At 69.8% G+C, this 52,426-nt stretch carries 37 protein-coding genes and 2 pseudogenes; 15 read left to right on the forward strand and 24 right to left on the reverse strand.

What is annotated here, in order from left to right:
* From AB0O01_RS35270 to AB0O01_RS35290, 5 genes and pseudogenes are all read right to left on the reverse strand, one after another.
* A pseudogene (locus tag AB0O01_RS35270) lies at positions 1-94 on the reverse strand (succinyl-CoA--3-ketoacid-CoA transferase); the annotation flags it as partial.
* Positions 94-378 (reverse strand): muconolactone Delta-isomerase, encoded by a 285-nt coding sequence (gene catC / locus AB0O01_RS35275; protein WP_365320126.1) that lies wholly within the window; start codon positions 376-378, stop codon positions 94-96. The gene catC and the pseudogene AB0O01_RS35270, both read right to left, overlap by 1 nt.
* 5 nt (positions 379-383) lie before the next feature.
* Positions 384-1,238 (reverse strand): catechol 1,2-dioxygenase, encoded by an 855-nt coding sequence (gene catA / locus AB0O01_RS35280; protein ID WP_365320034.1) that lies wholly within the window; start codon positions 1,236-1,238, stop codon positions 384-386.
* Positions 1,239-1,327: 89 nt separating this feature from the next.
* Complete coding sequence (locus AB0O01_RS35285; RefSeq protein WP_365320035.1) at positions 1,328-2,431, reverse strand: enolase C-terminal domain-like protein; 1,104 nt, start codon at positions 2,429-2,431, stop codon at positions 1,328-1,330.
* Complete coding sequence (locus AB0O01_RS35290; protein WP_365320037.1) at positions 2,428-3,402, reverse strand: LysR substrate-binding domain-containing protein; 975 nt, start codon at positions 3,400-3,402, stop codon at positions 2,428-2,430. Before AB0O01_RS35290 ends, AB0O01_RS35285 begins: the two co-directional genes overlap by 4 nt.
* A 175-nt stretch (positions 3,403-3,577) precedes the next feature.
* On the opposite strand from AB0O01_RS35290, the gene benA reads away from it, so the two are divergent.
* From benA to AB0O01_RS35330, 8 genes are all read left to right on the forward strand, one after another.
* Entirely contained in the window at positions 3,578-4,924 is a 1,347-nt protein-coding gene (benA, locus tag AB0O01_RS35295) for a benzoate 1,2-dioxygenase large subunit (RefSeq protein WP_365320039.1), read from the forward strand.
* 8 nt (positions 4,925-4,932) lie between these two features.
* A complete protein-coding gene (gene benB / locus AB0O01_RS35300; protein ID WP_365320128.1) occupies positions 4,933-5,427 on the forward strand; it encodes a benzoate 1,2-dioxygenase small subunit in 495 nt (164 codons plus the stop codon).
* Between the two features lie 22 nt (positions 5,428-5,449).
* Positions 5,450-6,490, forward strand: a complete 1,041-nt coding sequence (gene benC / locus AB0O01_RS35305; RefSeq protein WP_365320041.1) for a benzoate 1,2-dioxygenase electron transfer component BenC — start codon at positions 5,450-5,452, stop codon at positions 6,488-6,490.
* Positions 6,487-7,260, forward strand: coding sequence for a 1,6-dihydroxycyclohexa-2,4-diene-1-carboxylate dehydrogenase (locus AB0O01_RS35310; protein WP_365320043.1), 774 nt, complete (start codon positions 6,487-6,489; stop codon positions 7,258-7,260). The genes benC and AB0O01_RS35310 overlap by 4 nt, the downstream gene beginning before the upstream one ends.
* Before the next feature lie 33 nt (positions 7,261-7,293).
* On the forward strand, positions 7,294-10,083 hold the full coding sequence (locus AB0O01_RS35315) for an AAA family ATPase (RefSeq protein ID WP_365320045.1): 2,790 nt from the start codon (positions 7,294-7,296) through the stop codon (positions 10,081-10,083).
* Positions 10,084-10,659: 576 nt separating this feature from the next.
* A complete protein-coding gene (locus AB0O01_RS35320; RefSeq protein WP_365320047.1) occupies positions 10,660-11,409 on the forward strand; it encodes an SDR family oxidoreductase in 750 nt (249 codons plus the stop codon).
* Between the two features lie 1,303 nt (positions 11,410-12,712).
* Positions 12,713-14,104 carry an APC family permease gene (locus AB0O01_RS35325; protein WP_365320049.1) on the forward strand — a complete coding sequence of 464 codons (1,392 nt, stop codon included), beginning with the start codon at positions 12,713-12,715 and terminating at the stop codon, positions 14,102-14,104.
* Positions 14,105-14,175: 71 nt separating this feature from the next.
* On the forward strand, positions 14,176-14,961 hold the full coding sequence (locus AB0O01_RS35330) for an SDR family NAD(P)-dependent oxidoreductase (protein ID WP_365320051.1): 786 nt from the start codon (positions 14,176-14,178) through the stop codon (positions 14,959-14,961).
* A gap of 60 nt (positions 14,962-15,021) precedes the next feature.
* On the opposite strand, the gene AB0O01_RS35335 is transcribed toward AB0O01_RS35330, so the two are convergent.
* The 5 genes from AB0O01_RS35335 to AB0O01_RS35355 all read right to left on the reverse strand — a co-directional run bounded on the left by AB0O01_RS35335 (position 15,022) and on the right by AB0O01_RS35355 (position 20,655).
* Complete coding sequence (locus tag AB0O01_RS35335; protein ID WP_365320053.1) at positions 15,022-15,753, reverse strand: FCD domain-containing protein; 732 nt, start codon at positions 15,751-15,753, stop codon at positions 15,022-15,024.
* Between the two features lie 160 nt (positions 15,754-15,913).
* Complete coding sequence (locus AB0O01_RS35340) at positions 15,914-17,545, reverse strand: NAD(P)/FAD-dependent oxidoreductase (RefSeq protein WP_365320055.1); 1,632 nt, start codon at positions 17,543-17,545, stop codon at positions 15,914-15,916.
* A 6-nt stretch (positions 17,546-17,551) separates the two neighbouring features.
* Positions 17,552-18,376 (reverse strand): SDR family oxidoreductase, encoded by an 825-nt coding sequence (locus AB0O01_RS35345; RefSeq protein WP_365320057.1) that lies wholly within the window; start codon positions 18,374-18,376, stop codon positions 17,552-17,554.
* Positions 18,377-19,120: 744 nt separating this feature from the next.
* Entirely contained in the window at positions 19,121-19,876 is a 756-nt protein-coding gene (locus AB0O01_RS35350) for an FCD domain-containing protein (protein ID WP_365320059.1), read from the reverse strand.
* Positions 19,873-20,655, reverse strand: a complete 783-nt coding sequence (locus AB0O01_RS35355) for an alpha/beta hydrolase (RefSeq protein WP_365320060.1) — start codon at positions 20,653-20,655, stop codon at positions 19,873-19,875. The genes AB0O01_RS35350 and AB0O01_RS35355 overlap by 4 nt, the downstream gene beginning before the upstream one ends.
* A 164-nt stretch (positions 20,656-20,819) precedes the next feature.
* Between AB0O01_RS35355 and AB0O01_RS35360 the strand changes: the two genes are divergently transcribed.
* From AB0O01_RS35360 to AB0O01_RS35375, 4 genes are all read left to right on the forward strand, one after another.
* Entirely contained in the window at positions 20,820-21,578 is a 759-nt protein-coding gene (locus AB0O01_RS35360) for a gamma-glutamyl-gamma-aminobutyrate hydrolase family protein (RefSeq protein ID WP_365320061.1), read from the forward strand.
* A 713-nt stretch (positions 21,579-22,291) separates the two neighbouring features.
* Complete coding sequence (locus AB0O01_RS35365) at positions 22,292-23,671, forward strand: aldehyde dehydrogenase family protein (RefSeq protein WP_365320063.1); 1,380 nt, start codon at positions 22,292-22,294, stop codon at positions 23,669-23,671.
* A gap of 665 nt (positions 23,672-24,336) precedes the next feature.
* Positions 24,337-25,713 carry a glutamine synthetase family protein gene (locus AB0O01_RS35370; protein WP_365320065.1) on the forward strand — a complete coding sequence of 459 codons (1,377 nt, stop codon included), beginning with the start codon at positions 24,337-24,339 and terminating at the stop codon, positions 25,711-25,713.
* An 850-nt stretch (positions 25,714-26,563) separates the two neighbouring features.
* Positions 26,564-27,256: a gamma-glutamyl-gamma-aminobutyrate hydrolase family protein gene (locus AB0O01_RS35375; protein WP_365320066.1), complete on the forward strand. Its 693-nt coding sequence runs from the start codon at positions 26,564-26,566 to the stop codon at positions 27,254-27,256.
* Between the two features lie 38 nt (positions 27,257-27,294).
* On the opposite strand, the gene AB0O01_RS35380 is transcribed toward AB0O01_RS35375, so the two are convergent.
* From AB0O01_RS35380 to AB0O01_RS35445, 14 genes and pseudogenes are all read right to left on the reverse strand, one after another.
* Complete coding sequence (locus AB0O01_RS35380; RefSeq protein ID WP_365320068.1) at positions 27,295-27,510, reverse strand: hypothetical protein; 216 nt, start codon at positions 27,508-27,510, stop codon at positions 27,295-27,297.
* Positions 27,511-27,752: 242 nt separating this feature from the next.
* Positions 27,753-28,109 (reverse strand): annotated as a pseudogene (locus tag AB0O01_RS35385) (IS701 family transposase); the annotation flags it as partial.
* Positions 28,110-28,242: 133 nt separating this feature from the next.
* Positions 28,243-29,232: a quinone oxidoreductase gene (locus AB0O01_RS35390; protein WP_365320070.1), complete on the reverse strand. Its 990-nt coding sequence runs from the start codon at positions 29,230-29,232 to the stop codon at positions 28,243-28,245.
* A 139-nt stretch (positions 29,233-29,371) separates the two neighbouring features.
* A complete protein-coding gene (lpdA, locus tag AB0O01_RS35395) occupies positions 29,372-30,766 on the reverse strand; it encodes a dihydrolipoyl dehydrogenase (protein WP_365320072.1) in 1,395 nt (464 codons plus the stop codon).
* Positions 30,757-32,148 carry a dihydrolipoamide acetyltransferase family protein gene (locus AB0O01_RS35400; RefSeq protein WP_365320073.1) on the reverse strand — a complete coding sequence of 464 codons (1,392 nt, stop codon included), beginning with the start codon at positions 32,146-32,148 and terminating at the stop codon, positions 30,757-30,759. The genes lpdA and AB0O01_RS35400 overlap by 10 nt, the downstream gene beginning before the upstream one ends.
* Positions 32,148-33,209 (reverse strand): alpha-ketoacid dehydrogenase subunit beta, encoded by a 1,062-nt coding sequence (locus AB0O01_RS35405; protein ID WP_365320075.1) that lies wholly within the window; start codon positions 33,207-33,209, stop codon positions 32,148-32,150. The genes AB0O01_RS35400 and AB0O01_RS35405 overlap by 1 nt, the downstream gene beginning before the upstream one ends.
* Positions 33,206-34,321, reverse strand: a complete 1,116-nt coding sequence (pdhA, locus tag AB0O01_RS35410) for a pyruvate dehydrogenase (acetyl-transferring) E1 component subunit alpha (protein WP_365320077.1) — start codon at positions 34,319-34,321, stop codon at positions 33,206-33,208. The genes AB0O01_RS35405 and pdhA overlap by 4 nt, the downstream gene beginning before the upstream one ends.
* A gap of 3 nt (positions 34,322-34,324) precedes the next feature.
* Complete coding sequence (locus AB0O01_RS35415; protein WP_365320079.1) at positions 34,325-34,921, reverse strand: XRE family transcriptional regulator; 597 nt, start codon at positions 34,919-34,921, stop codon at positions 34,325-34,327.
* Positions 34,918-36,096, reverse strand: coding sequence for an acyl-CoA dehydrogenase family protein (locus AB0O01_RS35420; protein ID WP_365320080.1), 1,179 nt, complete (start codon positions 36,094-36,096; stop codon positions 34,918-34,920). Before AB0O01_RS35420 ends, AB0O01_RS35415 begins: the two co-directional genes overlap by 4 nt.
* Positions 36,093-37,130 carry a phosphotransferase family protein gene (locus AB0O01_RS35425; protein WP_365320082.1) on the reverse strand — a complete coding sequence of 346 codons (1,038 nt, stop codon included), beginning with the start codon at positions 37,128-37,130 and terminating at the stop codon, positions 36,093-36,095. The genes AB0O01_RS35420 and AB0O01_RS35425 overlap by 4 nt, the downstream gene beginning before the upstream one ends.
* Positions 37,127-37,420: a DUF1330 domain-containing protein gene (locus AB0O01_RS35430; protein WP_365320083.1), complete on the reverse strand. Its 294-nt coding sequence runs from the start codon at positions 37,418-37,420 to the stop codon at positions 37,127-37,129. Before AB0O01_RS35430 ends, AB0O01_RS35425 begins: the two co-directional genes overlap by 4 nt.
* A gap of 320 nt (positions 37,421-37,740) precedes the next feature.
* Positions 37,741-47,553 (reverse strand): hypothetical protein, encoded by a 9,813-nt coding sequence (locus tag AB0O01_RS35435; protein WP_365320084.1) that lies wholly within the window; start codon positions 47,551-47,553, stop codon positions 37,741-37,743.
* Positions 47,554-47,558: 5 nt separating this feature from the next.
* Complete coding sequence (locus AB0O01_RS35440) at positions 47,559-47,903, reverse strand: hypothetical protein (RefSeq protein ID WP_365320085.1); 345 nt, start codon at positions 47,901-47,903, stop codon at positions 47,559-47,561.
* Between the two features lie 1,056 nt (positions 47,904-48,959).
* Complete coding sequence (locus AB0O01_RS35445) at positions 48,960-49,370, reverse strand: peptidase inhibitor family I36 protein (RefSeq protein WP_365320087.1); 411 nt, start codon at positions 49,368-49,370, stop codon at positions 48,960-48,962.
* A gap of 828 nt (positions 49,371-50,198) precedes the next feature.
* Here AB0O01_RS35445 and AB0O01_RS35450 point away from each other — a divergent pair.
* The 3 genes from AB0O01_RS35450 to AB0O01_RS35460 all read left to right on the forward strand — a co-directional run bounded on the left by AB0O01_RS35450 (position 50,199) and on the right by AB0O01_RS35460 (position 52,053).
* A complete protein-coding gene (locus AB0O01_RS35450; protein WP_365320088.1) occupies positions 50,199-50,918 on the forward strand; it encodes a hypothetical protein in 720 nt (239 codons plus the stop codon).
* A gap of 548 nt (positions 50,919-51,466) precedes the next feature.
* On the forward strand, positions 51,467-51,802 hold the full coding sequence (locus tag AB0O01_RS35455; RefSeq protein ID WP_365320090.1) for a coenzyme F420-0:L-glutamate ligase: 336 nt from the start codon (positions 51,467-51,469) through the stop codon (positions 51,800-51,802).
* On the forward strand, positions 51,754-52,053 hold the full coding sequence (locus AB0O01_RS35460; RefSeq protein ID WP_365320130.1) for a hypothetical protein: 300 nt from the start codon (positions 51,754-51,756) through the stop codon (positions 52,051-52,053). The genes AB0O01_RS35455 and AB0O01_RS35460 overlap by 49 nt, the downstream gene beginning before the upstream one ends.
* The last annotated feature ends 373 nt before the right edge of the window (positions 52,054-52,426 follow it).

Genomic DNA, 52,426 nt, shown 5'->3' on the forward strand with positions numbered 1-52,426 from the left:
GCACCCCGCTGAGCCCGAAACCACCCACCGCGAGCGACGCGCCCTCCGGCACATCACCCACCGCCGCCGCAGCCGAGGCGACCACCTTGTCCATCAGCCCGCCGCCAGATCCGACGGGTGCTGTGCCAGGGGTGTGACCTCGATGTTCATATAGGGATGGAGCGGGAGGTCCCACAGGATCCGGTGCAGCGCCTCGTTGTCCTGGACGTCGAAGACACTGATGTTGGCGTACTGCCCGACGCACCGCCAGATGTGCGCCCACTCGCCGGACTTCTGGAGCGTCTGGCAGTAGGCCCGCTCCCGGGCCAGCAGGTCCGCGCGCACCTCGGAGTCGAGATCGGGCGGGAGATCGACGTCCATGCGCACCGCGAACAGCACCGTGTTCACGCCCTGTCGAGGACGAACGCGTAGGTGACTTCGCGGTCCTTGCCGTTCGCGGCCAGGCCGGGTTCGAGGATCAGCTCGGGTTTGACGGCGGAGGCGATGTCGTCGGCGACATGGCTGCCGCCCTTGAAGTACAACTGGGTGGTCACGGGCTGGTGTCCGGGCGCCGCGACCTTGAGGTGCAGATGGGCCGGGCGCCAGGCGTGCCAGCCCGCGGCGGCGATCAGCCTGCCGCAGGATCCGTCCGTCGGTATCTGGTAGGGCGCCGGCTCGACGGTGTGGATCCCGAAGCGGCCCTCGTCGTCCACGCTGACCGTGCCGCGCAGGTTCCACTCCGGCAGGTCCGGGGCGAACTGCGAGTAGTAGCCGTCGGCGTCGGCCTGCCAGATCTCCAGGGTGGCCCCGGCCAACGGGGCACCGCTGACGCTCGTCACCTGCCCCTGGAAGAGCAGGCCGGTCCCCCTCTCGTCCTCGCGCATGGGCAGCGTCGCCCGTGCGTCGAGGGCCGGGGCGCCGGGAACGTAGTAGGGCCCCTCGATGGTGCCCTTGCTGCCTTCCCGGTTCTCGGCCGCGACGTCCTCGACGACGTGCTCGATCCACACGTCGAGGAAGAGCGGCCACTCGCCGTCCTCGCCCACCCGGATGAGCCATGCCTTGAGGGCGTCGTACTCGGCGTAGGTGACCTTGTGGCGGCGGATGATGTCGTGTGCGGCGCTGAGAAGCTCGGTGACGAGGGTGTCGACACGCTTGGTGTCGACGTCGGCCGTCCCCGCGCCCTGTCTGGTGCGGAACTGCTCGGTGGCGGCGGCGCCGGACGCGGCTGCGGTGGCCCGTTCGGTGGTGATGTCGGTCATGGTCTGTCTTCCGTCCCTTGGAGGATGCGTCTGAGGAGGGGATGCCGGATGGGTGAGGCGTGAGGTGTACTGGAGGCGCCGATGAGGCGTCAGGTGTCCAGGCGGTAGCGCGCCAGTTTGTCCGGGTCGATGTCGATGCCGAGTCCGGCGCCTTCGCGGATGTGCAGGGTGCCGGACTCGATGGTGAGGGGCTCGGTGAGCAGGTCGTCGGTCATGTCGAGGAAGTTGGACAGTTCACCGGCGTGCAGTGAGGCGGAGCGGTGGGCCGCGCCGAAGGCGACCGCGCACAGGGTGCCGATCTGGCCGTCGATCTGGTTGCCCAGCACCGTCTCCACTCCGAGGCCCTCGCACAGGTGCAGCACGCGCTGGGAGCCGGTGAAACCGGTGCGGGCGGTCTTGATGCTGATGGCGGTTGCCGAGCCGCCGAGGAGTTCCCGGGTCACCTCGGCCGCGCCGGTGGCGCTTTCGTCGGCGATGAAGGGGACCGTGCTCTGCCGCACGAGCCACCGGCGGGACAGCACATCGTCGGCCGGGCACAGTTCCTCGGCGAAGGTCAGACCGAGGTCGGCCATCTCCCGCAGTGCCCGCGCGGAATCGGAGGCGCTCCAGCCCCGGTTGCCGTCGATGTACAGGTCGATGTCCGGGCCGAGCGCTTCGCGCAGGCCGCGGCAGGCGGCGACGTCGTCGGTGTAGGGCTTGCGGCCGACCTTCACCTTGAACGTGGTGATGCCGTAGGTGTCCCTGATCCGTATGGCGTCCGCGACCATGTCCCCGACCGGGGCGAAGCCGACCATGTGACTCACCCGCATGCGGTCCGTGTAGCCGCCGAGCAGCCCGGAGACCGGCATGCCCGCGGCCTGGCCGAGAATGTCCCACAGTGCCATGTCGACGGCGGATTTGGCGGCGGGGTTGCCGACGGTCCGGTCGAGACGCTCGTGGACGGCTTCCCGTTCCAGTGGGGTCAGCCCGAGGATCTGCGGCGCGAAGATCTTCTCGATCACCGCGACGATCGATTCCTGGGTCTCGCCGTAGGTGTAGGGGCGGGGTGGTGCTTCGGCGGTCCCCGTCAGCCCTTCGTCGGTGTGCACCCGTACCAGGACGTGCTCGGCGATGTGCACTTCGCCGCTCGCGAACCTCAGTGGTTTCGCGTAGGGAATGGCGAAGGGTATTGCCTCGATCCCGACGATCTTCATGCCACTCCTTCGATTCCTTGAAGAAAGACGCCGTTGCGCTCCAGCACACTCAGGAGGTGGTGGAGCAGGGGGGAGGTGTCGTCCGTGCGCCAGGCCAGGGCCAGCGGAACGGACGGGGCGTCCGCGTCCCCTATGGCCTTGCACAGCACGCCCTCGCGGGGTGCGGAGCGGATGGAGTCCGGCAGGACGGCGATGCCCAGGCCGGCGGCGACCAGGGCCAGGGCGGCCGATGTCTCGGTGACCTCGTATGCGCAGTGCGGATAGAAGCCGCTGCTGAGACAGGTGCGGACGACCGCGTCATTGACCACGGAGCCGAGGGTGGCGCCGTACATGATGAAGTCCTCGTGGCGCAGGTCCCCGATACGGACCAGGTCGGCCCCGGCGAGCCGGTGCTCGCTCGGTACGACAGCGACCAGCGGCTCGTCGGCCAGCGCTCGGTGCGCAATGCCTTCCTGGCGGATCGGCGGGCGCAGCACACCGACGTCCAGCCGCCGTTCGATGAGCGCCGACTCCTGGGCGGGTGTGAGCATCTCGGTGTGCACCTCCATCATCGCGTGCGGCATCTCCCGCTTGAGCAGCCGTGCCAGTACGGGCAGTTGACGGTACGAGGCGGAGCCCGTCAGGCCGACCCTGAGCACCCCCTCCACACCGGTGGCGAGGCGCCCCACCCTCGCCACCGCCTCGTCGACTGCCTTGAGGATGTGTTCCACATCGGTGCGGAACACCTCGCCGGCACCGGTCAGGACGACCTGACGGGTGGTGCGGACGAACAGGTCCACCCCGAGTTCCCGCTCCAGGCGGCGGATCGCCTGGGACAGCGGCGGCTGTGCCATGTGCAGCCGTTCCGCCGCCTTTCCGAAATGACATGTCTCGGCGACCGCCAGGAAATAGCGAAGATTTCGGAGCTCCATCGGGCCGACCCCTTTCCCTGGGGGCCTCGAATGTGCTCCAGCGTAGGAATCGAACCCCATACGGCACAAATACTTGATGGCATCGTATTGAGACGTATGGGATATCAATACCCCCCTGGGTCAACCCTGGGGGATTGTCTGGGGCCGACCCTTCATCTCGCTGTCATGGTGCTGAAAAGCACTGGCAACGAGGCCGGCCCGTCCGGCGGCCCGGTCGAGTGAGAGGGACGGGATCATGGCCGACGACTTCAGCCGCGCACGGACCATCCTTGAGGATGCCCTCGTGGAGGACCCGGACAGCGGTGTGTACCGGGTCCGCAGGAGCGTCTTCACCGATGAGGAACTCTTCGAGCTGGAGATGAGACACATCTTCGAGGGGAACTGGATCTATCTCGCGCACGAGAGCCAGATCCCGGAGATCGGAAGTTACTTCACGACCTACATCGGCAGGCAACCTGTCGTCATCTCCCGTGACAAGCAGGGTGAGTTGCACTGTCTGGTCAACGCGTGCAGTCACCGCGGCGCGATGCTGTGCCGCCGGAAGACCGACAACCGGACGACGTTCACCTGCCCCTTCCACGGCTGGACCTTCAGCAACAGCGGCAAGCTGCTCAAGGTGAAGGACCCGCGCGACGCCGGGTACCCGGAGCAGTTCAACACCGACGGCTCGCACGACCTGAAGAAGGTCGCCCGGTTCGAGAATTACCGGGGGTTCCTGTTCGGCAGCCTGAGCCCGGACGTGAAACCCCTGACCGAGCACCTCGGTGACGCGGCCGTCGTCATCGACATGATCGTCGACCAGTCCCCGGAGGGTCTGGAGGTCCTGCGCGGCTCCTCGACGTACCACTACGACGGCAACTGGAAGCTCCAGGCGGAGAACGGCGCCGATGGCTATCACGTCTCCGCGACCCACTGGAACTACGCCGCCACCCAGGCCCGCCGGACCTCCGGCGAGTCGAAGAACGAGACGAAGACAATGGACGCGGGTGGCTGGTCGAAGCAGAAGGGCGGCTTCTACTCCTTCGACCACGGCCATCTGCTGCTGTGGACCAAGTGGCTCGATCCGACGAACCGTCCGCTGTACGGGAAGCGGGACGATCTGGCCGCCGAGTTCGGCCCGGAGAAGGCCGACTGGATGATCGGTGTCTCCCGCAATCTCTGCCTCTACCCGAACGTCTATCTGATGGACCAGTTCAGCTCCCAGATCCGGCACTTCAGGCCCATCTCGGTCGACCGGACCGAGGTCACCATCTACTGCATCGCCCCCAAGGGCGAGCCGGCCGAGGACCGGGCCCGCCGCATCCGGCAGTACGAGGACTTCTTCAACGCCACCGGTATGGCCACCCCCGACGATCTGGAGGAGTTCCGCTCCTGCCAGAAGACCTACCTGGCCGAGTCCATGCCCTGGAACGACCTCAGCCGCGGCGCCGTGCACCAGCTCGACGGACCCGACGAGGACGCCAGGAAGATCGGCATCACCCCGCTCGTCAGCGGGGTGCGCACCGAGGACGAGGGCCTCTACCCCATCCAGCACGGCTACTGGCGCCAGACCCTGCGCGACGCCCTGGGAGCGGCGAAGTGACCACGACCGTGAGCGAGATGACACTGGAGGCGGTCCGCCGGTTCCTCTACCGAGAGGCCCGCCACCTGGACGACCGCGAGTTCGAGAAGTGGCTGGAGTGCTACCACCCCGACGCCGAGTTCTGGATGCCGGCCTGGGCCGACGACGACGAACTCACCCGCGACCCGCAACGCGAGATCTCCCTGGTCTACTACCCGAGCCGGGCAGGTCTTGAGGACCGGGTGTTCCGCATCCGCACCGACCGCTCCAGCGCGACCAGCCTGCCCGAGCCGCGCACCGGCCACAACATCACCAATGTCGAGATCACCGGCCGCGACGGCGACCTGGTCGACGTGCGCTTCAACTGGTTCACGCTCTACTACCGCTACCAGACGACCGACACCTACTTCGGCACGTCCTTCTACCGGCTCGACATCAGCGGCCCCGAGCCGTTGATCCGCAGCAAGAGGGTCGTCCTCAAGAACGACTATGTGCATCACGTCGTCGACATCTACCACGTCTGACCACCTCGAAATGAGCAACCCCATGCCTTTCCAGGTCGCCCTGAACTTCGAGGACGGCGTCACCCGGTTCATCGAGTGCCGTCCGCACGAGACCGTCGCCGAAGCCGCCTACAAGGCCCGCATCAACATCCCACTCGACTGCCGCGACGGCGCCTGCGGGACCTGCAAGTCCCTGTGCGAGTCGGGCAGCTACGACGCCGGCGACTACATCGACGAGGCGCTGACCGAGGAGGAGGCGGGGCGCGGCTACTGCCTGCCCTGCCAGATGACCCCGCACAGCGACCTCGTCCTGGGTATCCCGTCCTCGTCCGCCGCCGCGAAGACCGCCGCCGTCCGGCACACCGCCGCCCTCACCTCCCTCCGGCGTCTCTCCGCCACCACCGCCGAGTTCACCCTCGACGTCGACGACCGGGCGGGGCTGGACTTCCTGCCCGGCCAGTACGTCAACATCGCCGTCCCCGGCACGGACCGCACCCGTTCGTACTCCTTCAGCTCGGGGCCCGACAGGCGGCAGGTGTCCTTTCTCGTCCGGATCGTCGAGGGCGGCGCGATGTCCACCTATCTCGGCGAGCGCGCCAGGGTGGGCGACCGCATCGAGTTCACCGGCCCGATCGGCGGCTTCTACCTCCGTGAACCCGCCCGGCCCGTCCTGCTGCTGGCGGGCGGCACCGGCCTCGCACCCCTGCTGTCCATGCTGGAGCGCATGGCCCAGCGTCCGTCCGCCCACCCGGTCCATCTGATCTACGGCGTCACCACCGACCAGGACCTCGTCCACCTGGACACCCTGGAGGACTACCTGCGGACCCTTCCCGGCTTCACCTTCGACCACTGCGTGGCGGACCCGTCGAGCACCGCCCGCAACAAGGGTTTCGTCACCGGGCTCATGGACGCCGGCACCCTCCACGGCGGCGGCGCGGATGTGTACCTGTGCGGACCGCCGCCCATGGTGGAGGCGGTGCGCCACCGGATCGCGGCCCTCGGGGTCGCTCCGGCGGGCTTCCACTACGAGAAGTTCACCCCGGCCGCCACCGACGCGTCGCTCGCAACGGCGGAGGCGGCATGAGCGTGCACACAGGCCGGTTCGCTGGAAGGACCGCCGTCGTCACCGGCGCCGGCCAGGGCATCGGCCTCGCGGTGGCCCGCCGGCTCGCCGCCGAGTCCGCACAGGTCGTGCTGGTGGACCGCGCCGACACGGTCCGGGACGCGGCGAAGGATCTCGGCGCCCGCGCGGTCCTCGCCGACCTGGAGACCTACCAGGGCGCACAGGCCGCCATCGCAGCGTCCCTGGAACTGCTCGGCCGGATCGACGTCCTGGTCAACAACGTGGGCGGCGCCATCCGCTTCAAGCCGTACGAGCACTACACCCCCGAAGAGATCCAGGCCGAGGTCCAGCGGTCCCTGTTCCCCACCCTGTGGACCTGCCGTGCCGTGCTCCCGCACCTCATCGCACGCCAGGGCGGCACCATCGTCAATGTCTCCTCGGTGGCCACCCGCGGCATCCACCGCGTCCCGTACGCGGCGGCGAAGGGCGGCATCAACGCCCTCACGGCCTCCCTGGCCCTGGAGACGGCTCCGTACGGCATCAGGGTGGTGGCCACCGCGCCGGGCGGCACGGACGCCCCGGACCGCCGCGTCGCCCGCGGTCCCGAGCCCGGCACCGACCAGGAACGGACCTGGGCCCGGCAGGTTGTCGACCAGACGGTCGCCTCGTCCCTCATGAAGCGGTACGGCACGCTGGACGAGCAGGCGGGTGCGATCTGCTTCCTGGCATCGGACGAGGCGTCGTACATCACCGGCACCGTACTGCCCGTCGCCGGCGGAGACCTCGGATGACCCGCCCGGCCGGCGATGCTAGCGTGCGATCCCATGGGCAATCACCCTGATCAGCGGCCCCGTCTCGTCGGACGGGGCGACGAGACGGCCGTGCTGGCCCGCGCGATCGACGACGCCCTCCGCGGTCGTCCCGGGCTCCTCCTCCTGGAGGGCCCGGCCGGGATCGGCAAGACGGCACTCGTCGAAGAAGCGCTGGCCGGGCACGAGGGAGCCCTGGGCGTGTACCGCGTCGCCGGCGTCTCCTGGGAGTGCGAGGTGCCGCTGGGCATCGCCGGCCAGCTCGTCCACCGCGGCGGGAGCGCCCTCGCGCTGCCCGCCCCGACAGCACCGGAGGCCGCACTCACCACCGGCCGGCTGCTCCACCGCCAGTGGGCCTCCCACCAGCAGCGCGAACCGCTGATCGTGATCGTCGACGACGCCCACTGGGCGGACGCGGAGAGCCTGAGGGCGGTGCGCTCCGCGGTGCGTCTCATGTCCCAGCAGCGGGTTGTCGTCATCCTGATCGCACGGGACGATCCCCGGGAGACCTCCGACGCACCGGGTCCGGGCGCCGCGCTGACCGCGTCCGCCCTGCGCACCCTGGACTTCCTCGAAGGCTGCCGGGGCGACGCACTGCGCCCCAGGCCGCTGACCCCGCAGGAGGTACGCGACGTGGCCCACGGCCTGGCCGGACTCGCCCTCGACCTGCCCGCGGCCCGGCATCTGTGCCACCACACCGGTGGCAACCCCCGGTACGCGACCGAGCTGCTGCGTGAGCTTCCCCCGGAGACATGGGAGGACTGGCGCCCCGAACTGCCTGCGCCGACCCGTTACGCGGCGACGGTCCGTCACCGCCTGGCCGGCTGCGGTCCGGCTGCCCGGTCCCTGGTCGAGGCGTGCGCGGTCCTGGGGGAAAAGACGTCGCTGAGCGCCGCCTCCCTCCTGGCGGGTCTGGACAGCCCGCTGCCCGCCGCGGACGAGTCATGTACGGCCGGCCTGCTGACCACGACCGCCGAGCCGGGCCACGCCCTGCTGGCGTTCCCCCACCCGCTGGTCCGTGCCGCCGTCCTCACCGGCATCGACCTGACACGGCGTGCCGCGCTGCACCTGCGTGCCGCGGAGATCACCGAGGACCCCGGCAGCCGGCTGAATCACCGCGTGGCCGCCACCACGAGGACGGACGAGGCCCTCGCCGGGGAACTCGACCTGTACGCCGCTGAACGCGCGCAGGCGGGGGAGTGGTCGGCGGTCGCAGACACCCTGGTCCGGGCCGGACGCCTGAGCGGGGTACGGGCCACCCGGGAGGACCGGCTGCTCCGCGCGGTCGACGCGATGATCGGGGCCGGCGACGTGCCCCAGGCCACCGCGTTCGCGGCCGAACTGCAGAGTTTCCCGGCCGGCGCCCTGCGCGACACGGTTCTCGGCTACCTCGCCATCATGCGCGGCCGGCCCGCCGAGGCGGACGCCTTCCTGACCCAGGGCTGGGAACGCTGCGACCCCGAGCACCACCGCGAGCTGATGGCCAGGATCTGCCAGCGGCGCGTCCTGGACGCCCTGGGCCGCTGGGACGGAAGCGACCTGGTCGACTGGGCCCGCCGGGCCATCGAGTTCGCCCCAGACCCGGACGACCCCTCCGCCATCGAGTCGGAGGCCGTGCTCGGACTGGGCCTGGCGGCGATGGGCCGCCCCCAGGAGGCGCTGGCCGCGTACGAGACGGCCGTGGCCGAGATGCCCGGCAGCGCCCAGCACCAGCGGTTCCAGCTGGGCCGTGGCTGGGTGGACCTTGCCCTGGACGCGCCCGAAGCCGCCCGCTCCCGCCTCGAAGCGGCGGTACCGACCGGCTTCCGCATGGGCTCCACCCGTATCTCCCTGTGGGCCGAGGGGTGGCTGGCCCGCACCCAGTTCGCGCTGGGTTCCTGGCCCGAAGCCCTGGAGACCGTGCAGCGTGCCGCCGCACGGCTCGCGGAAGTGCGGATCGAGCTGGTGCGCCCACTCGTGCACTGGACCGGCGCGCAGATCCACGCTCTGCGCGGCGACTGGGACGAGGCCGACCGGCAGGTGGACGAGGCCGCAGCCGGCCTCCACCACTACAAGGTCATGCTCATACCGTCGTGCCTGGCTCGCGCCCAGGTCGCCGAGGCACGGGGCGACTACGAACGGGTGGTCGAGGCCCTCTCACCGGTGGTCCAGCTCACCGAACGGGAGACCGTCGACGAACCCGGCTTCTGGCCCTGGCCCGATGTGTACGCCAATGCCCTCGTGGTGATCGGCCGCCTGGACGAGGCCGACACCTTCCTCACACCGTACGAGGAACTGGCCGCCCGCCGGGGCCACCGTTCCGCCCAGGCCCGCAACGGCCTCGCCCGCAGCCGGCTCATCGCCGCGCGCGGTGATATCGAAGCCGCCCGCCAGGAGTTCGAACGTGCCCTGGCCCTGCTGGAACACCTGCCCTTGCCGTACGACCGTGCCAGGATCAACTTCGCCTACGGTCAGACCCTGCGTCGGGCGGGCAAACGCCGCGAGGCCGACAGCGTCCTGCGCAACGCCCGTGACGCCTACGCGACCCTCGGCGCCCACACCTATGTGGCGCGCTGTGACCGCGAGCTCCAGGCGGGTGGACTGAGCCCCCGCCGTCTCACCTCGGGCCTGGCCCAGCTCACCCCGCAGGAGCGGGCCGTGGCCCAGCTCGTCGCCGTCGGCGCCAGCAACCAGCACACGGCACTGGAACTCTTCATCTCGGTCAAGACCGTGCAGTACCACCTGACACATGTGTACGCGAAGCTGGGCGTCCGCTCCCGCAGTGAACTCGCCGCGCAGTTCAGGGATTCGCTGTCGGCCGACTGACGGCCTCGCGGTCCGACTGACCTGCGCGCAGCGGGGCATGGACGATGCCGTGCCCCTTGCCGTCGGGGATCACGTGAGACCGTGGAGCCTCCCGTTCGAGGCGGGCCCGCTGCCGCGTTCGACCAGCCCAGGTGCGCTCGGTGACGGGCTGCGCCATCCCGAACGCCTTGCCGGCCTGCGCTTCCTCAACCCGGTGCCGACGAGTACCCTCACCGGGGCGGTGATCGCCGCTCGCACCCGTCCCGGATGCGCCGACGTGTCTGTGGGCCAGGTACAGCGAGCTTCGGAGAGCGCCGGCCGTGGTCCTGCCCCCTCGGTTCGCCGGCAGACCGGCTCGGCCCCGCCCACGGGAGGCCGGCGGTCCGCAGGGTCGAGGACGGGGACGCCGCGGCGAAGGGCTCGGCTCGCGCTCCGAGCCGCGACAACTCATGATCGACATGATCACCCGCGGTGACCTCGGCCGGAGATCTGGGTGGGGCTTCTACGACTGGAAGGAGGACCAGTGCCCGATACCCTGATCGGCTTGGGCCGTCATAGCAGGCCCGACTCGGCGCGGTCTGTGCCCGGAAGGTCGACATGACGCCGATGGAAGGCCGAACCGCACTTGTCACCGGGGCGGGTGGAGGTATCGGCCTGGCCATTGCGAAGCGCTTGTCGGAGCGAGGCGCCCGTGTCGTAGCCGTTGACCTCAAGGAGCGGCCGGCCGAGCTGCCGGAGCCCGTGCACTTTCTCGGAGCCGATGTCAGTCGCTCCGAAACGGCCGGCGATGCGGTCGGTCTTGCGATGGACATCACCGGCCGCCTCGACTACCTGGTCAACGCGGCCGGAGTCGCTTGGTTCGACCGTGACGGGTCGGTTGCGGACATGCCGATGGATGTCTGGCACCGCATGATCGGCATCAACCTGAACGGCCCGATGCTGTTCGCACGTGCGGCACTGTCTGTGATGCGGAGTCAGCGGTCGGGTTCGATGGTCCACATTGCGAGCCTTGCCGGGCTTCGCACATCGGATGGACCGGGCGACGCCTATCAGGTCTCCAAGGCGGCATTGATCAGCTTGTCGCGCGGAATCGCGATGAACCACGCCGCTGAAGGCATCCGGTCGAACACGATCTGTCCGGGCGCGGTGCTGAGCCCGATGATCTCGGACATCTATGAAGCAGACCCCAACCGGCGCACTGCGATGGAACAGCGTGCGCCCCTGGGCCGTCTCGGGCTCCCGAAGGACATCGCCCAGGCGGCCTGCTATCTCCTTTCGGACGATGCGTCATTCGTTACGGGCATCGATCTGGTTGTGGATGGCGGTTTGATGATCAAGGTCGCGTAGCGGGCTAGGGTCAGGCGCCCGTGTGCCAGCTCTTCGGGGCGGTTTCGTTCAAAGGGTTTCCCGCCCGAAGCGTGGACACCTTGCCGTGCGGCAGCGGCCGGTGTGTCCGATCGCTGTTCGGGGGCGATCGGGCTGATCCTGCCGCGAGTGACTCCTGTCGAAGACGGCGTAAGCCGCCCGGGGGCCTTGGTCGGGTACCCCCCAGCCCCTGGGGCCCGCGGAGCTGCCTGGCTGGAGGGGATGGCGGGGTTCTCCGGCCGCTTGTCGGGCCGGTGGCCGGGGCCGTTCATGATGACCTGGTGGCCGGCGTCGATGAGCCGGACGAGGAGGGATCCGGCGACGACGGGCTCGGGGGAGAGGGGCAGCAGTCGCCAGGTGCACGGTTGCTGTGATGACCGAGGACCGGCCCCGCGGAGCAGGGCATGGGCCGCTCCTCCCGGGACCTGTCTCACGGATGCCAGGTCCGATGCCAGGTCCGCCAACGCCCCGTGCTGACCGTCGAGTTCGGCCTACCGCCTGGTCGTCTGCGGGGTCGTGGAACCTGTCGGACGCCGGTCGCTCCTGCCCTTGCCGAGCAGTTGATGGAGACCGTCACGGTCACCCGCGATCCATCAGCGCCTGCGTGATGAGCAGAAGCTCAAGGCCTCGCTCACACCGTTCCGGTGGTGGGTGCGCGTGAACCTGCCGGGCGGGGCGGACCGCTCGAAGTTCACGGTGCCGGCGAGACGTTGAGCCAGGCCCGGAAGCCCATATGGGCCAGTGCTTCCTTCAGGGCACCGGGTCAGACCGAGGACCCGTGAACGGCACCGGATCAGGGCATTCGTGATAGCGCTGCCCTGCTCGCAGCACATGCTCTTCCGTCCCGTGACACACATGGACCAGTGGTCGCGCGGACGCGTTCCGCTGGTTGGGAGGCGCCCCGCGCCGCCTGAGGCCCAAACCATCTCAAGGTCGAGAGGGCAAGGCTGATCTCGGACATTCACTAGGATATCTGTCACATTTTTCTGGCCGAAACCGTTGACACAGGGGATTAAAGACCTGAAGATTCGACCATTGGAGATTTCCTCCGCTCTTGGTCGCCGGCAACTGAATTGTGGCCACGTGGGCCGGAAGCCGATCAACCTGACTAGTTCGTGTCGCTGCGGCAACCCTGCGAAGACGGCGGGGACGGGCTCGAAGGCACGATCCGGCGGCCCGAGAGCACGAGCCCATTGTCTCGGCCACGTGCAACAGGGAGAAGTAGCAGATGACAACTACCGGTGCGTCCCGTACCTCTCCGGCAACCCGGGGTGACGACCCTCAGTTGGACCGCAGGCTTGGCGTTGCGTCGATCGTCTACATGGTCGTCGCGGGCGCAGCGCCGCTCGCAACCAGCGTTGCCGTGGTGCCGACAGTCTTCGCGGCCAGCGGGAACCAGGTGTCGCCGCTGTACTTCGTGGCCGCCGGGCTCCTCCTCGGGCTCTTCTCTGTCGGCTTCACGCTGATGAGCCGGCATGTTCAGAATGCGGGTGCGTTCTACTCCTACGTTCAGGCTGGGCTCGGAAAGATCCCCGGCGCCGGGGCGGCGGCGCTCGCTCTCGTCTCCTACTCCGTACTTCTGATCGGAACCCTGGCGTACTTCGGTGTTGTTGCGTCAGCGGCTTCCAAGGAGTACCTCAACATCGACGCGAAGTGGTGGGTGTGTGTGCTCCTCCTCGTTGTCTTTGCGGGCTTCATGGCCTACCGGGACATCGAGGTCAGCGCCAAGCTTCTCGCCGTCCTGCTCATCCTGGAGACCTTGGTTGTGCTGATCGTTGACTTTGCGATCTTCGCGCAGGGCGGTCGCAGCGGTATCGGCGCATCTCCGCTCGATGTCACCAGGATGCTCGACGGCGCACCGGGACTCGGCCTGACCTTCGCATTCCTCGGGTTCATCGGTTTCGAGGCCACTGCCGTGTTCCGCAGCGAGGCCAAGAACCCGGAGCGCACGATCCCGCGCGCTACGTACATCGCAGTCGCACTCATCGGCTTTGTCTACGCATTCACCGCCTGGTGTCTCGCCATCGGCATCGGGCCCGGCCAGGCACTCTCGGTCATCAGCGCCGACCCTGGGAACGCGGTGAACAACGTTGCGGTCGAGTACATCGGAACTGCGATGAAGGACGTCATCACGATTCTTATCGTCACCAGTTTCGTTGCCGGCGTCCTGACGTTCGTCAATGTCGTCGCACGTTACATTTTCAACCTTTCGAACGGTGGTGTGCTGCCCAGGGTTCTGGGTGAGGTGCACCCGAAGCACCTCGCACCGTCGAAGGCGTCCGTGGTCGTCACCGCGATCTCGTTCACGGCGATCGCCGGCCTGGCGATCGGGGGCGTCGACCCGCTGACGCAGATCTATCCGTGGTTCACCGGCGTGGCCACTCTCGGCATCATCTCTCTGATGTTCCTGACGAGTGCTGCAGTCGTCCTGTTCCACCAGCGGAACCGCGCGTCGCATCCCATGTGGAACGCGGTCATCGCTCCGGTGCTGTCGCTTCTGGGGCTCGGGTTCACCCTCTACAAGGTCATCGAGAACTTCGATCTCCTGGTCGGCGGACAGAAGCCGGCGAACATCATCTTCGTTCTCGCGGCGATCGTGTTTGCCCTGGGCGCTGGTTCTCTCGCGCTCGCGAGGGCCCGGCGGCCAGAGGCGTACGAGAAGATGCTCGAAAACTGACGTATCGGGCACGACAGTAACGCTCAGTGACGGCCGCAGATGGCCGTCGGGACAATTGGGGAAGGCAACTGATGATGACCAGTCGAGGGCTGCTCGAAGGACGGCGTGCGTTCGTCACCGGAGCCGCGCAGGGAATCGGTGCGGCAACTGCGCGGCGTTTCGCGGAGGAGGGTGCCTCGGTTGCTGTCGCTGACCTCGATGGCGGGGGTGCTGCCGCTCAGGCGAGCGCACTGACAGATGCCGGTTTCGACGCGTTCGGCATCACGCTCGACGTCGCTGACGATGCCGCGGTCAAGGCCGCGATCGACAGGACCGCGGAGCGCTTCGGTGGCCTGGATGTGGTAGTGGCGAACGCTGGTGTCGGGCCCCTGGCTGCTGCGGAGACGACGCCGACCGCATCGTTCGAACGCACCCTTCGTATCAACGTCTCAGGCGTCTACAGCTCGTTCGTGCACGCGATTCCGCACCTGCGAGCCGCCGGCGGAGGACAGCTCCTCGCGACGTCGTCGCTGGCCAGCAAGGCCGGTGTTGCCTTCATGTCGGCCTACTGCGCGTCGAAGTTCGCGGTCGTCGGGATGGTTCAGGCCCTGTCCAAGGAACTCGGCCGTGACCAGATTCGGGTGAACGCCGTAGCTCCGGGGTTCGTGGAGACCTCGCTGCTCGATACGTTCATGCCGTTTCAGGCGCAACGCAGTGGCACGTCGGAGGGGGAAGCCCGTAGCGGAATCATCGACGGCATTCCGCTGGGCCGGCTCGTCCAGTCCCACGAGGTCGCGGACGCCTTCGTGTACTTGGCGTCTCCTCTGGCCTCTGCTGTGAGCGGCGAGGTCATCACTGTGAGCGGTGGCGGCGTCTGAGGCCGCCCACGGAGCACGATCGACGTCTGCGCTTTCAGGGTCCTCGTACGGGAACGTGCGTCAGAGCTTGAGGAGTGCTTGGAGGGCGTCGCGCGTTTCGTTGATGTGGGCGGTCATGAGGGCGGCCGCCTGGTCCGGGTCCTTGTCAGTGATGGCGGCGAGGATCTCGGAGTGGTGGTCGTTCGCGTTGAGGTCGATGTGGCTGAAGACGGCGCTGACCGGCAGGTACATACGGCTGCGTGCCTGGGCGACAGCCTCGACGAGCTGGTCGTTGCCGGATACCTGGGCGATGCCGAGGTGGAAGGCGGAGTCGAGAAGCTTGAACTCGGTGATGTGGGTGGGTGAGTCCTCGTGCCTTGCCCGCTCGACGATGTCGCCCATCTGCCTCACCAGCTTCGCGAGGCGCGGCATGTCGGCGGTGCGACGGCGTTCGGCGGCCAGGCGCGCTGCCCCGGATTCGACGATGACACGGAAGTCGAAAGCATCACGGACTTCGGCCTCGTTGCGCTGCAGGTCGAACCGTAGCTGCGCCCGGTCGAGCGCGGGCTCGAGGACCAGGAACCCGCCACCGCGTCCACGCCGGACGGACACACGGCCCTCGTGTTCGAGGACAGCGACTGCGGCGCGGACGGTGTTTCGGGAGACGTCGAGCATCTCAGCCAGGTCGCGTTCCGCGGGGAGCCGTTCGCCGGGCCGGAACTTGCCGAGGTCCAGGGAACGCCGGATCTGTTCAACGGCCAGCTCGTGAGCAGCGATCTGCCGCACGGGTTGAAGACCGGTCTCCTCGGGCACGTCCTACCTCCTAGCAATCCGCAGGATACTGCAACACCTGTCCTGATGCTGATTCCCTCGCCAGGCGGGTTCGCCCACAGAACCGACGAGCGGCCGGGCACGATGCCCGGCCGCTCGTCGGTTGCTGAGCGTTCGTCGACCTCCGGGGCCCGGAACCGGGTCAGGCCGGCGTGTCGCTGGGCCCGGCGAACTCGAAGCCGCGGTACCCGTCCGAGAAGATGTCATGGCAGATGCGCCGGTACCTCGCCGCCCCGCCGACGTACGGCAGGAACGCCTTCGGCTTCCCAGGGATGTTCGCCCCGTGGTACCAGGAGTTGGTCGTCTTGAGGTACAGCGTGCCTTCGGCGACCTCGAGTGCATGCGCGACCCAGTCGTCCTGCGCTTCGACGGCGGCCTCGATGCGGTCGAGGCTGTTCTTCTTCATGTGCGCCAGGGCCTCGGAGATGAGCTCCACATGGTGCTCGATGGCGAGAGCCGCGTTCGACTGGGACGCCGGGCTCTGCGGCCCGGTGACCATGAAGAGGTTCGGGAACCCGGAGATCTGCAGACCGAGGTAGGTGCGGGGACCGGCGGACCAGGATTCCTGGATGGTCAGGCCGTCTACGCCCCGGATATCGACCGCGGTCAGGGCGCCGGTGATGGCGTCGAAGCCGGTCGCGAAGATGATGTCATCGACCGCGAGCAGCCGGTCGCGGGTCTGGATCCCGTTCTCGGTGATCCCGGCGATGGGGTCTTCACGGACATCGACGAGCTCGACGTTGGACCGGTTGTAGGTCTGGTAGTAGTCGGTGTCCACACAGGTCCGCTTGGTGCCGATGTGATGGCTGGGCAGCAGTCTCCTGGCGGTCTCCGCGTCCTCGACGATGTCCAGGATCTTGCTCCGGGCGAAGTCCTGCGCCGTGATGTTCGCCTCCTCGCTCTCGAAGAGGTTGTTGAAGCATCCGGTGAGCGCCATGACGCCGCCGCGCTCCCAGCCCTCCTGGTAACGGTTCTGCCGCTCGCCGTCATCGACGGCCGAGGTGGCAATGGTCGCCGCCATGGAAGGGATGCCGTTCTCGTTCCTCTTCGAGCGGGCCTTGCGGTGCTGGTTCTCCGCCTTGATGACGGCGCGCTCCTCGTCGGACAGCGGACGGTTGCGGGCGGGCATGGAGTAGTTGGGGGTCCGCTGGAGGACGTAGAGCTGATCAGCCTGCTCGGCGACCTTCGGGATGGTCTGGATGCCCGAGGAGCCGGTGCCTATGACGGCGACGCGGCGGCCGAAGAAGTCGATCGCCTTGTGCGGCCACGTGCCGGTGTGGAAGGTCCGGCCCTTGAAGGTGTCGAGGCCCGGGAAGTCCGGCGCGTTCAGGGAAGTGAGGTTGCCGACGGCCATGACGACGAAGCGGCTGACGACATCGGTGCCGTTGTCCAGGGTCGTGATCCAGGTCCGGTCCGCCTCGTTCCAGTGGGTGCTGATCAGCTCACGGCCGAACTCGATGTCCTTGCGCAGGTCGAAGACGTCGGCCACGTGCTGGAGGTAGGCGAGGATCTCGGGCTGGGTCGCGTACCGCTCGGACCAGTTCCAGTCGGCGACGAGCTCGGGGGAGAACGAATAGCAGTAGTCGACGGACTCGATGTCGCACCGGGCGCCGGGGTACCTGTTCCAGTACCAGGTGCCACCCACGTCGTCGGCTCGGTCGATCGCGAGGACGGAGAGGCCCATCCGGTGCGCCTGGTGAATCATGTACAAGCCTGAGAAGCCGGCGCCCACAATGAGCAGGTCGTACTTCTTCGAGTCATTGCTCTCGGTCATTGCTCGTCACGCTCCGAAGTGGCTGGTGTCCGGCAGGTCGCCGTTGCGGGCTGGGGGAGTGGTCTGCGGCGACGGGGTGGCTTGTTCTTCGGGTGTGACGTAGGCGGCGGAGATGCCTCCGTCGGCCCTGAGGTCGATCCCGTTGACGTAGCTCGACGCGTCGCTGAGGAGGAACACGGCGGCGCCGGCCATCTCCTCGGGTGTTCCGTAGCGTCGCGGCGGAATGTGAACCATGCGCCGTTCGAGTTCGGCGGGGGTGTAGTGGAAACCGCGCATCATGGGGGTGTCGATGGGCCCGGGGCTGAGCGTGTTGACCCGTATCCCCCTGAGCGCGAACTCGATGGCCAGTTCGCGGGACATGGTCACGACCGCGCCCTTGCTTGCGGCGTACCCGAGCTGAGAGACGGCGGAGCCGAGGGTGGCGGCCAGTGAGCCGGTGTTCACGATGGACCCGCCGCCGGCCGCCAGCAGATGGGGGATGCCGGACTGGCAGCACAGGTACACGCTGCGGACATTCGCGCGCAGTGCCCGGTCGAAGTCGTCGGCGTCCGTGTCGAGGATGGACCCGTCCTCGGGGAGGAGGGTGCCGGCGTTGTTGAACAGCCCGTTGATGTGGCCGTAGCGATGCGCGACCTCGGCGTACAGAGCCTGTACCTGGGCGGCGTCGGTGAGGTCGCCGACGAGGAAGGAGTCGGCTCCGGTGTCGTCTGCTTTCACCAGGTCGATGCCGACGACGGTTGCCCCCTCGTTCTTGAGGGCGGTGACGGTTGCCCGCCCGATGCCTCCAGCGGCGCCAGTGATGACGATGACCTTGTCGTCGAACGTTTTCATCTGAATTCCTTCCTCGGCAGGGCGAATCCGCGGGACCGCTCGTCGCTCTGCCGGGGGTCGTCTGCGGGGACCTCCACCAGTGGACTGATGGTAGAGACTTTAGACCAATAAGGCCGCGGCGTTCAATGCCCTGCCGCGGGCCGGCCCGGAGGTGTGTCTGGGCGGCCTGCGCCAGCTCGCGTGGCCGGGGTGCGGCGAGCGCTGGGAAGCGCCGTTCTGGCGTCGCCGCCGAACCGGCGCGACAACGGCCTATCGATTGGATCTTTGGCGTTCAGGGGGTCGGGCCGCTGCCACGAGGAATGGGCTGCCGCTACCGGGACGTCCCTGGAGGAGCGTCCCCCGCCCGGCACCTCCGACGCCGCGAACCGGGATGCGCTCTGCACGTCGCTCGGTCCGGAGGCCCGCCGTCGCGGCTCGCGACGGGGCGAGGCGGAACGAATGAGATCCTGACCGGGACGGAGACGGTCACTGACCGGGAATCGTCGCTGGATGTCCGGGCGCGGCTTCTGGTCGTGGCGCGGCTCAGATGTCCGGGTACACCTGGAACCGCAGGGGCACCTGTCGTTCGCCGGCCGGCATGTGCCCGCCAGCGCTGCCTTGAGCGGCACGCGGCCGCATGTCTGCTCAGGGCGTACTCGCGCCGGAAAGGATGCGGCCGTGAGTGGCCGGCCCGCCGCCCTGTCATGGCGCGCTCGGACCGCGTTTGCCGCGCCCCGCCCCCGGGGTCGCGGCCGGCAGCGGTGTTCAGCGGTTGAGCCAGGCCTCGAACGTCTCTCGGGTGCGGCTGATGTGTTCGGTCATCAGCCGCGCGGATGCTTCGCTGTCCTTCGCCTCGATCGCGGCGAGAATCTCAGCATGGGCCTCATCGCCGGCCGAGTCGATACGGCCGAAGATGGCGCCGACAGGCAGAAACATCCTGCGCCTGCTCTCATCGACTGCCTGCGCGAGGTGCCTGCTGCCTGAAGCCTGGGCGATCCCGAGGTGGAACGAGGAGTCCAGCACGTTGTACTTGTGCAGTTGGGTGCTCTTCGTCTCCTGCCGGGCGCCTTCGATCGTCTCGCGCATGCGGTCCACGAGCCGTGACAGCGGCGCCAGGTCCTCCTCCAGGCGCCGCTTGGCCGCCAGCCGGGCCGCGCCGCTCTCGACGATGACGCGGAACTCGAACGCGGCCTGCATGGCGGCTCGGTCCCTCTGGAGGCGCTGCCGCGTCGCGGCCAGGTCATAGGTTGGTTCCATGACCAGGAAGCCGCCTCCGCGCCCGCGGCGCACCGAGATCATGTCCTCGCGCTCCAGGACGGCAATCGCGGAACGCACGGTGGTCCGCGAGACATCGAGGGTCTCGGCAAGTTCACGCTCGGGCGGCAGCCGGTCCCCCGGCAGGAACTGGCCGATTTCGATGGAACGCCGGATCTGCTCGACGACCAGCTCGTGGGCCGCGATCTGACGGACTGGGCCGAGGGTGTTGTCGTCTTCCATCATCGTCTCCGCAGTACGGTTCATCCGGCCAGCCACCTCGATACCACCGAGGCCCACTCGTCTGGTCTCTCACCGCAGACAGAGTGGCCCGCGTCGATCTGGATCAGGGATGCGTTCGGCATCTCGGCGACGATGGCCTCTGAGTGCCACGGGGACGTGACAATGTCCCGCAGTCCGGCGATGACGAGCGTCGGATGGTGGATGCTGTCCAGCTTGTTGTGGGAATCGTGGTTGCGGCACGCGTGGGCCGCAGCCTCGAAGCCGATCATGTCCAACGATGCCGCTGCGCGGGCCTCCTGGGCGACGGCCGGGTTGGTGCGGACGAAGTCGGGGCTGAAGGAGAAGAGCAACGCCGCGTCGCTGACGGCTGCGGCGTGTCCTTCGGCGGCCAGGAACGCCACATGCTCGAACAGGACACGTCCGTAGGAATCAGTGCGTGACCATGTGTTCGTGAGCACCAGCTTCGACATGTCGTCGGGATACAGAAAAGCCCACTCCTGGCAGATGGCCCCGCCCATCGAGGAGCCGACGGCCGGAGCGCCTGCGACACCGAGGGCCGTGACGACTGCGTGCGCATCCTCGGCGAGCTGGGTGATCGTGTAGGGGCCGGGCGTGGTGGGGCTGTCGCCACTGCCGCGATTGTCGAAACTGATGCATCGGTACCGGCTGAACCCGTCGAGCACCTCGTCCCAGCTGTTCTTGTCGGCGCCGAGACCTCCGACGAAGACCAGGGGTTTGCCTTCCGGGTTCCCGCTGACCTTGTAGGCGAAGGTCCCGCGTGGGGTCGTGATGAACTCGGTCACCTTGCTGCTCCTGAGGTGGTGCGTCGCCGGTGTGCGGAGTGCGGCGGATCGAGCTGGCTTCCGGTCCTCCGGCTCTTTGGAAGAGCCCTTAGACCAAAAAATATGGGCGCGGCCGACCCGCGTCAACTTGCACGACATGCCGGAGGGTCGTAGGGTCTAATGGCATGGACAATGAACCTAATAAGTGGCGTCCGCGTATCGCGGTCTGCGGTGTCGCCACTCAGGCCGCCTGGGGGTACTGGGCACCACGGGACGCTGTGCTGGTGGCCGGCACCTACCTTGACGCCGTCGTGGAGGCGGGCGGCCTCCCCGTCGTCCTCCCACCGGTTCCGGGGCTCGACCCCCGGCAGGCGCTCGCGGGGGTCGATGGCATCCTGATCCCGGGTGGTGTGGACGTGGCTCCGGAGCGATACCGCGCACTCCCCTCCGACCGCATGGAGGACACGAGCCAGCTCCGCGACGAGTTCGAGCTCGCAGTAGTGCGCGCCGCGTTCGAGGCGCGTCTTCCGATGCTCGGAATCTGCAGGGGGCTGCACATCATGAATGTGGCCACCGGCGGGACGCTGCACCAGCACCTCCTCGATGCCGGTTACGGTGAGCACCGCCCGGTGCCCGGGAGCCTCGGACCCGAGACCAGCCACGACATCTCCGTGAATCCGGACAGCCACATGGCTCGCTGCGGGATGGCGTTGGCCGCGAGCACGAACTCACACCATCACCAGGGCATCGCGGAGGTGGGCGCGGGCGGCCGTGTCGTGGCACACGCGGTCGCCGACAAGGTGATCGAGGCCATCGAGTGGCCGGACAACCCGTTCGCGCTCGGTGTGCAGTTCCATCCGGAAGAGCCGCGCATGGCGGAACTCTTCGTCGGACTGGTCAAGGCCGCCGGCGCGCGTCCAGACGGCCGGCGCGCTTTGAAGTGATGCACTCTGCTCGTCCGGATGCCGTTGGTGCGTCGTTGCGGAGAACGGGGAAGGCTGACTGGCGCCTTGCTCCCGGGGGCGAACGCAGGTCTCCTGTACGACTGCCCGTGCGGCGCTCGCAGCCCTGGCCAGTACAGGCGAGGTCGAATCCCGAAGGGGCCGAGGTGGCAGCATCATCGTCCCCGGGAGTGGTCGTCGATGAGAAACAGCTCCTGGGGACGTGAAGGCTTCCGGGGAGGAACTCAACCGCACGTTCGAATGGCGGACCATTTGTCGCGTCCTTCGGTGACCGCTGAGAACTCCCGGCCAGGTGGCATGTGGTCCCTTGGTGCAGGTGGGTCCGGCAGTCTGCCGGCCCGCACCCGTCGGATCGTGGAGGTCGCTGCGGCCGTCCGGGCGAAGGCGTTCGGCCCCATTGGTGCGGTGCTCCCAGGCTGTGTGGGACATAAGGCTGACGCGGGCCCCACCCAGGCGTCCAGGCGCGAGATCGAGGGCCCGGATGCGCCTCTCGCGGACTCTGCGGGCGACCTCTTCCACTTAATGACCTAAAGGTTTATTCTAAAGCCCATTAAGTGGGTCGGGTCGGCCGGCAGGCGGCTGGACACAAGGCCGCTGTCGGTTCGGGCGGAACCACGCGCCCATGAACGGACCTGGGCCTCCAGCGCAGCCGTGCCGCTGAGCGAATGGGACGCTACAGAGCAGGAGTCAAACGAATGATGCACGCAGCCACGGACAACGAGATCTACCGCGTGGTCAGCCCGCTGACGGAGCTGGAGGTCGCCACCGTCGAGATGGCTTCGGCCGCCGACATCGACGAGGCGGTGGCTCGCTCTCACATCGCGTTTCAGCGGTGGCGGCGCGTGGCTCCGGGCGAGCGTGCGCGCATCCTGCGTGAGTTCGCCCGCGTGGTGGATGCGCACGTTGAGGAACTGGCGCTCCTTGAGGTCCTGAACGCCGGACACACTATCGGCAATGCCCGCTGGGAGGCGCGCAACGTCCGTGACGTCCTGAACTACTACGCGGGGGCGCCTGAGCGGCTCATCGGCAGCCAGATTCCGGTCCCGGGCGGAACGAACGTGACCTTCCACGAGGCGATGGGCGTGGTGGGCGTCATCGTCCCCTGGAATTTCCCGATGCCACTGGCGGCGTGGGCGTTCGCTCCGGCCCTCGCGGCCGGAAACGCCGTCGTTCTCAAGCCTGCCGAGTACACACCGCTGACCGCGCTGCGGCTGGCTGAGCTGGCTCTGGAGGCCGGCGTCCCGGAGTCGGTGTTCACTGTCCTTCCGGGCCGCGGGACGATCGCCGGGCAGCGGCTCGTCGAGCATCCGCTGGTGCGCAAGGTGTCCTTCACCGGTTCAACACCGGTCGGCAGGAACATCATGAAAGCCTGTGCGGACCAGGTGAAGCCGGTCACTCTGGAGCTCGGCGGCAAGAGCGCGAACATCATCTTCGATGACGGTGACCACGAGCTGGCCGCGGCTTCCGCGCCGATGGCCGTCTTCGACAACGCCGGCCAGGACTGCTGCGCTCGCTCACGCATCCTCGTCCAGAAGAGCATCTACAACGAGTTCATGGACAATCTGCACGGCAGCGTCCAGGGAATCCGGGTCAGCGACCCGAGGGACGAGGCCGCCCAGATGGGCCCGATGATTTCGAAGCTTCAGCGTGAGCGGGCCTCGCGCTATCTGGAGGGGGGCTCGATCGCATTCACCGGGAGCGTCCCGGACGGACCGGGATATTGGATGGCGCCGACGGTCATCGTTCCGGGCGACACCACCGCAGCAGTGTGGCGCGAAGAGGTGTTCGGCCCGGTCGTCGCCGTGCTGCCGTTCGACACAGAGGAAGACGCCATCGAGATGGCGAACAACACTCACTACGGCCTTTCGGGCTCGGTGTTCACGAACAATCTCGACCGCGCCTTCCGCATGGCCAGGTCCCTGGAAGTCGGCACGCTGAGCATCAATTCGCACTCCTCGGTTCGCTACTGGACGCCGTTCGGCGGATTCAAGGAGTCGGGCCTGGGGCGTGAGCTCGGACCGGACGGGGCGAAGGCGTTCACCGAGGAGAAGAACGTCTTTATCGCACACCGGTGACGCACGAACCACGCCTCACCGGTCCGCCCGGCCGAGCGGCCACCCGAAACACGTCGTCCACAACCCAGGGAACTGGCCATGAACCTCCACCCGGCCGCTCCGAAGCCCCTCGGCCATGCAACCGCGACTGACCAGCCCAACTCGTGCCCCCTGCCGGCTGAGGTTGCTCACGAGCAATTCGAGAGCCTCGCAGGGGCGCTCCCCAGGGGAGAGGACATCGAGGGGGCCAGCGGCTCGGCCATTCCTTCGAGCGGCGGCATGAGATTCCGGCTCGCCCGAACAAACCGAATCCCGGGGACGAGCTCCCGCTCATCACGTTCTTCGATGGAGCCGGGTTCGAGATGGAGAGCATTGGCTCGCACGGCGAACTTGCCCGTGCCGTGGCCAAAGCGGCGGGCGCAGCCTTACGGAGTGTTTCGCCAGCTCCCGAGCCTGTTCGAGGACGCGGCCCATCGACGCGTCGCAGACCTCGCCCGAGAAGCCAGGCAATACAATGCAATGAATCGTGTCATCAGGTTATCTGGATTTCCAGAACTCACTCGACTGGGAAACCTGTGATACCTGAACAATAAGAGAGCTGATTGGTTCAGCTTCCTGAGGGATTGTAACGAACCGTGGTGCGCCCAGACTTCGGACGCCGCTGTTGAAAGGGACACGGAGCAGAAATGAATAATGAGAACCTGCTTTCACTCGACGAGTACACCCAACTTGTCGCCGATGGTGCCGTCGACACCGTGGTGTGCGCGGTACCGGACATGTACGGCCGCCTTCTGGGAAAGCGCCTGACCACCAACTCGTTCAAGACGCTGTGCTTGTCCGGCGAGGGTATCCACTGCGGGAACTACTTCTTCGCGTGCGACATGGACATGAACCCCGTGGACCTGCCGCTGCTGTCCCTGTACGGCCGCGCATGGGCTGGCGACATCCGGCTGCTGCCGGACATGGCGACGATGCGTCGCGTTCCGTGGGAACCGAACGCCGTCATCGTCATCTGCGACGCGTTCAGCACCGTTGACGGCTCCGAGATCGAGGTTGCTCCGCGTCGAGTACTCCGGCGGCAGATCGAGCGTGCCAAGGCTGCCGGCCTGGCGCTGAAGGCGGCGTCGGAGCTCGAGTTCTTCCTCGCGAACGCGGAGGCATCCCGTGTGCGCGACATGAACTACCGCGACATCCCGATGACCAGCGCGACGCATGGCGACTACCAGCTCTTGCACTCGAGCAAGGACGATTGGTTCATTCGCCAGATTCGCACCAAGATGCCGCAGTTCGGCATCCCGATCGAGTCGTCCAAGACCGAGTGGGGCTTCGGGCAGCAGGAAGTCACCATGGACTACTGCGAGGTCCTGGAGATGGCGGATCGGCACGTGCTTTTCAAGCACGGTGTCAAGGAACTGGCTCACCAGAACAAGCTCACTGCGAGCTTCATGGCCAAGCCGCAGATCGACGAGATCGGCTCTTCGTGTCACATCCACGCGAGCCTCTGGTCGGCAGACGGAGAATCGCCCATCGGCTGGGACGGCGACGGGATGTCGGACATCTTTGGCTCGTTCCTGTCCGGCCAGCTCGCCAATGCGCTGGACCTGGGGCTCATGTTCGCGCCGACCATCAATTCCTACAAGCGCTACCGTCCGGACCAGTTCGCCGGAACCGCGATTGCCGCAGGCGAGGACAACCGCACGACCGCTTTCCGGATCGTCGGACACGATTCCTCCTACCGCTTCGAGAACCGCATTCCGGGCGCGGACGTGAATCCGTACTTCGCGTACGCGGCAATGCTCATCGCCGGTCTGAACGGTATCGACAAGAACCTTCCGAAGCCGACCCTGTTCTCGGGCAATGCCTGGTACGACAAGGACATCCCGGTCTTCACCGGCAACTTCCAGGACTCCGTGCGCCTGTTCGGCCAGAGCAAGGTCGCCCTGGATTCCATGGGAGAGCTGGTGCACTCCCACATCCTCGGCTTCTACGAGAACGAACTTCGGTGCTTTGTGTCCGAAGCCGTCACTGACTGGGAGCGTGAACGGTACTACGACCGGATCTGAGGCCGTACGAACAGGGGTGCAGCGGCGCGCTTACCTGCCCTCGCCCGGGAGCAGGTCCGTGCGCGACCGGGACCCGCCAGGTGCCGATTCTCCGTAGTCCCATGTCGGCTCAGATGCCTGGGCAGGCATGTTCGGAATGTTTCACCGAAGACCTTCGGGTCTTCCCTTCAGACACCGTGTCGGACAGCGTCGCTGAAGAGTCTCGGCTGCCCGCGGACGAGCGGACCCCGAGCATCAGGAAGTGAGTGCGGGGAGATGGGGATTGAGTGCCTCCTCGCCGCAGCCGAGCATGAGCGGCCACGAAGTCGCCGTCATCGGAGTCGGCTCCAGCTGCATCGGGGCCGTAGCGTCGCTGGTCAAGCAGGGCGTGAAGGGCTTCGTTGTGTTCGAAGGCGGTACCGGCGTCGGCGGAGGCTGGTGGTGCAGCTGATACCGATCGCTGAGGCTGACCCGCCCGGAGATGATGGCGCCGCTGAAACCGGCCTTCTCGGTCGAAGCCCGGCGCACCGTCACCCGTGCCGCACGGCGACTCGGCGTCAGGAGGGAGGCGGTGCGCCGGTGGGCATCGCATGTGGTGGGCCGGCGTCTGGGCGCGGTGGCGGGGCAGGTGGCGAGCCTTGGACTCGCACTGTGGGGCCGGGCAGAGGAGGAGCCGCTCGGCGGCTTGGTGCGGTCAGTCTTTCTCTCCCTTGAAGGGGGGTCGTTGCACTTCGGCCTATTAAGATTGAATCATCGAACCAATAGGTGTTTGACGGTTCGTCGGAATCGTTCCGATGGCCGATGGCAGTGGGAGTGGGAGCGGGAGTGGTGAGGGTGCATGCGAGCGAGCAGTAGCCGTCCGGCTATAGCGGTGACGTACTCGTCGTCGGACTATGCCGACTTCGACCATTGGTCGACCGTCTTCGAGTCGGTGGTTGAAGCCGGCGGAGTCCCCGTGGCCATCGACTGCACGGATGTCCAAGGGACGTTCCGCCGGCTTGCGCGTGGGATGGGCGGACTCATCCTTGGCGGTGGGGGAGACGTTGACCCGCGCAGGTATGGCGCTGACCCCGATGACCCGCTGGTTCGGGATACGAACCCGCTGCATGATGCCGGCGAGCTTGAGGCGTTCGAGATCGCCCAGAATGCGGGTACTCCCGTACTCGCGATCTGCCGGGGCGCCCAGTTGGTGAACGTTGCACTGGGCGGGTCCTTGTACGTCGACCTCGTCCGAGACATGCCAGGTGCACTCGACCACTGGGCGGGTTATGAGAATCTCGGCAAGCCGGTTCAGGACGTGGAGGTTGCTGAAGGCTCGCTCATCGCGCACTGGATGGGGCAGCACGGACGTGTTCCGGTGAACACGCAACACCATCAGGGTATGCGTGAGATCGCTCCCGGACTGACGGAGACGGCTTGGACGTCGGACGGTCTGGTTGAGGGCTATGAGTGCGTTGAGCGTCGCCTTGTCGGGGTCCAGTGGCACCCCGAGATGCTGTGGGAAGCGGAGCAGTCTGCAGCCGCGCTGATGGCTGGCTTCGTTGAGGACTGCCGCCGCAGGTGACTTCGGCTCGCTAGTCGCACCGCAGGGCCGCAGCCCGGCTACCGGTCGGTCTGGACTTCCTCGGCGAGCCGGAGCCCGAGGAGGGCTTCCACCTGCGGGATCGTGCCCGCTGGCGCGGTGGCGTGCACGGTGGCGAGTCCGTCGGTGTGACCGGGCCACAGGGCGCCGATCGGGTCCCGGGCCCGCGATTTCAGTGCGCGTATGCACCAGGTCGGCGCCGCCGCGATGGCGGTCCTCGACGAGCCGTCGGCCAAGGGCCGGTTCCGCCGTCGCTGCCCGGCGCGCGAGCACCGCCGTCGTCCCGTAACTGGGAAGAGGCCCTGGAGGGCCTAGTACTGCAATGGTCCTTGTGGTGACGGTTGGGCAGTTTCGGGTGGTGTGTGGCCGCGTTGTCTGTAGTGGCTGAGTCGGGCCTGGAACTGTCGTCGGCGTCGCCAGTGGGACCAGTGCAGGACATGTTCGACGGGGGTGGCCCGGCGGTGTGTGAGCCGGGTGATCAGGCGTCGGAGTTCGGGCAGGCTGAGGGGGACGAGGCCGGAGGATCCGTTTCTGCTTTGCCGGTGTCCAGTTCGCGGGCCCGCAGTACGGTGAGGCAGGCGTGGGCGGCCATGGCGAGGGTGATGTGCCGGTGCCAGCCGGGGTAGCGGCGGACCTGGTAGTCGTCCAGACCGCATTCCTGTTTCGCGCTCTGGAAGCACTCCTCGACGGCCCAGCGGGCACCGGCGACGTGGATCAGCTGGTCGAGGGTGGTTCCGGCGGGGCAGTAGGCGATGTAGTAGGAGATCTGTTCGGGCCTGCTCACGCTGCGGCGGGCGATCACCCAGTGCCGCCGGTCGTCCCGGCGCCAGGGCCGAGGTCCGGCCCGTGCCCCCCGCCCCTGTGGGGCCAACCGTTCATGCCGCGCCGCAGCGCCTCATCGCGACGACCGGCGCCCCCAGCACGGGTCTCTGTTCATGGACCATCCGGCGTACCCTCGCGACCGGATGTCAGTCGGGGCGGTTCTCCGAGACTCGCAGCAGGAGCTTTCCGGTCGTGCGTCGGCTCTGGAGGTCTTCGTGGGCCTTGCGGACCTCCGCCAGCGGGTACTCCTGGCCGATCTGGATCGTCAGCGTCCCGTCCGCGACCGCGCCGAGGACCGCTTGGGCGTGGTGCTCCAGTTCCTCTGGTGTCTGGATGTAGTCGCCCAGCGCCGGGCGGGTCAGATACAGCGATCCGCCGAGCCTGAGCCGCTGGGGGTCGACCGGTGGCACCGGTCCGCTGGCCGCCCCGAAGAGCACCATCGTTCCGCGCGGCTTCAGGCTGGCCAGGCTGGCGTCGAACGTCGTTCTGCCGACGCCGTCGAAGACCACGGGGACTCCTTGCCCGTCGGTCAGCGCGCGGATCTCGGCGGCCAGATCGTCCGTCCGGTCGTAGCGGACCGTCTCGGCGGCGCCGGCCTCTTCGGCAAGCCTCGCCTTCCGGTCGGTGGACACCGTACCGATCACTCTGGCGCCGCGCCGGGCGGCCAACTGGGTGAGGAGCAGACCGACGCCCCCGGCGGCGGCGTGCACCAGGATCGACTCGCCCTGGCGTACCGGGTAGGTGGAGTCCACCAGATAGTGCGCCGTCATGCCCTGGAGCAGTGCGCCGGCGGCGGCTTCCAGGGAGATGCCGTCGGGTATCCGCAGCGCGCGCTCGGCAGACACGGTCACGAGTTCGGCATAGCTGTTCGGGGCGTCGCACCACGCCACGCGGTCTCCCACCGAGAACCCGGTGACGTCCGATCCGGTGCCGACGACGGTACCGGCGCCTTCCAGGCCGAGTCCGAAGGGCGGGGTCTGGGGATAGATGCCCGCACGATGGTAGGTGTCGATGTAGTTCACCCCGGCCACGGCCACAGCCACGAGCAAGTCACCGCTCCCCGGGACCGGGTCGGCGGTCTCCACCAGCTCCATGGCCTCGGGGCCACCTGGGTGGGCTACCTGTACAGCACGCATTGCCTGCTCCTACGAAAGACGAAGTACCAAGTACACAAAGAACCCAGTACAAGAACTCAGTGCGAAGTCAGCGCGAACTCGGTGCAAGGAAACCAGTGCTGGGAACCAAGTACCGAGTACGGAAGGGGAGGTGCTCCTCCTATGCTCCCGGCACGCGGCCGAGGTCGCCGGCGACGTCCGCCAGTGTCTCGGCGAGGGTGGGGTGGGGGTGGATCGAAGCCCGGATGTCGTGCGGGGTGGCCGCCATCTCGATGGCCAGTACCGCTTCGCTGATCATTTCAGCGGCGTGCGGCCCCACGATCTGGACGCCCACGACGGCGTCCGTCGCCTGATCCACCGTCATCCGGGCGAATCCGATGGGCTCGTCCAGGGTGAGCGCGCGGCCGGACGCGCGGAACGGCCGGCGTGCCGACACCAGGCCCTGCCGGGCGAGGTGCTCCTCCCCGGCGACCGCTATCTCCGGGTCGCTGAACACGATCAGGGGGATCGTCGCGGGATCGAAGGCGGTGGGCTGGCCGCACAGTGCCTCCACCGCGACCACCGCCTCCGCCGTGGCCTTGTGGGCGAGAGCGGGTCCCGGGGTGATGTCGCCGATCGCCGCCACATGCGGGAGGAGCAGACGATCCGCTCCCACCGTGAGCAGTCCCCGGCCGTCCGGTTGGACGCCGAGTGCGTCGAGCCCGAGCTGCCGGGTGTTCGGCCGGCGGCCGATGGCGGTCACCACCGTGCCGGTGTGCAGTGTGCGCGCTTCGTCTCCGCCGGAAACCACGCGGACCTGGTTCCCAGTGAAGTCGGTGATCTCGGTGTTGACCAGGACGGTGACACCGAGTGCGCGCAGTGACTTCTGCACGGGGGCGGTCAGCTCGGCGGGCATCCCGGGCAGGAGCGTCGGCGCGGCCTCCACCAACGTCACCTCTGTGCCCAGCTTGGCCAGGGCGGTGCCGAGTTCCAGCCCGATGTAGCCGCCGCCGACGATCACCGCGGTGTCCGGCAGGCGGTCGAGGGCCAGCACGTCCGTCGAGTCGAGCACGCGCACCCCGTCACGCGGCAGTCCGGGCAGTTCCCTCGGTGTGGACCCGGTGGCGAGTACGAGGTCGTGGTACTCGATGAACAGGGGTGGCCGGTCGCCACCGGTGTCCACCACACCCCGCCCGGCGCCGAGGAACGTGAAACGTCCCTGTACGACGCGGACCCCCGCCTCCCGCAGCAGCGAACCGACACCTGTCGAGAGCCGATCGACGATGGATGCCTTCCATTCCTGGAACGCCACCAGGTCGACCTGGTCCATCCGGGCCCGCAGACCCATCCGGGCGAAAGAGCCGACGCGATGCCGCGTCCTGGCCAGTTCGATCAGGGCCTTGCTGGGGATGCATCCGACGCGCAGACACACACCTCCCAGGCCGGCTTCCCCCTCCAGGTCCACCAGCGTGACCACCCGTCCGCGCGCCGCCGCCTCCAGGGCGGCGGTGTACCCGCCGGGCCCGCCTCCGACGACCAGGAAGTCGACCGACTCCGGGATCTCTCCTACGACCATCGGACACCGTCCAGAAGCAGTACCGGGTTGGCGAGATAGCGCGTCAGCGTGTTGAGGAACGCGCCCATGCTGTCGCCGTCGACCAGACGGTGGTCACCGGAGACGGCGAGGGTGAGGACGGGACGGACCTCCGGTCGGCCGTCGACGGCCACCACCCGGTCCTGGATACGGCCCACGCCCAGGATCGCGGCCTCCGGGGGCCGGATGATGGGTGTCGCGATCCACCCGCCGTGCGAACCGTAGTTGGTGATGGTGAAGGTCCCGCCGGTGAGTTCGCCGGGGGTCGCCTTGCGCTCCCGTGCCCGGCCGGTGAGTTCGGCCACCCGGTGGGCGATCTCCCGGAGCGACAGGGCGTCGGCGTCGCGCAGCACCGGGACGATCAGTCCGTCCGGGGTCGCCGTGGCCAGGCCGATGTGCCCGCCCCGGTGATAGGTGATCGTCTCCGCGTCCATGTCGATGCTCGCGTTGAACACGGGCACGCGCGTCAGGCTCGCGGTGACCGCCCGGATGATCAGCGGCAGGAAGGTGAACGGGACATCGAGGTCCAGCTCCGTCCGCAGACTCGCCCGCGCCGCGACGAGGAGCGACGCGTCGACTTCCCGGACGTCGGTGATGTGGGGGACGGTCCGCCATGACTCGGTCATGGTCTTCGCGATCTGGCGGCGCAGCCCGCGCAGCGGCACGGTGCTCCCGGCCTCGGGGCCCGCGGCGAGCCGCCCGCGGGTGGCATGCCCCGGCCCGGGTGGAGTGAGCGCCGCGGGTGGTGCGGGTGGAGCGGGCGAGGTGGTGGACAGGGTGGAGACGGGTGAGCCGGGGGACGCGGCGTCGAGGACATCGGCCTTGGTCACCCGTCCCGCCGGTCCCGAGCCACGCACCGTGGTCAGTTCCATGCCGAGTTCCCGCGCGCGGCGGCGGGTCGCCGGAGAAGCCAGCACCCGTCCGGTGCTGGGTACGGTGATGGGGTGATCGGTGATCGACACGGCGGCGCCGGGTGGGCCCTGGCTCCCGGTCGGCGCCGGTGCGATGCGCGAGTCCTGTCCGGCGGTCGGTGTGAGGAGGCCCGCCCCGGGTTCCACCGTGGCACCCGCCCCGGTCCCGGCCGTGGGCCCGCCCCCGGCCCCGCCCCCGGCCCTGTCCCCGGATTCGGATTCGAACTCGAACAGGAGTGATCCGACCGCTACGACATCCCCCACCGCCGCGCCATGGCTGCGTACGACCCCTTGGGCGGGGGCGGGGATCTCCACGGTGGACTTCGCCGTCTCGATCGCCACCACCGGCTGGTCGCGATCGGCCCGGCCGCCTTCGGGTACCAGCCACTCGACGATCTCGGCCTCGCCGAGCCCTTCACCGACATCGGGAAGAGCGAACTCGATGACGCTCATCACGCCTCCATCGCGCGTCGAGCCGCGGCGACGACGGTGTCGACCGTGGGCAGGTAGAGGTCCTCGAACGCGGCCCCCGGGTACGGCAGATCGGGGGCGGTCACGCGCTCGATGGGCGCTTCGAGGGTGTGGAACGCCCGGCCGCCGCTGAGCGTGGCGACCACCTCCGCACCGAAACCGGCTGACAGTGGTGCTTCCTGCACCACGACGCAGCGGCCCGTGGCGGCGACGGCGTCGACCAGGCCGTCGACATCCAGCGGAACCAGCGTCCGCAGGTCGAGGACCGTCGCCGACACGCCCTCGGCGTCGAGTACCCGCGCGGCCTGTTCGGCGAGGTGGACCGCCGCGCTCCAGGCCACGAGCGTGACATCGGTGCCCTGGCGTCTGACCGCGGCCTTGCCGAAATCCACCGTGTAGTCGCCGTCGGGGACTTCACCCTTGACCAGGCGATAGCCCTTCAGCGGTTCGCAGAACAGCACCGGATCAGGGTCGCGGATCGCCGAGAGCAGCAGGCCCTTGGCATCGTAGGGAGTCGACGGCATGACGACCTTGAGCCCGGGTGAGTGGACGAAGTGCGCCTCCAGAGCGTCCGAGTGCAGTTCGGGGGTGCGGACTCCGCCGCCGAACGGGGCGCGAATGGTGAGGGGGATCTGATGGCGGCCCTGGGAACGATACCGGTACCGGGCGACCTGTGCGCCGATCTGGTGGAACGCCTGGTGGGTGAATCCGAGGAACTGGATCTCGGCGACCGGGACCAGGCCCGAGACCGCGAGTCCCAGCGCCGATCCGATGATCGCGGCCTCGGCCAGGGGCATGTCCACGACCCGGTCGGTACCGAACTCGTCCAGGAGTCCGTTCGTCGCGCGGAACACACCGCCCAGCCTGCCGATGTCCTGGCCCAGTGCGAGGACCCGCTCGTCCCGCCGCATCTCCAGCAGCAGGGCGGAGTTGATCGCCTCCACCATCGTCATCGTGGTGGCCGGGGGCGTAGGGGTGGGCGCGGCCGTGGTGACGGTGGTGGCTGCGGTCTCCGTCGCGGTCGCGCGTGGTGGTGTCGTCATCGCTGTCCGCCCTCCTGCTGTGCGGCGACCGCCCGGTCCCGCTGCCGTCGCAGCCGGGCGGGCGGATCGGCGTAGACATGACGGAAGATCTGATCCATCACCGGGGGCTCGTAGGCGTCGGCCGCCTCGACCGCCCGGTCGATCTCGGCACCGATCCGCTGTTCGAGTGCGGCCTGCCGCTCGTCGCTCCACAGGCCCCGGTCGGTGAGGTGGCGGACGACACGGACGATCGGGTCCAGCCGCGACCACTCGGCCCGTGCCTGCTCGTCCCGGTACCGGGTGGGGTCGTCGGCGGTGTTGTGCGCCGCCATGCGGTAGGTCTCCAGCTCGATCAGCGTCGGCCCCCCGCCCGCGCGAGCCCGTTCGATGGCCTCCCTGGTGGCCTGGTACACGGCGAACACATCATTGCCGTCGACCAGAACGCCCGGCATGCCGTACCCGTCCGCGCGCAGGGCGAAGTGTTCGGCCGCGGTCTGCCGGTGGCGCGGTGTCGAGATGGCCCAGCCGTTGTTCTGGAGGAGGAACACCACCGGTGCCGACATCACACCGGCGAGGTTGAGCGCCTCATGGAAGTCACCCTCGGAGGAGGCTCCGTCACCGAAGAACGTCAGCACGGTGTCGTCGTACCCCTGGAGTCGCCGTCCCCAGGCCAGGCCCACCGCGTGCGGGAGCTGGGCGGCGAGGGCGATCTGGACCGGCAGTACCCGCACGTCGTCCGGGATGCGACCGCCGGCCATATTGCCCCGCCAGTACAGGATGACGTTCTCCAGCGGCATGCCGTGGCGGATCATCGCGGGTGTCTCCCGGTAGGCGGGCACCAGCCAGTCGCGTCGTGGGTCGGCGGCCATGCTCGCGCCCACGACCGCCGCCTCCTGGCCGTGCACGGCGGAGAACGTCCCCATGCGTCCCTGGCGTTGCAGGCTGGTCAGCCGCGCGTCGAGAACCCGGGACAGGTTCATCCAGTACAGCGTCTCCAGCATCTGCTCGTCGGTCATGGGAAGCGGCCCGAGCGGTGTGCCGTCGGCCCGCAGGAGCTGACGCCAGGTCAGTGTGCCGGACTTGCGGGGCACGCCGTCGTCGCTCGCCCCCGTGGGTGGGACCGTGGTCGTCATCGCTCATCCCCTCGGACTGACCGTGAGCAGCATCGAGGCCGCGATGTCGGAGACGTTCCTGAGCAGGTGCTGATTGATGGCCTTGAACGCGCCCGCGTCCCCCGCCTCCAGATGGAACAGCCGGTCCGCGACCGCGAGTTGCAGACTGCCGGACTCCAGATAGACGGTGACCGTGGAATCCGCCGGAAAGCGGCCCTCGTACTCCGTCCCCGGCGCCAGGGTCAGTCTGGTCAGCAGGAGCGAGGTTCCCGGCACCGCGCACTCCGCGCCGTCCACGCCCGCTTCGCCGCCGAGCCTCGTCCAGTCCTCCCTCGGCACGTAGTTGAACCGCACCTCTTCGCGCGCGTAGCCGAGGACGGACTCGATGCTCTCGCCGAAGAAGTCGGCGATCCGCTCCAGCCTGCCGATCGCGATGTCGGTCTCGCCCCGCTCCAGCGCGCCGACGAACGACGCGGAGACCAGCGCTCCCTCGGCCACCTCCTGGAGGGTGAGTCCGCGCTCGACGCGCAGACCGCGGATGGTCCGCCCGATCCTGGCGGCGGTCCGGTTGGCGGACTCCTCCGCCTCGCCCGTCCGCCTGCGGCCCGGTGACGGTGTCATCGGGGACCTCCCAGGATCCGGCGGGCGATGGCGTACTGGTGCACTTCGGTGGGCCCGTCGTAGAGCCGGAAGCCACGGATGTCACGGAAGAACATGGCGATCGGGGTCTCCTCCGTGATCCCGATCCCGCCCAGCACCTGTACGCACCGGTCCAGGACCTGGAACAACTGCTCCGATACGAACGCCTTGGTCATCGAGCTCTCATGGCGGGCCTTCTCGCCCTGGTCGAGCAGCCAGGCCGTGTGCAGGATCGCCAGCCTGCACTGGTGCAGCGCGATCTCGTTGTCCGCCAGCTTGAACGAGACACCCTGGTGCTCGGCGATGGGCCTGCCGAAGGACGTACGGTGCTTCGCGTGTTCCACGGCGATGCCCTGGGCCCGGACCGCGGCTCCCAGCCAGCGCATGGCGTGGGTCAGCCGGGCCGGAGCCAGCCGGAGCTGCGCGTAGCGGAAGGCGGCTCCCGCCTCCCCGAGGAGCGCTTCCCTCGGCAGGGTCAGGTTCTCGAACCGCACCACACAGTGGCCCTCGACGTAGTTGCGGTCCATCGAGTTCATCACGCGCTCGATGACGATGCCGGGTGTGCCGCCGTCGGCCAGGAAGAGCGTGGGCCCGGCGGGCAGATGCGGGTTCTCCTGGAGGTCGGCCATGATGATCCAGGTCCTGGCGCCGTTGGCTCCGGTGATGAGCCACTTGCGTCCGTCGATCCGGAACTCCGACCCGTCGTAGGTCGCGGTCGTCGTGAGCTGGCGGGGGTCCGACCCCGCGCCGTCGGGCTCGGTCATGGCGAACACCGAACGCTGTGCGCCGTCGATGACCGGGCGCAGGAACTCCTCGATCTGCCGAGGTCCGGCGATCCTGCCGAGGAGGTACATGTTCCCCTCGTCCGGGGCCGCGCAGTTCATCGCGACGGGCCCGAGGGTGGACCATCCGGCGGCCTCGTACAGCACGGCCTGCTCGATATGGCCGAGGCCCCAGCCACCGAACTCCCTCGGCGCCTGGATCGTGAGCAGGCCCGCCTCGCGCGCCTTGCCCACGAGCTCCTGTCGGAGGTCGTCGTTCGGGCCGTGCGCGGTCAGTCTCGGGTCCCGCTCGTAGGGAACGATCTCCTCGTCGACCCACTGCCGGATCCGGTCGCGGCGTGCGGCGAGTTCGGCGGGAACACTGAAGTCGATCACTGGGTGCCTTTCGGGTAGTTCTCGTCGGCCCACTCCACAAGGCCGTGCGCGAGGGAGGCGAAGGAGTCGTAGTGGTCTCCGGTCAGATCGCCGCGCTGCCACAGCCGGAACAACTGCATCCACAGCACGGCGAGGCGGAGCCGGGCGAGGGCGAGATGCCAGTCCAGCCGTACCGGCGTGGTCCCGGAGCGTTCGAAGTAGAGAGCGGCCAGCTCGGCCCGCGTGGGGAAGCCGGGCACCAGGGACGGCACCCGCCCCAGACCGTGGAGCCCCACCGGGTCGCCCGGTTCGACCCAGTAGGCCAGGAGGACCGCGAGGTCGAACAGCGGGTCCCCGCGGGTCGCCATGTCCCAGTCGATCACCGCCTGCGCGGTCATCGTGTCCGGGTCCACCAGCATGTTGTCGAACTTCAGGTCCAGGTGCAGCAGGCTCACTCTGCCGCCGTCCACCTCCGTACCGTCCCGCTCCAGCCGCTCGGCGAGCCGGTCGAGCGCGGCCGGGACACCGGCGGGCCACGCCGCCTGCGCGCGACGGCGCCATGAGGCGAGCTGGCGGGCGAGGAATCCGGCGGGCCGGCCGAGATCGCCGAGACCGGCCGCGTCCGGGTCCACCCGGTGCAGGTCGGTCATCGCCGCTATCAGCGATCCGGTCAGCCTCGCGGGGGCCTGCCGGTCGGCATCGTCCGGCAGGGTGTCGGAGACGGCGATGCCGGGGCGGTACTCGATGATCTGGAAGGGCACCTCCAGCACGGCGCCCGCGGGAGCGAACAGCAGTCCGCGGGGAGCGAGCGGGTACACCTGCGGAAGCCGGGACAGGACACGCCACTCACGGGCCATGTCATTGGCGCCGGCCGCCAGGACCCCGGCCGGCGGGCGGCGGAACACCGCCGGTCTGCCGTCGAACTCGACCAGGTGGTTCAGGTTGGCCAGACCCCCCGTGAACCGCACGGCTCCGGAGGCATCGAGCACATGCCCCTGTCCGGCCACCCACGCGGACACCCTGTCCCAGTCCTTCTTCTCCTCCGCCCGGGTCACGGCATCCCTTCCGTGATCAGGAGCGAGCCGGTGGCGGCCCCGTCGCGCAGGGCCCGCACGGCGGTGTACTCGGCGGATGTGTAGTACCTGCGCGCGGCGTCGACGGAGGGGAACTCGACCACGACGACCCGCCGCCCCTCGGCGGCCGGGCCCTCGAACACCTCCGAGTGCCCGCCCCGCGCCAGGTACCGGCCACCGTGCGCCGCCACCACGGCCGGTACGGCCCGTGCGTACTCCTCGAACGCGGCGGCGTCGACGACGTCGAGTACGGCGATCAGATACGCCGGCATGGTCACCCCACCGCCGTGGGACGGTCGGGGAAGACCGCTTCGGCAGCCGTCATGTCCTCGAAAATGAGCACTTTGCACCCTTTCGCCCGCCCTCGGCTGCTTGGTCGCCCAGCCGTTCAGCGAAATATAGGTCGCCATGCAGAAAACTGGCAATGGTTCTGTCTCGCGCCACGCCCCCGGGAGGCGGGGGCCGACCGCCGGGCGGCCATGTCGGGGGGTGCTCCACGCCGACAACGCCGCAACTCGCCCCGAGCGCCGTATCTGCCCCCGGTCGGCGGGTCGTCCCGTGTGGCCGACTGCCGCTGAGCGGGCGAGGTGAGTCAGCCGTGAACGGTCGGACCGATGGGGCCGGACGGCGGATCGAACGCCGCCGTCAACAATTCCTCGATCCGGCGCGACAGACTCGACTGACCCTGCCCCTGGCCGGCGTCAGGGTCGCGGGGCCGGGCGGCCAGATGGTCGTCGCCCCGCCGATACACCACCACCTGCGGCAACGTGCCCTCGGCGCCGGGGAAATAGGCGTGTGAGCCGTCCTCGGCCACCACCGTCAGACCGATGCGCAGCGCTCGCGCGATGGCACCCGGGGTGGCCGGGAGTGCCAGCGGCAGGTCCGTGACGCCCGACGTCCGCACGGCATCGTGCAGGCCGTGCGCGCCCCCGTCCGGGAGTACCAGGTCGTACACAGTGACCCGTCCGCCGGGGTCCAGCGCGGTCAGGGTGCGGTGGTCGGCGGCGGCGTCGTAGCGGCGTACGCCGTCCCCCGGACCGCCCGCGTCCTGCCACGGGGGGCGCTGGTGTGCGGGGCGGGGCGCGGGGTCCTGGCCGGTGCCGGGAGGCGTCGGGTGGGGGCCTGTCGTCCTGGCCGGTGTCTCAGCGGGCCGCCTGAGTGCCGCCGCCCCGCTGGCCGTCGCGATGCCCGGCCGCCCCGGCGGCGGCTCCGTGGCGTTGGACGGGGGGAACGTCACCCGGTCGGGGCGGGGTGTGGCGCCCAGCAGGCGGCGGCCGTCCGGGGTGGCGTTCAGCCAGTGCCAGCGGGTGAGCCGGTCGGTGGACTCGCGGACCTGGGTGTAGACGTCGGCGAGATGCTCGGCGCGGGCCCGCAGGACGTCCAGCCGGCCGGCGAACGCCTCCCGGCGGGCCTCGGCGTCGGCGAGGGCCGTGCGGGCGGTGGCCGTCTCCTCGGCGGGGGCGTCGGCGGTGAGTTCGCTGAGAGCCCGCCGGGCCGACTCCACCGCGCTGTCGTGGTCGGCACCCTGACCGCGCCGCAGATCCCAGTACGCTTTGTCGGCGGCGCTCCACGCCTTGTCCGCCTCGGTCACCGCGTGCCACGCGGCGGACGCGTCCGGCGGGAAGCCCTGGTCGTCGATCAGCCCCAGCGAGCGGGCGATGTCCTCCCGCACCCAGGCGAGCACGGTGGTGCCCGCTTCCCAGGTCTGCGACCCGCGCCGGGGATCGCCGAAGACCGTACGGGCCACCGCGCTGCCCCGCACATGGTGGTGGACGGACGCGACGGCCTGCCAGGTGGTGGGGATGGCGAAGAGGAAGGAGCGGGACGGGTTCGGCTTGACGTTGACCGACGACAGCCGGTCGCCGGTCGCGGCCAGCGCGTCGGAGTCGGCCGAGGAGTCGCCGGGTCCGGCCGCGCCCATCTGATTGGTGCCGGTGCCCTGGGCGGTGACCAGCGGACCGCCACCGATGGAGGACTGGTTCGCGCCCAGCCGGGAGACGGACATCCCGCCGCCGTGCACGTCCCGCCGCGGTGCCTCGTGCTTCATCGCGTCCGCGACGGTGAGCAGTTCGGCGCGGCGCAGGTCCGGCCGGGAGTACAGCCGCAGTTCGCCGTCCGCGCCGCCGAAGAACCCGCGGTGGGTCAGACCGGGCACCTGGTAGCCCTCGGCGGTCAGGGTGCGGTCGTAGAACGCGGTGAGGGCGCCGTTGCTGACGGCGTCCGCCAGGTTCTGCGCCGGACCGCCGCCGGGCCGGGTCAGCGGGGTGTTCCGCGCCCGGTCCAGCAGTGCCGCGTCCGTCTCCCCGGCGGTCGGGAACGCGGTGTCGTACGCGGCGGCCAGGGCCAGGGTCGCGGTCGCGTGCACCTCGTCGAGGCCGGTGATCCGGCGGACCGTGAAGCCGTCCTCCGGCAGGGTGAACGCCCGCGCGCTGTCACCGTCGGCCGGGTGCGGACGGGGACCGGCGGTGCCCGGCACGACCGCCCTGCGAGGAGGGACGGGTGGTGGCAACCGGGGCGGGGCCAGCGGACCGGGCACCGCGGGCCCGCCCGGATCCGCCGGGTCCGGGCGCATGAGGCTCAGCGGGTAGTGCTCGACCAGGTCGCCGGCCTCGCCCTCGGAGACGATGGCGGTACCGCCGTCGATCTCGGCGGTGAGCCGCAGCCGGTAGCGGGTGATGTACTCGCCGTGGGCCTGGGTGGTGGTGGCGGTGGCGATGGTGACGCGGCCCTCGGAATGGCTCTGGGTGGTGTTGCGCTGGGTGACACCCACCTCCGACCAGGTGGGGCCGGCGGCACGGGCCACGGGATCACCGGTGTGCACGGCGACCGAGGCCGTGGTGCCGACACTGCTGCCGGAGGTCCGGTTGCGGCTCTCCTGGACGATCTCCACGGCCTGCCGATGCTCTTCCAACTCCACGCTGTGGCCCAGCCCGCCGAACCCCGGCCCGCTCCCGCCGGGTTGGTTGGGGTTCCGGCTTCCGCCGGGTTGGCTGGGGTTCCGGCTTCCGCCGGGTTCGGTCCGGTTGCCGTTCCCGCCGGGTTCGCTCCGGTTGCCGCGTGCGCTGGATTCGCCGGGTTCGCTTCCGCCGTCCAGCGAGCCGTCCGGCCCCGGTACGGGGATCAGCTCCGCCCGCACCCGCACCCTGCGGTGCCCGATCCACACCCCGGCCCACTGCGCGCCCCACCGGCCGATCCGTGCGGGCGCCGACAGGCCGGGCCCGGTCTGCTCCCCGCCCAGTGCGCGGGCCACCCGGCCCGACACCAGCCGGTGGACGAGATCCCGGTCCATGCTGGTCAGCCCCAGCGGACTCAGCCTGCGGTCGAAGTCGCTCACCACCGACGCGGTGTCCAGCGAGCCGACCGGGAAGCCGCCGAAGGAGTGCCCGAGCAGCCAGGGCTGCGGCGACCAGGACCGGCCGCGGTACAGCGGAACGTCCCCGTAGGAGTCCCGCAGCACCCCGAGCCGGTAGGCGCTCTTCTCCGGGAGGTGCCCCACCCAGCCGCCCGGCACCAGAACCCTGCGCCCGGCCGCGCCCGCCAGCGCGGCCGGGACATGACGGTGCCGGGTCGCGTCGGCGCCGACCACGCTGGAGGCGGCGGCGATCTCGTGCAGCACGTCCCCGGACACCAGGACCTGACGGCCCATGTCCTTGCGGTTGATCTCGGACAGCGCGGTACGGGTGACGGACACCCCCGCCGACCGGTCGAGCCGGTACGGACTCACGACCAGGCCGTATGTGCCCAGGGCGCCCGGCCGTCCGCCGTGCGCGGTCTGGAACACCATCTGGCCGCCCACGGACACCGTGCTCGTCCGGGTGGAACGGCCACTCGTGGTGAGGGCGCCGCCGATCGTCGTCTCGGTGTCGATCGACATCCCCCGGGTCAGGGCGACCAGACTGGTGGGCACCAGCCGGGTGCGGTGTGCCACCACCGACGTACGGTCCAGGTACGGCAGTTTCGCCCACAGCCCGGACGCCCGCCAGCCCGTCGACAGGGAACTCTGGTCGAAGTTCGCCGTCAGGTACGGGCCCTGGAACACCCGCAGCACCGCGTCGTGCACCGGCGCCCCCTGGCGGGTGAGCTGCCACGAGCCGCCGGACGCCGACGCGAGCACGTCCTCCACGGCACGGGTGAGCACCGGGTCCGCGACCACCGAGAGCGTCAGCAGTGGATGGCGCTGGTGCTCCGGGGCCCTGCGCCGCAGCCCGTCGGCCAGCGAACGCTCCGCCAGCGCGAGATCCAGCGCCTCCCGCCGGCGCATCTCACCCACCCGCACCCGGGTCGAGCGCGCGGGGTGTCCGGGCCGGGCCGCCTCGGACGGCGGCCCGCCGGGTGCCCCGGTCGGCGCGTGCTCGACCGGCACGCTCAGCACCACTTCGCCGGTCACGGCCCCGCGCGATGCCCCCTCGTTCCCCACCGCACGGCCGGACCCCTCGCTCACCACCGCACGCAGGGACGTCTCACTTCCCACCGCATGCCCGGATGCCTCACTCACCACCGCACGCCGGGACGTCTCACTCCCCGCCGCATGCCCGGACGCCTCACTCACCACCCCCCGCCCGGACGCCTCACTTCCCGTCCCCCGCCCCGACCCTTCCCTCCCCGCCCCGGCGTCCGGGCCGAGCAGCGTGGTCTCCGGCTCCGACACCACGAACGGCTGGGTGCCGAGCACATTCAGCAGCAGTGCGCCCCGCAGCATGCCCCGCAGCCGCCAGAAGCCGCCCCGCTTGGCGGTCAGGGTCAGGTCGTAGCGGTACAGGTGCGAGCCCTTGGTCCCGATCGCCAGCGCCTCGTGCGTCGCCGAGGGACCGTAGCCGCTCTCCGACTCCTTGCGCCGGGAGAACGTCACCCCCGCCGAGGCCGTGCCGCTGCGCAGCGGCGCCCCGATGTCGTCGGTGGCCGTGTCCCGCCCCGACAGCAGACCCTCCACACCCAGGTGCAGACCGCGCGCCCCGGTCTGCTGCCCGCCCAGACTCTCGCTGCCCGGAGCGCTCTGACGCAGCCGCAGATCCTGGCGTGTCCCCTCGTACCGCCGCCCCGTCAGCCGCGCGTCCACCCACACATAGCGGCGCTCCCGGGTGGCGTGGCCGGAGCCGAACAGGGCGATCCGCAGGCCCGTGGTGGTCATCGTCTCCAGGTTGCCCGCCATGCTCTGGTGGCTGAGGGTGTTGAGGATCTCCAGGGTGTTGTTGAGGACCAGTTGGAAGTGGTCGGCGTCGCGCCAGCGCGGATCGGCCGGGTTCAGCTCGGCGGGCCGCGCCACCAGATCCGGGTAGGCGTCCGCCACGGCCCGCAGCACCCGGTCGGCGAAGTCCTCGGGCAGTGTCCGCCGCTGTCCGTCGTCCCCGGTCCGCAGCCGCTCCCCGCCCGCGAAGGAGAACTCCTCGACCCGGCTCATCCCGAGTGTCGCGGGCCGGTCCACGCTCAGATACGGCGGAACGGCGGGCTCGGGCCCGGCATCGCCGGCTGACGGGGGCGGCGGCTCCAGCCCGGCCAGCCTGCGCGCCTCGGCCAGCGGCAGCCGCTCCAGGCTCCAGGTGTCGAAGGTCCGTGAACGCGGCGGCTCGCTCCACCGCTCGGGCGGGTTCTTGCGCAGCCGCCCCGGCCGCTGCCCCTCGCGTGCCTGGCCGGGCCGGGCCGCCCGGGTGTCCGGCGGCGCGGTGACCGTGACCCGTTTCTGGACCAGGTACAGGCCGGTGGTCTCGCCCTTGATCTGCGCGGCCGTGCGGATCGCGCCGGTGCCGCCGGTCGCGTAGGAACGCGTCGACGAGGCCCCGTAGCGGGCGTGGGCGCCCACCAGCAGCCGCAGGTCCAGCAGGTCGCCCAGCAGACCGAAGAACTGGAACGACGGCCCGCCCGAGACGGTCACCTCGGCACCGCGGGACTTCGTGACCACGCGTTCGTTGCGGATCGTGCTCTGGAGGATGTCCCGCACCTCCGCCGCCTTCGTCGCGTCGATCAGCACCGCCCGGCCGGGGGTGACCCGCACCGAGAACACCCCGATCGGATCGCGCCCGGCGTCGTCCCGGAACAGCGGTGGTGTGGTGACCGGCCCGGTGGTCAGCGTCCGCGCCATGCGGTGGAAGCCCTCGGTGGAGAAGAAGTCGCTCAGTTGCGCCGCGGCGATGCCGTCGGCGCTGACCCGTGCCTGCGCCACCGCCCAGTCCCGGACATGCGCCAGCGGCCCGTACCCCTCGCTCGTCATCATCCGGTAGTGGGTGCCGGGTCCCAGGTCCATCGATTCCGGCAGCCCCTGACGCACCGCCTCGGGCTGCGGGGTGGTGACACTGTCGGCCAGCCGTACGAACAGCCCGTTGCGCACGGCGAATCCGAACCGGGCCCGAGGCGGCCCGGCGCGGTCCGGCCGGCCGTCCCCGTCGGTCACCTCGAACGCGTACCAGACGTGGGTGAGATGGGCGTGCGAGCCGTCCGTGGTGCGGGTCTCGTTCTGCGCGGCCACCACGTTCTGCATGGTGTACTGCACCCGTTTGCCCTTGGTGAGCTGCGCGGACAGCCGCACCCAACCGGTGAGGGCCTGCCGGGCCGGGCCCAGCGGCACACTCGGCAGCAGGGACGTGGCCGTGCTCTGCACCGAGTTCACCCCGGTGCCCCGGGTGTCCCGCACCATCGTGTCGAGCTTCACCGGGTTGGCGTAGCCGAACGCGAAGCGCTCCCAGCGCTCGTACGGCCGCGCGGTGACCGTCAGGATCCGGGTCGGCCCGTCCACCGTGGCGTACACGAACCGCTGGCCGTCGCCGAAGAAGTTCTGCGGGGTCCGGTCGAGCCGCTGCCGTACGTCGTCCAGCAGGCCGTCGCCGGTCAGGAAGCCGGTGCGCGAGGGGACCGGGCGCACGCCGGGCACCGCGGCCAGCCGGACCGCCAGTTCGTCCACGACCGACTCGACGCCGCGCAGCACCCGGTCCGACTGACCGAAGGAGTACGAGCCCTGCCGTACGGGCTCCGGCAGGAACGACAGCAGCGGCCCCATACCGCCCATGTAGAGCGGCAGCCGCGTCCCGTCGGTGAACCGCACCGGCCGCGCGACCAGTTCCGGGGGACCGAGGGTCCGGTCCAGCCGGGGCGGGCGGCGCTGGTCGAGATCCTGGCCGATCCAGGCGGACGGCGGCGGGGGCGGTGCCTCGGACCCGCTCTCGGCGGGACCGAGCCGGGAAGGCCCGGCCGTCTCGACGCCGACGTGCCGGTACGGCGTCCGGGCCCCGGTGCCGCTGTCGGCTCCGGTCCGGTCGAGGGCATCGGACACGGGGGTGCCGGTCCGCCGCTGCGGATGTGGCTGCGGCTGCGGATGCGCCAGGGACGGGGAACGGGACGGGGACGGGGACTGGGCCTGGGACGTGCCACCGCCCTGGTGGAAGCGGGTGGGACGGGTACCGAACTCCTCACGCAGCCGCAGCGACAGCTCCTGCGCCCGTACCAGGGGCGGGCGGGGGTCCGCCGAGTCGTGGTACAGCTCACGGGCGATCAGCGCGGCGAAGGCGTCGTGCAACTCCAGGTATGCCTGTTCCTCGGCGGACAGATCGAGGCGGGTGGGCGGTGGCGGCTGGTGGGTGCCGTCCATGATCTCCTGCGCCTGCCGGGTCCAGCCCTCGCTGACCGCGGGCGGCAGCTTGCCCAGCCGGCCGTCGGCCTCGTCGAAACGCGCCCGCCATCGGTTCACCAGGGCCTCGTCCACAGCGGGGTAGCGCGTGGCGGACGCCCAGCGGCCGTCGGCGCCGCGCACGGAGACCTCGGGCCGGGGCGAGGTGCCCGGGGAACCGGGGGAGAGGCCGGGCGGGAGGCCGGAGGGCTGATCGGTGTGCCGACCGGGGGGAGGAACGGCGGAAGGAACGACGGAAGGAACGGCGGAAGGAACGGCGGAAGGCCGGGCGGGCAGGTCGACGGGGGTGCCGTCCCGGACAGGGGCTGAGGGCAGCGCGTGCAGTGGCGGCTTCGGTTCCGGGATCAGACGCAGCTCACGCTGGTACTGTCCGCCGCTGGCTCCGGGGCCGGTGCTCTCGCGGTCGTACTGTCCGCCACCGGCCTGTCCGTCACCGGCTTCAGGGGCGGTGCTCTCGTTGCCGTGGAGCCCGTCACCGGCGTCACGGGCGGCGTCCTCGCTGTCGTACAGCCCGCCGGCGGGCGTCCGGTGGTGGACGGCCTCGTCGAGCACCAGCGTGGCACCGGAGACGTGCGTGGCCAGAACCGTTGGGTAGGGGTGGCCGCCGTCCGCCAGATCGCCCGGCGGGAAGGAGGATCCGGACGCGGTCCCCAGCGCCGTGCCGCCCTGCCGCGCGGGTGGGTCGGCGGCGGTACCGGGGGCTTCGGCGGTGGCCGTGTCCATGGAGGTGTCCGCGCCCACGACGGGCAGGGCACCGGATACGACCAGGGCGTCGGACACGACGAGGCCGTCGGACACGACGAGGCCGCCGGATACGACCACGGCGTCGGGTACGACCAGCCCGTCGGGGGAGAGGACGACGGCACGGGCGGCAGCCGTGCCGGGACGGTCAGGGAGGGTGGCGGGGGGTTCCCCGGTGATGCGGCGGTCGGCGGGAGCCCGCGTATCGACCCAGCGGGGTCCCTCGTCCGTGAGGTGCAGCGCGTAGCCGTGGTCCGGGGCGGCGGAGTGCTGGGTGAGGATCAGCGCGGTGGAGCCGGGACCGGCCCGGTGCAGGGCGTCGGTCAGCGACTGCCAGGATGCGACCGGCTGCCAGCCGGAGCCGGGAAGGGATGAGTGCACGGCGTCACGAGGGCCGGCGTAGCGGCCGTCCCCGGTCACGACCGCCCGCGCACCGCCGCCTGCGGGAGTGTCCGTCGCGTCCGTGACGGGCTGCGGGTACAGCTCCAGCGCCAGCAGCTCCAGCGGAACGAGGCCATCGGGCAGCGCCCATAGCCCTACGGCCCGCACGTCGGCACGCTCCACGGCACGGTGCAGAGAGCCCGGGGCGTGCTGCCCGGTGTTGTCGGTGTGCCGGGGAGCCCGCGCGACGTCGGGGGCGTTCTCCTCCCGCGTCGGCTCCGGCCGGGACGGGGGCGGCGTCGAGGGCCGTGCCGGGGACGCGGCCCGGTCGGTGCCGGGCGCGGAAGCGGCGGGCGGCGGTGGTGGTGGGGAGAGCAGCTTGAGCACGTCCTGAAAGGCTTCCTTGACGCGTCTGCCGGTGGTCTCGCCGCCGAACTCCATACCCCGGCTGAGCCGGTCCCCGACCACGCTGGAGACAAAGGTGCCGGAGCCGGTCTCCAGTTCCTGGGTGGTGATCCCGTTGTAGACGAGTTCGGAGGCGCTGCCGTGCACGCCCGCCATCAGGCCGGTGCTGAAGTGGCTGCCGAACTTGTGGCCCCAGTCGGGGGCCAGGACCCGGCTCACGTCGGACGACAGCGCCCGCCGTATCCCGTCCCCCGGCGGGAAGCCCTTGGCCAGCACGGTGTCGAGGGCGTCCGACAGGCGCTTGGTGCCCGCGTGGTGAAGGCCGTCCAGCAGTGTGCCCGCCCACTCCCGGCCCAGGCCGCGGGCCGCAACGCCGTCGGGGAAGTCCCCGAATCGCCGGGCGAACAGCTCACCCGCGCCGTGTATGAACGCCTCACGGCTGGCGGCGTCGAGGGTCCGGCCGCGGGCCAGGTGGTCCACGATCGGGGTGACTCCGCCCGCCGCCGGGTCGTCGGCGTTCTTCCCGAACACCGTCCCCAGGACACCCAGCAGATCCCTGGCGGTACGCTGCCCGAACCCCTTCCACAGCCCTCGGGCGAACGCGCCCGCGAGCGGTGACACGAACGGCGACAACGCCCCCTGTACCGCCCCGAACGCCACCGCCTGCCGCAGATAGTCCCCGCCGTGCCCCGTGTGCCTGCCTTCCCTGGCCAGCGACCAGCGCACGAGCAGATCCATGGCCGCCCCCACCCCGATGTTGGTGAGCTGGTGCGCGGCGAGCGTCGCGAGCAGCCGGAACAGGGCGCTGCGCAGGACCAGTCGGAACCATGACCGCAGAAACGTCTGTCTGATCAGTGCGCCCGCGGGGTTGAAGACCGCCATGACCAGCGTCAGCGCCCACTCGAACACGAACATGACCAACTGCGCGATGATCATCCGGTTCGTGTACTCGACCTGATAGGCGGCCTCGTTCGCGAAACGCGCCACCTCCTGGCTCGCCTGCTTCAACTGCTCCAGCGCGTCACCGCCGCTGCTCGACGCCAGTGTGCGGATCGCTGCCACGAAGGCCGCGTCCCACTCCCCGGTCGCGTTCGCCGACACCTGCCGCGAGATCTGGGCCACCAACTCCTGGAACCGCTCCAGCACCTTCCCCAGATCCTCGTGCGGCTGCTGTAGATCGGTACGGATGCGCAGCGGACTGGCGTCGGGCATCTCCTCGCCCGTGAGAACGAGGAAGAGCCCGTTGAGCGCGTCGGATGCCATGGCTGTCAGCGCCGGTTCCGGTTGCCGCCGTGGATCTCGTCGAGCGCGGTGCTCTGCTGGTCGGTGAAGCTGTCGGCGGTGGATGTGACCAGCTCACTGAGTCGCAGGATGGCGGTGAAGAGCTGGTCGACGGTGTCCGAAATCTGATTCTGCATCGGGATGTAGGTCGACAGGATCTCCTGGACCGTCCTGTCGCTCGGATCGCCGATGGTCGGCCGCTGCGGGTACTGCCGGGACCCGTCGTCGTACGCACTGTGCCCGGTACGGGTGAGCTGGGCCAGCGCGTCGAAGTTCCTGCCGCCCGTCCTGATACCGTTCGGCGCCGCGGCGAAGGTGCTGCTCTCGGGCATGTCGGTTACCTCGATCCGTGTTCAGCGGGCCACCCGACCCCAACCGGGGCTTGCACGACCCCTGCGGACCGCCGACGGCCGGACCACCGAGGCGGGCTGCCATCGGCCACCCCGAAGACTGTCCCGCAGCGCGTTCCGGAGGCCGTTCCGGAGGCCGTCCCGCAGCGCGTTCCCGTCCGCGGAACACCGTTGGTCCCGGGGGCGAAACCACGTCACCACCGAAGTAGGTGCAGTAGGCATCCCGGCCACATCCGACACGTGAATAGATCTTGAACGAGGCTGTCGGCGATCCGGCGATCCGGCGATCCGGCGATTCGCCGATTCGGTGAGTCGGCGATTCGGTGCGGCGGGGCAGGCACGGGCCCGATACGTCGAGCGGACGTTGGAGCGGCGCGGACGTTGGAGCGGCGCGGCCCGCATGCTGTGGTTCATCGACCGGCGCGTGCCCGTTCCCGCAGTGCCCCCTACCCTGGTCTGCCGCAGCGATGGGCCCGGCCCGGCCTCGGGAAGAGCCGGGTCACGGCCCGGGCATCAACCGGTCCGCGGGCGGTGCCTCCGATGCCGTCCGCGTCCAGCGGCGCCGTACGAGCGCTGCCGAGCCGGACACCTCGCAGTGCGCCGACCTGACCGAGGTCGCCCCGGGGCGTCGCTGTGTCGGTCTGGAGAAGGTGGCGCCGTGTCCCGCCGTGGGCGGACTCGGAGGTGCGGGTGCGGGTGCGGGTGCGGAGCTGATCGTCCCGAGCCTGCCCGCTTCGCCGACGGACGGGCTTGACCAGCGCTGGCGGTCGGCGGGCCAGACGGGTCGAGGAGCTGCTGGAGGCTCACCCACGTCTGGGAACGCCTCATCACGTCCGGGTCGAAGAGGCACTTCACGTCGTCCCACGGCAGATCGCCCACCCTGCCATGCTGCCCCGGCTCACCACCGGAGCGCGGCGCGGCGCGGCAGCGGCCCGAGGCGTCACCGCCGTCACTCACGCACGCACGACTGCGTCTGCGTCTGCGACCAATGGACGAGCGCGAGGCCGGGACGGACAGACCGTTGCGGCCGACTGGCTGTCAGCAGGCGAACGTGACCCACTGGTGCGAGCGCAGATATGCGGGGCCGATGTTGCCCGCCCATCCTTGCCCCATGCATCCGTTGTAGGAGGTGTAGTTCACGCCGTGGTAGAAGGCGACCGCGGTGAAGGCGGTGGAGGTTCCGTGGTTGTACATCGAGCGAGCCGGACTGGTCAGGGCCCAGGAACAGGTGATGGCCCCCGACGCCCAGTCTGAGTCGGCGTTGCTCCAGTTGCACCGAGAGCCGGTGCCGCCGGTGCCTGTGTAGAAACACACGTTGCCGCTGGGACAGTCCGAGTACGCGGCTGTCGCCGCATTGGCTGACGCGGGCGGCACGACAACGGCGAGGCCGGCAAGGGCGACGCCGGTCAGTACGAGGCGAAATCCGCGTGCGCGTTTCATGCTCTTCATGCCAACTCCTGGTCTTCTGTGCTGCGTCTCCCCCGAAGGGATCACGCTGCCGGCCGGTCCCCCTGCTCGCGCTCTGCCGCCTGGGGCGAGATTCGTGCACATCCCTCGGTTCGGGCAATGAGTGAACTGGCCAATCGAGACGGGCTGTCGCGGCCAGTCCACGAGAGAGCCAAGGGTGTGGTTGAGGCTCTGACCACCTGCTGTGGCCGAGGTGCGGCGGGTGGGGGAGCGCCCACTTGGCGCTGGGCGGGCGTCCGCGGGCTCCGGCGGGCGCGACTCACGCACCGCGCGGCGGGCAACTCCCGGACGACGAAGGCGGTCTCGTCATCCGCGGCAGCCAACGCCATCAGGCAGGCTCGGTGCCGCCACTTGCGCTGCACGGGTCTGTCTCATGCCCGGCACCACACGGGATCAGCCCGAAGGCCCTGAGCCCTCTGCCCTCTCTTCACCCGACCGGGTGGGAGGAACGGCGCCTGCCCGTCCTCTCCGGGAGGACCGGCGCGCCGGAAGAGAACACAGGAAGACCGCCGCCTCCCCCACGAAGCGACGGCCGTCAGCGCCTCGCCCGAGCTTTACGGGGGATGGGCAAGGCCCGGGTGAGGCAGTTCCTGTTGCCCGGCACATCACCTGTGCCCGAACGGGTCTGGCCCTGCCGGGAGGTGCATGCCGGTGCACACCGGGAAGCCGATTCCACGGATGGAGGGCTTCCCGACGCGTCCTACCTTCTCGCACCGAGCCGGGCGGTGGCCAGGAAGTCGGTGGGGGCTGCCTGTTGTGCGGACTCCTTCTGCACATCTGGACACTGCCCCGGCCGTGCTGAGGCCCGCAGTGCCCAGTACTCGCTGGTGCGTCTCGCGGAGGAGACCGGACGCGCGCCACGCCGATCACCCAGCAAACGAACGGCTGCGGCTGCGGCTGCGGCTGCACGAGATGCTGGGCCGCTACATCTCCCGCCTGCCCACCCCCATCACCGGCGTGACCGGGATCCCGTACGGGCCGGTGTGGCCGCTCGACACTCCCGCCCTCGCCCCATGGAGAAGCCGCCTCCTCGCCCGCCTCACCGACGTCCGGTTCGACTACCTGCACGTCCCCGACCCCGGCCACGGCCGCCGACCTGCTCACCGAGGAGACGGGGTGAACTCTGCCGCGATCCTGCCCAGCCGCAAAGAGGCGCCCACCATCACCGCCGTCACCACCGCCGTCGACACCGCCCTCGACGACACCCGCGCCGTCAGCATCCACGCCGACTCCTCCGACACCCCCGCGACCGCCGCCCGGTTCGCCGCCACCGCCACCCGGGCGGCGAAGGTGCCGCTCACCGGCCTGACGCGGGGCAAGGGCGCCCAGATCCTTGCCGCCACCCACCCCCCGAACCTCGCCGACGCCGACGCGGTACTGATCGCGGACACCGACACCCGTAATCCCGACCCGGACCTCCACGCCACGCTGCTGGAACATATACGCGGCGGGACCGCACACTGGCCGGCGCCGACTACCCGCGGTACTGGGACGAGACCAACCTCACCAACCACCTCGCCCGGCCACTGATCGCCGCCACCACCGGCCACGACATTCCCCAGCCGCTCGCCGGAGACCTCGCCCTCTCCCGCACCGCCCTGCCCCCGGAACTAGCGGCGTGCGCGGACGGATACGGCATCGACGCCCTCCTGCTGCTGACCGCCACCACCACCGGGCCCGCCGCCTCCGTACGGCACGCCGTGCCCAAGCAGCACGCCGCGTCTTTCCCCCACCTCCCCGCCATCTACCACCAGGCCGCCCCCGCCCTGCCGCACCTCACTGCGGCACGCACCCCGCCACCCGCCCCGCCGGGCCGCGGACCAGTGCCCTACCGCGCCGCCGACCGTACCCCGAAACCCTCCCCCTCACGGACATGCTCATCACGCTGGACGGCTTCGGCCCTCACCCCGGCGGATACGGTGAACAGCCGTGGCCGCACCACCTCCGCCGCGTGACCGACTGGCTCACCGGCGGATCACGCGCCACCACGCGGCAGCGGGCCGAGACGCTCGCCGCCGCACACGCCCGCCCGCACACCGCCGTCCTCACCGCCGTCCCACCCCGCAGGACCACCGCCGATGACCACCACCCCGACCTCCGGGGTCTCCGCCTTCGCCCTGGAACCCTTTCCCGAGATCCAGCCGGGCGACGATCTGGCGGGCACCATCACCGACGTCCTCAGCCGCACCGGCACCGAACTGCGCGACGGCGACGTCGTCGTGGTCGCCAGCAAAGTGGCGGGAGCGCGAGGCCCCATCATCGCCCGGCACCGACTGGGATTCGAACTCACGTCAGCGGGAGTCGACCGGGAGGGCCGGACAGCACATGGCTGCTGCTCAGCGATCCGGACGCCTCCGCCCGCGGCCTGCGCGACGCGCCCACCAAGGCAACCGGCGCGAACATCGCAGTGGTGATCGCCGACTCGGACCGGCCGGGCCGACCGCCGCGGGGCCACGGTGATCTCGATCGGCCCCGCCGGAGTCGCCCCCCTCCGCGTGACAGAGCATCACGGCAAGCGACAAGAATGGACGTTCACGACCTCATCACCGCGGCGGCCGGGATCATCCTCGGCCGGCGAGGCCGCGGCGCCCCGGTCGCCGTCCTGCGAGGTACCGCCCTACGCGCAGGGCGACGAGTGGCGTCGATGCTCCACCACCGACCCTGACACCGCTGAACACGGTGCCCACCGGGACCACCAGCACCCGGCCGGCCGCAACGGATTCCACCGCACCACGGCTACCCGACGGGTGCGCGGCTTCGTCGGCCCGTTGGCTGAACAGCCCCACATCCCGGCCGCACGCCGAGGAAGACCGCCCGAAGGGCGGCGGTCTTGCACTGCTGGACGGCTCCCTGATACGCAGCCGATGCTGCATCAGGCAGGAGAACCGGAACAACTGCTCGGGCCGGAGCCGAAGGCTCCGGCCCCACTCGCAGAGGACCTACCAGCTGTTGCCGATTTTCACGGGGGTCTGTGTGGAGTAGGCGCGGTTGCCGTCTCCGGGGTAGAGCCAGAGGTCGCCGGTCGTGTCGTTGCGGGT

The sequence above is a fragment of the Streptomyces sp. NPDC093252 genome (assembly GCF_040683675.1).
Classification (GTDB): Bacteria; Actinomycetota; Actinomycetes; order Streptomycetales; family Streptomycetaceae; genus Streptomyces.

What these genes read in the sequence shown, in the direction of transcription:
- AB0O01_RS35400 (WP_365320073.1), bottom strand. Translation starts at nt 32,148, where the DNA reads ATGAGCGTCATCGAGTTCGCTCTTCCCGATGTCGGTGAAGGGCTCGGC.
- lpdA (WP_365320072.1), bottom strand. Translation starts at nt 30,766, where the DNA reads ATGGTCGTAGGAGAGATCCCGGAGTCGGTCGACTTCCTGGTCGTCGGA.
- AB0O01_RS35365 (WP_365320063.1), top strand. Translation starts at nt 22,292, where the DNA reads ATGATGCACGCAGCCACGGACAACGAGATCTACCGCGTGGTCAGCCCG.
- AB0O01_RS35430 (WP_365320083.1), bottom strand. Translation starts at nt 37,420, where the DNA reads ATGCCGGCGTATCTGATCGCCGTACTCGACGTCGTCGACGCCGCCGCG.
- catA (WP_365320034.1), bottom strand. Translation starts at nt 1,238, where the DNA reads ATGACCGACATCACCACCGAACGGGCCACCGCAGCCGCGTCCGGCGCC.
- AB0O01_RS35330 (WP_365320051.1), top strand. Translation starts at nt 14,176, where the DNA reads ATGATGACCAGTCGAGGGCTGCTCGAAGGACGGCGTGCGTTCGTCACC.
- AB0O01_RS35370 (WP_365320065.1), top strand. Translation starts at nt 24,337, where the DNA reads ATGAATAATGAGAACCTGCTTTCACTCGACGAGTACACCCAACTTGTC.
- AB0O01_RS35390 (WP_365320070.1), bottom strand. Translation starts at nt 29,232, where the DNA reads ATGCGTGCTGTACAGGTAGCCCACCCAGGTGGCCCCGAGGCCATGGAG.
- AB0O01_RS35455 (WP_365320090.1), top strand. Translation starts at nt 51,467, where the DNA reads ATGACCACCACCCCGACCTCCGGGGTCTCCGCCTTCGCCCTGGAACCC.
- AB0O01_RS35285 (WP_365320035.1), bottom strand. Translation starts at nt 2,431, where the DNA reads ATGAAGATCGTCGGGATCGAGGCAATACCCTTCGCCATTCCCTACGCG.
- AB0O01_RS35320 (WP_365320047.1), top strand. Translation starts at nt 10,660, where the DNA reads ATGACGCCGATGGAAGGCCGAACCGCACTTGTCACCGGGGCGGGTGGA.
- AB0O01_RS35315 (WP_365320045.1), top strand. Translation starts at nt 7,294, where the DNA reads ATGGGCAATCACCCTGATCAGCGGCCCCGTCTCGTCGGACGGGGCGAC.
- AB0O01_RS35415 (WP_365320079.1), bottom strand. Translation starts at nt 34,921, where the DNA reads ATGACACCGTCACCGGGCCGCAGGCGGACGGGCGAGGCGGAGGAGTCC.
- pdhA (WP_365320077.1), bottom strand. Translation starts at nt 34,321, where the DNA reads ATGACGACCACGGTCCCACCCACGGGGGCGAGCGACGACGGCGTGCCC.
- benC (WP_365320041.1), top strand. Translation starts at nt 5,450, where the DNA reads ATGCCTTTCCAGGTCGCCCTGAACTTCGAGGACGGCGTCACCCGGTTC.
- AB0O01_RS35445 (WP_365320087.1), bottom strand. Translation starts at nt 49,370, where the DNA reads ATGAAGAGCATGAAACGCGCACGCGGATTTCGCCTCGTACTGACCGGC.
- AB0O01_RS35440 (WP_365320085.1), bottom strand. Translation starts at nt 47,903, where the DNA reads ATGCCCGAGAGCAGCACCTTCGCCGCGGCGCCGAACGGTATCAGGACG.
- AB0O01_RS35290 (WP_365320037.1), bottom strand. Translation starts at nt 3,402, where the DNA reads ATGGGGTTCGATTCCTACGCTGGAGCACATTCGAGGCCCCCAGGGAAA.
- benA (WP_365320039.1), top strand. Translation starts at nt 3,578, where the DNA reads ATGGCCGACGACTTCAGCCGCGCACGGACCATCCTTGAGGATGCCCTC.
- AB0O01_RS35345 (WP_365320057.1), bottom strand. Translation starts at nt 18,376, where the DNA reads ATGAAAACGTTCGACGACAAGGTCATCGTCATCACTGGCGCCGCTGGA.
- AB0O01_RS35350 (WP_365320059.1), bottom strand. Translation starts at nt 19,876, where the DNA reads ATGAACCGTACTGCGGAGACGATGATGGAAGACGACAACACCCTCGGC.
- AB0O01_RS35340 (WP_365320055.1), bottom strand. Translation starts at nt 17,545, where the DNA reads ATGACCGAGAGCAATGACTCGAAGAAGTACGACCTGCTCATTGTGGGC.
- AB0O01_RS35360 (WP_365320061.1), top strand. Translation starts at nt 20,820, where the DNA reads ATGGACAATGAACCTAATAAGTGGCGTCCGCGTATCGCGGTCTGCGGT.
- AB0O01_RS35405 (WP_365320075.1), bottom strand. Translation starts at nt 33,209, where the DNA reads ATGACGACACCACCACGCGCGACCGCGACGGAGACCGCAGCCACCACC.
- AB0O01_RS35310 (WP_365320043.1), top strand. Translation starts at nt 6,487, where the DNA reads ATGAGCGTGCACACAGGCCGGTTCGCTGGAAGGACCGCCGTCGTCACC.
- AB0O01_RS35435 (WP_365320084.1), bottom strand. Translation starts at nt 47,553, where the DNA reads ATGGCATCCGACGCGCTCAACGGGCTCTTCCTCGTTCTCACGGGCGAG.